The 57,671-nt window shown below is 35.5% G+C and carries 55 protein-coding genes, 3 pseudogenes and 1 other annotated feature (1 of these 59 cut by a window edge); of the genes and pseudogenes, 14 read left to right on the forward strand and 44 right to left on the reverse strand.

Annotation, left to right across the window (positions count from 1 at the left end; genetic code table 11):
- From IGI64_RS09785 to IGI64_RS09840, 12 genes are all read right to left on the reverse strand, one after another.
- Positions 1-723 carry the 5' portion of a class A sortase gene (locus IGI64_RS09785; protein WP_429940338.1) on the reverse strand. Its footprint begins 33 nt before the window's first position, so the window shows 723 of its 756 coding nt (coding positions 1-723); its start codon is at positions 721-723; its stop codon lies off the left edge, out of view.
- Entirely contained in the window at positions 704-1,741 is a 1,038-nt protein-coding gene (locus IGI64_RS09790) for a DUF916 and DUF3324 domain-containing protein (protein ID WP_429940771.1), read from the reverse strand. The genes IGI64_RS09785 and IGI64_RS09790 overlap by 20 nt, the downstream gene beginning before the upstream one ends.
- Before the next feature lie 254 nt (positions 1,742-1,995).
- A complete protein-coding gene (locus IGI64_RS09795) occupies positions 1,996-2,739 on the reverse strand; it encodes a WxL domain-containing protein (RefSeq protein WP_429940339.1) in 744 nt (247 codons plus the stop codon).
- A gap of 17 nt (positions 2,740-2,756) precedes the next feature.
- Entirely contained in the window at positions 2,757-5,468 is a 2,712-nt protein-coding gene (locus tag IGI64_RS09800; protein WP_429940340.1) for a pectate lyase-like adhesive domain-containing protein, read from the reverse strand.
- A 19-nt stretch (positions 5,469-5,487) separates the two neighbouring features.
- Positions 5,488-6,261: a WxL domain-containing protein gene (locus IGI64_RS09805; protein ID WP_429940341.1), complete on the reverse strand. Its 774-nt coding sequence runs from the start codon at positions 6,259-6,261 to the stop codon at positions 5,488-5,490.
- 26 nt (positions 6,262-6,287) lie between these two features.
- Positions 6,288-7,007, reverse strand: coding sequence for a WxL domain-containing protein (locus IGI64_RS09810; RefSeq protein WP_429940342.1), 720 nt, complete (start codon positions 7,005-7,007; stop codon positions 6,288-6,290).
- The gene (locus IGI64_RS09815) at positions 7,007-7,408 is read right to left on the reverse strand and encodes an LPXTG cell wall anchor domain-containing protein (RefSeq protein ID WP_429940343.1); all 402 of its coding nucleotides are present in this window, start codon (positions 7,406-7,408) and stop codon (positions 7,007-7,009) included. The genes IGI64_RS09810 and IGI64_RS09815 overlap by 1 nt, the downstream gene beginning before the upstream one ends.
- Positions 7,409-8,205: 797 nt before the next feature.
- On the reverse strand, positions 8,206-9,495 hold the full coding sequence (locus tag IGI64_RS09820; RefSeq protein ID WP_429940344.1) for a glycoside hydrolase family 125 protein: 1,290 nt from the start codon (positions 9,493-9,495) through the stop codon (positions 8,206-8,208).
- Between the two features lie 33 nt (positions 9,496-9,528).
- On the reverse strand, positions 9,529-10,557 hold the full coding sequence (locus IGI64_RS09825) for a glycoside hydrolase family 76 protein (RefSeq protein WP_429940346.1): 1,029 nt from the start codon (positions 10,555-10,557) through the stop codon (positions 9,529-9,531).
- Complete coding sequence (locus IGI64_RS09830) at positions 10,554-11,804, reverse strand: ABC transporter substrate-binding protein (protein ID WP_429940347.1); 1,251 nt, start codon at positions 11,802-11,804, stop codon at positions 10,554-10,556. The genes IGI64_RS09825 and IGI64_RS09830 overlap by 4 nt, the downstream gene beginning before the upstream one ends.
- A gap of 15 nt (positions 11,805-11,819) precedes the next feature.
- Positions 11,820-12,686, reverse strand: coding sequence for a carbohydrate ABC transporter permease (locus IGI64_RS09835; protein ID WP_016623226.1), 867 nt, complete (start codon positions 12,684-12,686; stop codon positions 11,820-11,822).
- A gap of 11 nt (positions 12,687-12,697) precedes the next feature.
- Entirely contained in the window at positions 12,698-13,594 is an 897-nt protein-coding gene (locus tag IGI64_RS09840; protein ID WP_429940348.1) for a carbohydrate ABC transporter permease, read from the reverse strand.
- Positions 13,595-13,774: 180 nt separating this feature from the next.
- Here IGI64_RS09840 and IGI64_RS09845 point away from each other — a divergent pair, with 180 nt between their 5' ends.
- Positions 13,775-14,872 (forward strand): GntR family transcriptional regulator, encoded by a 1,098-nt coding sequence (locus IGI64_RS09845; RefSeq protein ID WP_016623224.1) that lies wholly within the window; start codon positions 13,775-13,777, stop codon positions 14,870-14,872.
- 67 nt (positions 14,873-14,939) lie between these two features.
- On the opposite strand, the gene IGI64_RS09850 is transcribed toward IGI64_RS09845, so the two are convergent.
- Positions 14,940-17,141: a VWA domain-containing protein gene (locus IGI64_RS09850; protein ID WP_429940349.1), complete on the reverse strand. Its 2,202-nt coding sequence runs from the start codon at positions 17,139-17,141 to the stop codon at positions 14,940-14,942.
- Between the two features lie 186 nt (positions 17,142-17,327).
- Between IGI64_RS09850 and IGI64_RS09855 the strand changes: the two genes are divergently transcribed.
- Positions 17,328-18,854: a helix-turn-helix domain-containing protein gene (locus IGI64_RS09855; protein ID WP_429940350.1), complete on the forward strand. Its 1,527-nt coding sequence runs from the start codon at positions 17,328-17,330 to the stop codon at positions 18,852-18,854.
- 66 nt (positions 18,855-18,920) lie between these two features.
- Here the strand turns inward: IGI64_RS09855 and IGI64_RS09860 are convergent, their stop codons facing one another.
- The 3 genes from IGI64_RS09860 to IGI64_RS09870 form a co-directional block, all read right to left on the reverse strand.
- Positions 18,921-19,340, reverse strand: a complete 420-nt coding sequence (locus IGI64_RS09860; protein WP_429940351.1) for a hypothetical protein — start codon at positions 19,338-19,340, stop codon at positions 18,921-18,923.
- A 172-nt stretch (positions 19,341-19,512) separates the two neighbouring features.
- A complete protein-coding gene (locus IGI64_RS09865) occupies positions 19,513-20,616 on the reverse strand; it encodes an alpha-hydroxy-acid oxidizing protein (RefSeq protein WP_429940352.1) in 1,104 nt (367 codons plus the stop codon).
- A 171-nt stretch (positions 20,617-20,787) separates the two neighbouring features.
- Complete coding sequence (locus IGI64_RS09870; protein WP_429940772.1) at positions 20,788-20,943, reverse strand: DUF2087 domain-containing protein; 156 nt, start codon at positions 20,941-20,943, stop codon at positions 20,788-20,790.
- A 118-nt stretch (positions 20,944-21,061) separates the two neighbouring features.
- On the opposite strand from IGI64_RS09870, the gene IGI64_RS09875 reads away from it, so the two are divergent.
- From IGI64_RS09875 to IGI64_RS09890, 4 genes are all read left to right on the forward strand, one after another.
- Positions 21,062-22,081: a DUF4238 domain-containing protein gene (locus tag IGI64_RS09875; protein WP_429940353.1), complete on the forward strand. Its 1,020-nt coding sequence runs from the start codon at positions 21,062-21,064 to the stop codon at positions 22,079-22,081.
- Positions 22,082-22,348: 267 nt separating this feature from the next.
- Positions 22,349-23,113 carry an ABC-three component system protein gene (locus IGI64_RS09880; RefSeq protein ID WP_429940354.1) on the forward strand — a complete coding sequence of 255 codons (765 nt, stop codon included), beginning with the start codon at positions 22,349-22,351 and terminating at the stop codon, positions 23,111-23,113.
- Positions 23,113-23,355, forward strand: coding sequence for an ABC-three component system middle component 7 (locus IGI64_RS09885; protein ID WP_429940355.1), 243 nt, complete (start codon positions 23,113-23,115; stop codon positions 23,353-23,355). The genes IGI64_RS09880 and IGI64_RS09885 overlap by 1 nt, the downstream gene beginning before the upstream one ends.
- Positions 23,330-24,946 carry a DUF2326 domain-containing protein gene (locus tag IGI64_RS09890; protein ID WP_429940356.1) on the forward strand — a complete coding sequence of 539 codons (1,617 nt, stop codon included), beginning with the start codon at positions 23,330-23,332 and terminating at the stop codon, positions 24,944-24,946. Before IGI64_RS09885 ends, IGI64_RS09890 begins: the two co-directional genes overlap by 26 nt.
- Positions 24,947-25,451: 505 nt before the next feature.
- On the opposite strand, the gene IGI64_RS09895 is transcribed toward IGI64_RS09890, so the two are convergent.
- From IGI64_RS09895 to IGI64_RS09920, 6 genes are all read right to left on the reverse strand, one after another.
- Complete coding sequence (locus IGI64_RS09895) at positions 25,452-25,889, reverse strand: hypothetical protein (RefSeq protein ID WP_430596457.1); 438 nt, start codon at positions 25,887-25,889, stop codon at positions 25,452-25,454.
- A 163-nt stretch (positions 25,890-26,052) separates the two neighbouring features.
- Positions 26,053-27,194 (reverse strand): IS3 family transposase gene (locus tag IGI64_RS09900; protein ID WP_430596444.1). Its coding sequence is split into 2 segments (ribosomal slippage): positions 26,053-26,966 and positions 26,966-27,194, totalling 1,143 coding nucleotides; the frame shifts between segments, so codons are not numbered across the junction.
- 25 nt (positions 27,195-27,219) lie between these two features.
- On the reverse strand, positions 27,220-27,531 hold the full coding sequence (locus tag IGI64_RS09905) for a hypothetical protein (protein ID WP_430596458.1): 312 nt from the start codon (positions 27,529-27,531) through the stop codon (positions 27,220-27,222).
- A gap of 5 nt (positions 27,532-27,536) precedes the next feature.
- A complete protein-coding gene (locus IGI64_RS09910) occupies positions 27,537-27,890 on the reverse strand; it encodes a hypothetical protein (protein WP_002317970.1) in 354 nt (117 codons plus the stop codon).
- Positions 27,891-27,905: 15 nt separating this feature from the next.
- The gene (locus IGI64_RS09915; protein WP_002317971.1) at positions 27,906-28,787 is read right to left on the reverse strand and encodes a ParA family protein; all 882 of its coding nucleotides are present in this window, start codon (positions 28,785-28,787) and stop codon (positions 27,906-27,908) included.
- Positions 28,788-28,921: 134 nt separating this feature from the next.
- Positions 28,922-29,167 (reverse strand): helix-turn-helix domain-containing protein, encoded by a 246-nt coding sequence (locus IGI64_RS09920; protein WP_002317972.1) that lies wholly within the window; start codon positions 29,165-29,167, stop codon positions 28,922-28,924.
- A gap of 105 nt (positions 29,168-29,272) precedes the next feature.
- On the opposite strand from IGI64_RS09920, the gene IGI64_RS09925 reads away from it, so the two are divergent.
- Positions 29,273-30,046, forward strand: a complete 774-nt coding sequence (locus tag IGI64_RS09925) for a hypothetical protein (protein ID WP_002317973.1) — start codon at positions 29,273-29,275, stop codon at positions 30,044-30,046.
- Between the two features lie 52 nt (positions 30,047-30,098).
- On the opposite strand, the gene IGI64_RS09930 is transcribed toward IGI64_RS09925, so the two are convergent.
- The 4 genes and pseudogenes from IGI64_RS09930 to IGI64_RS09945 all read right to left on the reverse strand — a co-directional run.
- The gene (locus IGI64_RS09930) at positions 30,099-30,413 is read right to left on the reverse strand and encodes a hypothetical protein (protein ID WP_002329547.1); all 315 of its coding nucleotides are present in this window, start codon (positions 30,411-30,413) and stop codon (positions 30,099-30,101) included.
- A gap of 1,523 nt (positions 30,414-31,936) precedes the next feature.
- The gene (locus IGI64_RS09935; protein ID WP_002302287.1) at positions 31,937-32,155 is read right to left on the reverse strand and encodes a hypothetical protein; all 219 of its coding nucleotides are present in this window, start codon (positions 32,153-32,155) and stop codon (positions 31,937-31,939) included.
- Positions 32,156-32,169: 14 nt separating this feature from the next.
- Positions 32,170-32,367 (reverse strand): annotated as a pseudogene (locus tag IGI64_RS09940) (hypothetical protein); the annotation flags it as partial.
- Positions 32,355-32,498: pseudogene (locus tag IGI64_RS09945) on the reverse strand (helix-turn-helix domain-containing protein); the annotation flags it as partial. The pseudogenes IGI64_RS09940 and IGI64_RS09945, both read right to left, overlap by 13 nt.
- Before the next feature lie 205 nt (positions 32,499-32,703).
- Here IGI64_RS09945 and IGI64_RS09950 point away from each other — a divergent pair.
- The 3 genes from IGI64_RS09950 to IGI64_RS09960 all read left to right on the forward strand — a co-directional run bounded on the left by IGI64_RS09950 (position 32,704) and on the right by IGI64_RS09960 (position 35,726).
- A complete protein-coding gene (locus tag IGI64_RS09950; protein WP_170082198.1) occupies positions 32,704-33,501 on the forward strand; it encodes a helix-turn-helix domain-containing protein in 798 nt (265 codons plus the stop codon).
- 50 nt (positions 33,502-33,551) lie between these two features.
- Positions 33,552-34,694, forward strand: coding sequence for a tyrosine-type recombinase/integrase (locus IGI64_RS09955; protein ID WP_174122303.1), 1,143 nt, complete (start codon positions 33,552-33,554; stop codon positions 34,692-34,694).
- A 600-nt stretch (positions 34,695-35,294) separates the two neighbouring features.
- Entirely contained in the window at positions 35,295-35,726 is a 432-nt protein-coding gene (locus tag IGI64_RS09960) for a very short patch repair endonuclease (RefSeq protein WP_002354535.1), read from the forward strand.
- A gap of 13 nt (positions 35,727-35,739) precedes the next feature.
- Here IGI64_RS09960 and IGI64_RS09965 read toward each other — a convergent pair whose 3' ends face one another.
- Entirely contained in the window at positions 35,740-37,218 is a 1,479-nt protein-coding gene (locus tag IGI64_RS09965; RefSeq protein WP_002354533.1) for a Sau3AI family type II restriction endonuclease, read from the reverse strand.
- A gap of 222 nt (positions 37,219-37,440) precedes the next feature.
- Between IGI64_RS09965 and dcm the strand changes: the two genes are divergently transcribed.
- Positions 37,441-38,718, forward strand: a complete 1,278-nt coding sequence (gene dcm, locus IGI64_RS09970) for a DNA (cytosine-5-)-methyltransferase (protein WP_033695612.1) — start codon at positions 37,441-37,443, stop codon at positions 38,716-38,718.
- Positions 38,719-39,211: 493 nt separating this feature from the next.
- On the opposite strand, the gene IGI64_RS09975 is transcribed toward dcm, so the two are convergent.
- The 4 genes from IGI64_RS09975 to IGI64_RS09990 all read right to left on the reverse strand — a co-directional run bounded on the left by IGI64_RS09975 (position 39,212) and on the right by IGI64_RS09990 (position 41,077).
- Entirely contained in the window at positions 39,212-39,937 is a 726-nt protein-coding gene (locus IGI64_RS09975; RefSeq protein WP_429940357.1) for a hypothetical protein, read from the reverse strand.
- 153 nt (positions 39,938-40,090) lie between these two features.
- Positions 40,091-40,417 (reverse strand): hypothetical protein, encoded by a 327-nt coding sequence (locus IGI64_RS09980; RefSeq protein WP_034691945.1) that lies wholly within the window; start codon positions 40,415-40,417, stop codon positions 40,091-40,093.
- 45 nt (positions 40,418-40,462) lie between these two features.
- Positions 40,463-40,825 (reverse strand): zinc ribbon domain-containing protein, encoded by a 363-nt coding sequence (locus tag IGI64_RS09985; RefSeq protein ID WP_081118350.1) that lies wholly within the window; start codon positions 40,823-40,825, stop codon positions 40,463-40,465.
- 36 nt (positions 40,826-40,861) lie between these two features.
- On the reverse strand, positions 40,862-41,077 hold the full coding sequence (locus IGI64_RS09990) for a helix-turn-helix transcriptional regulator (protein ID WP_081118349.1): 216 nt from the start codon (positions 41,075-41,077) through the stop codon (positions 40,862-40,864).
- Between the two features lie 127 nt (positions 41,078-41,204).
- Here IGI64_RS09990 and IGI64_RS09995 point away from each other — a divergent pair, with 127 nt between their 5' ends.
- Positions 41,205-41,540 carry a helix-turn-helix domain-containing protein gene (locus IGI64_RS09995; RefSeq protein WP_081118348.1) on the forward strand — a complete coding sequence of 112 codons (336 nt, stop codon included), beginning with the start codon at positions 41,205-41,207 and terminating at the stop codon, positions 41,538-41,540.
- Between the two features lie 70 nt (positions 41,541-41,610).
- Here IGI64_RS09995 and IGI64_RS10000 read toward each other — a convergent pair whose 3' ends face one another.
- On the reverse strand, positions 41,611-43,608 hold the full coding sequence (locus tag IGI64_RS10000) for a hypothetical protein (protein ID WP_081118347.1): 1,998 nt from the start codon (positions 43,606-43,608) through the stop codon (positions 41,611-41,613).
- A 97-nt stretch (positions 43,609-43,705) separates the two neighbouring features.
- Complete coding sequence (locus IGI64_RS10005) at positions 43,706-43,981, reverse strand: helix-turn-helix domain-containing protein (RefSeq protein WP_081118346.1); 276 nt, start codon at positions 43,979-43,981, stop codon at positions 43,706-43,708.
- A 231-nt stretch (positions 43,982-44,212) separates the two neighbouring features.
- Between IGI64_RS10005 and IGI64_RS10010 the strand changes: the two are divergent.
- Both IGI64_RS10010 and IGI64_RS10015 read left to right on the forward strand, forming a co-directional pair.
- A pseudogene (locus IGI64_RS10010) lies at positions 44,213-44,948 on the forward strand (helix-turn-helix transcriptional regulator).
- A gap of 38 nt (positions 44,949-44,986) precedes the next feature.
- Entirely contained in the window at positions 44,987-46,129 is a 1,143-nt protein-coding gene (locus IGI64_RS10015; RefSeq protein ID WP_081118345.1) for a tyrosine-type recombinase/integrase, read from the forward strand.
- A gap of 95 nt (positions 46,130-46,224) precedes the next feature.
- Here the strand turns inward: IGI64_RS10015 and sufB are convergent, their stop codons facing one another.
- The 11 genes from sufB to IGI64_RS10070 form a co-directional block, all read right to left on the reverse strand.
- Positions 46,225-47,616 carry a Fe-S cluster assembly protein SufB gene (gene sufB, locus IGI64_RS10020; protein ID WP_429940359.1) on the reverse strand — a complete coding sequence of 464 codons (1,392 nt, stop codon included), beginning with the start codon at positions 47,614-47,616 and terminating at the stop codon, positions 46,225-46,227.
- A 4-nt stretch (positions 47,617-47,620) separates the two neighbouring features.
- Entirely contained in the window at positions 47,621-48,091 is a 471-nt protein-coding gene (gene sufU, locus IGI64_RS10025) for a Fe-S cluster assembly sulfur transfer protein SufU (RefSeq protein WP_429940360.1), read from the reverse strand.
- Positions 48,078-49,310 (reverse strand): cysteine desulfurase, encoded by a 1,233-nt coding sequence (locus IGI64_RS10030; protein ID WP_429940361.1) that lies wholly within the window; start codon positions 49,308-49,310, stop codon positions 48,078-48,080. Before IGI64_RS10030 ends, sufU begins: the two co-directional genes overlap by 14 nt.
- Positions 49,307-50,596 carry a Fe-S cluster assembly protein SufD gene (sufD, locus tag IGI64_RS10035; RefSeq protein WP_429940362.1) on the reverse strand — a complete coding sequence of 430 codons (1,290 nt, stop codon included), beginning with the start codon at positions 50,594-50,596 and terminating at the stop codon, positions 49,307-49,309. Before sufD ends, IGI64_RS10030 begins: the two co-directional genes overlap by 4 nt.
- Positions 50,597-50,609: 13 nt before the next feature.
- A complete protein-coding gene (sufC, locus tag IGI64_RS10040; RefSeq protein ID WP_016623212.1) occupies positions 50,610-51,383 on the reverse strand; it encodes a Fe-S cluster assembly ATPase SufC in 774 nt (257 codons plus the stop codon).
- Between the two features lie 540 nt (positions 51,384-51,923).
- Positions 51,924-52,772, reverse strand: a complete 849-nt coding sequence (locus tag IGI64_RS10045; protein ID WP_016623211.1) for a MetQ/NlpA family ABC transporter substrate-binding protein — start codon at positions 52,770-52,772, stop codon at positions 51,924-51,926.
- Between the two features lie 16 nt (positions 52,773-52,788).
- Positions 52,789-53,475: a methionine ABC transporter permease gene (locus tag IGI64_RS10050; protein ID WP_016623210.1), complete on the reverse strand. Its 687-nt coding sequence runs from the start codon at positions 53,473-53,475 to the stop codon at positions 52,789-52,791.
- Complete coding sequence (locus IGI64_RS10055; RefSeq protein ID WP_034861538.1) at positions 53,468-54,502, reverse strand: methionine ABC transporter ATP-binding protein; 1,035 nt, start codon at positions 54,500-54,502, stop codon at positions 53,468-53,470. The genes IGI64_RS10050 and IGI64_RS10055 overlap by 8 nt, the downstream gene beginning before the upstream one ends.
- A gap of 72 nt (positions 54,503-54,574) precedes the next feature.
- Positions 54,575-54,823 (reverse strand) — a binding site (T-box leader).
- Between the two features lie 60 nt (positions 54,824-54,883).
- Positions 54,884-55,222: a glycine cleavage system protein H gene (locus tag IGI64_RS10060; protein WP_429940363.1), complete on the reverse strand. Its 339-nt coding sequence runs from the start codon at positions 55,220-55,222 to the stop codon at positions 54,884-54,886.
- Positions 55,204-55,581 (reverse strand): arsenate reductase family protein, encoded by a 378-nt coding sequence (locus IGI64_RS10065; protein WP_429940364.1) that lies wholly within the window; start codon positions 55,579-55,581, stop codon positions 55,204-55,206. The genes IGI64_RS10060 and IGI64_RS10065 overlap by 19 nt, the downstream gene beginning before the upstream one ends.
- Positions 55,582-55,585: 4 nt before the next feature.
- Positions 55,586-56,773 (reverse strand): FtsW/RodA/SpoVE family cell cycle protein, encoded by a 1,188-nt coding sequence (locus IGI64_RS10070; RefSeq protein WP_016623206.1) that lies wholly within the window; start codon positions 56,771-56,773, stop codon positions 55,586-55,588.
- Positions 56,774-57,671: the final 898 nt, after the last annotated feature.

The raw sequence follows: 57,671 nt of genomic DNA on the forward strand, positions 1-57,671 counted from the left end.
CAATAACACGATCAAGATGGCTGCTATTGGTACTGCGCTGTACTTAACGATATTTTTTCTAATGATTCTTTGTTCTTGTTCTTTTGATTCTTTTAAAAATTCGCTGTCTTTGTCTTCTTTTTTTCCATCAGGTTCGGCCGTAACAACGATTCTCTTATCCGTGATGTCGGGCTGGTCACAGGTGATTAAAGTAAGTCTTGGAGAAAATGTATTGTCCAGAACTGCTACTTCTTTTTCTTTGACGATTCTTCGTGAAGTTATTTTGTACGAATAAATTTTTCCTAAAAAAACAACTTTTATCGGCATTTTTGCTTCCACGTTTACTAAGTTACCAAAAAGCAAACTTTTTATACCTAAGTGATGTCCTATAATCACTACATTATCTGTTTCAAATTTCCGATCCGGATACATCATTCCAGCGCCGAATAATAATTCTTGATTATCTAATCCCATAAATAACGGCGTAGAAATATCAGCTGCCGAAATAGTCAAATGACCAGCTGCTCCTCCTACAATCTCAGGAGAAACAGCAAGATAGTCTTCCATGGTCGGATAGATGACTGATTCATTAGGAATTTTGTCAGATATTTTTTGTTTTTGGCTGATTGTTGTATTTTTGATTTTTATCAATGTTACAGTATTTTTGATGATAGGGAAGCAAAGAAAAATCGTCCCTGTGATCAACAAAAAGATAATCAAAATCTTAAACTTTTTCTTCCTCATTTTTCTTTTTTCTCCAAACTAGCCAGATGATCAAGAGAACAACTAAAAGCAGCAGCAATGATCCAGCTAAAATATAGAGCCACGTGTTATCTTTCTTCAATGAAACATCTTTTTCATTTAATTCTTTAGCAGTTTCGCCATCAATCGTAAAGTCTTGTTCAAATTTCCATTGATTTTTAAATCGAAGGGCTTCAGTTCCCTTTTCTTTAACAAATTCACCCTCGTCCTCTTTGTTTCCGTAAACAGTCATGGATAGATGATAATCCCCTGGCTCCAATGCAGCTCCTTTTAATGAGATTGGGAAGGAAAAATTGGAGTTAGGTGCGATTTGCAATCCTTCTTTATCTTCTTTGTATAAAACTTCTGAATCGCCTTTTTTGGTGATTTTAGCTTGGACAGCAACTTGATTGATATACGTTTTTTTATCATTTTGGATAGTTGAGAGAATCACATTTCTTGCATTGATTTGTCCAGGTTCGACTTTCTTCAATTTCAAATCTGGGGCTACTTCATTTTCATTTTGACGCATCAAAAGAGCGACGACATAAGAATATTCGTTTTTAATGGATAGACCTTGTTCTTTTTCATCGTTTTTTTCTTGTTCTTTTTTGATTTCTTTAAAAGTGATACCACCAGCTAATACACCGTCAAATTTTTCTTTAGGCATTTTTGCTTTAAATTCTATGATGCGTTCACTGTTCGGCTGCAAAGTTAAAGCCTCTGGATATTCGACGTAATCTTTTAAATCAAATTCTAGACTTTCATCTTTTTCAATTTCATTCTCTCCGTATTCTACGATAACATTCGAATTTGTAGTCGCACTATTAACTGAGACATCGATTTCCACTTTTTTATCCGTATCGTTTCTTAATAAGACCTCTAACTTTTCTTCTTGTCCTGGATCAAGTTTCAAATCAAAATAAGTCTTTTCAAGGTCAAGCTGTGTACTTGGAATAATCGGTGTCACTGCAAAGTTAAATTCACTAGCCTGAGCAAAAGGAACATTTATCATACACATCCCTAAAACTAGAACAACCAAACCAACGATTTTTTTTATCAATTTCAACTATATCTCTCCTTAATATTATGAATAGTATGTATAAGAAACGGTGATGTAAGCGGAAATCACCGTTTCTTTTTTTACTATGAGTTACTGTTTTTTTATGAATAAGTTACAAAACTAGAAAGTATGAAGTGTTTTTAAAGTTTCACCATGCTGAATCGTGCAAGCAAGTAGATTGAACATGGATTTCATTCAAAATAAAATGTGGATTATTCGTTTCCTGGAACATCTGTTAATGTCCAGTTTAATTGAGTAGAATATTTTTCTGCATATTTTGTTGTAGAACCTGGTACATTCAATTCGATGCTTTCTGCTGCATTATCAGCATCACCCCAAGTGAATAGGTATGTTCCAGCACCATTTCCTGCAGCAGCAGCCATTACATCTGATTGTACACCTGATGGGTCAAGAGCAAATGTCGCTGGTCCTGTTGGCTCACCAGAATCAGAAGCTGTTACGACACTACCGTTTTTGAATGTAATAACTGAACCTGTTAATTCTTTTCCAGAAGTTGAAGTAAATTGTCCTTTTTGATTTACTTTCAATGTCCAGCCTGCTTCTGTCCCGCGATTATCTGTAACTTGGACATAGTTTGGTCCTTCTTTTACTTCTGTATCAGGATTTCCTTGTGCATCAAGAGCTTGATATTTTTGCGGCGCTGCGTAGTACGTTTCGTTTTTCGATGTGATTTTTTGTACGCCAAAATCTAAACTTGAAGCGTAGTCGATCGACAATGGTCCATTTGTTCCCGGATTTGGGCCATCTGGATCTGTAGGATCAATTGGTTTTACAGGATTTGTCGGATCTGTCGGGTCGCTTGGATCTGTTGGGTCTTCACTTGGTTTGAATTCCACGATTCCGTTTGATGTGTATTCTGCTGCAAAGCTTTGTGCTGGCGCAGCAAGTGCCGCTAATGCTAACGTTGATAAAAATAATACTGATGCTTTTTTCATATACATTCTCCATTCTTTTATTCATTCCCTGGAACATCTTCCAATGTCCAGGATAAAGTTCCGTCATATTTCCCAATACGTTGTTTTTCTACTGGTACTCTTAGACTAAGACCTTTTTCACTATTCCATTCGTTTGACAAATTGATGCTGCCATCTTCTGTCAGTTTTCTTTCCTCTACGACTACGTAGTCTTTTCCGATGTTCAATGCTTCTTTACTATTGGTGTAGTAAAGAAGTCCGGAAAGATCGTTTTTATCAGAAACAAGTGGTCTGCTTTCTTTTACAGAAAGTCGCCATGTTTGTTTTTCGTCTCCTCTTGTATCAGAAATAACTAGGTTTCCTGTTACATCTGGTCGGTATTCTTTTGGAACATTGCTGACTTTCTGTGTGCCGAAATCGATTTTTTCTGGTACAGAAGTAAGTTCCAAGGTGCCGATAATGCGTATCTTCACAGCACTTTTAAACACGGCATCTCTGTAAGAATAATCTTCTTCTGGCTGGATGTTTCCTACGTTGTTATTTGTTTTTGGCGGATCAGGAATCTGTGTGACTTTTCCACTCGTATCTTGCAAAAACAGCTGCAGAATATCGTCTTTTTTCAGCACCAGATTTTCTATTGAGAGCGTCCAATTTCCGTTACTATCTATGCGAGTAGTAATACCATTTTGCTTGATGCCATTCAATGCAAGCGTAACGATTGCGTCAGGTTCTCCTTTCCCCGATAACTTTTTGATCGTGGGAGGTTGAGTATTCCCGCCATCGACAACTGCAGGGTCTGGAGGTGTCACATCAATTACTTTATATTTTGCTGCTTCTTCAGAAGACCACGGTCCTCGTTGTGCAACAGCAGCCATCTCTTTCCCAGCAATATTGAATTTATCTGATTTATAGTAAGCATAGCCGTCGACATCAGTTGGAAGATTATTTTTGACTTCACCATGTGTATCTGTGACAGTTACTACTGCTTGATCTTTTGAAGCATAAACTGGGATATAGTTGATTTTTCCTTCTGTATCTAAACCATTGTTATCTGGTACATAGCCGATAACTACACGCACTTTTGCTGATTTATCTGCATCAGTTACTGGTGTCCATTCCACTACAGGATTCTGGTTCATCCCTGAAATCCTTCGATAGTTTCTTTGAGAAAATTGCCGCAAACCCGCAGCAGAAGTCTTCACTATTTCAGAAGAACCATTTCCGCTTACTGCAAAAAAACTAACTTTCGAATAAGCTTCGTCAGATGGTCCTAAAGGTTTTGTGGATAACTTCCACAAGTCGATATCGGCATCAAGAATTTGGAAATTATTCGAGGAATTGCTTCCTGAAGCAACTTGGACTGCGGTGTATCCATCTCTTAGATTACGGATATCGTATTGCGCTGGACTATTCAACACTAATTTGTTGTTTTGTCTGCTCCAATCCCCTGTTCCTAAACCGTTAGCAGAAAGATTGATCAATGGCTGATTGCTTCTTCCAATGGTATAAAAGTAAGCTTTAGGATCCACAATCAAATACGTGTTATCATTACTATAAGAAACAACAGAACCTGAATTTTGTTTACTTGTAAGATTCACGACCGCTCCTGACTTGATCCTCATTCCAGAACCATTCATATCAAAACGTACCGCGTTCCCGGGCATGTTGACATTGAATGTACTGTTTTCACCTACCGTCAATGCTTGATAATAAGAATAAACAGCTGGATAAGTTGTTCCCGAGGTTTGGCTTTGTGTCAAATCTACTCTGCAATCTTTTCCAATAGTAAATTCTTTACTTGCTCCTGTCGAAGTACTTGATGCTTCAACGTTATACCAGAAAATAGAGAAGTTATAGAAGTTGACGTTCCCTTTATATTGCGTACCGTCTTCCATTTTCAAACTGCCCAAGTAGAAATTTTCTGCTCGAGTATCTAAGTCCATATTTCCATAAAGGGTCACTTCTGAGTGAGAGGCTCTTGCCAATCGTTGTACACCAGGTTCGGTTTTGATATTTCCAAAACGATATCGCCATTTGCCGCCATTTGTATAATTCAAACGTGTTCCTACTATATCTTCGCTTTCGGCACCGATATAACGCTGATTTAAAACAATATCATGCATATGAAAATTCCCTGTTCCGCTGGGTGATCCTAACTGGATGGAAGAATTTTTAAAATCCACTCGATTTCCTTGACCATCTATCTCTAAATCATTTTTTCGGCTGTAGCTGCTGAAAGAAAAATCTGAACTGCTTGGATTGTCAAAACTTTTCATTAGAACGATTTTTGTAATTGTTTCATCACGAACAGCTTGCTTAAATTCATCCCAGCTTTTTACTTCAGCAACACCAGCTGGAGCCATTGCTGTCTCACTAGTACCGTCAGTTTCACTGGACTCTTCTTCAACTGTCGTTTCTTCAGTTGATTGAGTGCTTTCGCTTTCTTTTTCTGAAGTACTTGTTTCTTCACTCTCATTATTCTTCAGTTCGTCACTGGCTGATCCAGAAGCGGCTGTCTCCTCGCTAGCTGCCGTGGTTTCACGATCGACAGACTCTTCTGAAATCGATTCGCTGTTTCTCATTTCAGAATGAGGCAAATCGTATTGGGGAAGACTTTCGTTTGTCAGCGCAGAAGAAGTAGTCTCTTCCGCATTAACGGGTGTAACGAAATTTGAAGTATTGATAACAGGAGAGATATTTGTTATTAATAACCAGCTTGCTGCGGTGGTTAATATATTTTTTTTCAACATATCTCTTCACTCCTATTTTTTAGTTTCCTGGAACATCAGTTAACGCCCAAACCAGTTTTGTCTGATATTTCACAGCATCTTTTGGTGTTGACCCTGGTACAGATAACTGAACATCTTTTGTTACATTGACATTTTGTACTTCTCCATTTTCATCACGCTCTTCAACGGATTCAACTTCTCCCCAGTAAGTAGCCCATGTGCCGGCTCCTGCGCCTTGTGCAGCGGTTGTAACTACAGAGCCTGTACCTGGTACTAACTCGATTGCATCGTTTGCTATTGGCTCAGCTACATTTTGTGCGTTGCTGTTTACTGTAGGATTAGATAGTTTGATTTGCGCACCAGTCAAGACGTTATTTAGTGTTTCAGTTGTTGCTTTTAATTGTTCTTCTTGCTTAACTGTTAGTGTCCAGCCGCCGTTTGTTCCGCGGTTGTCAGAAATTTGGACAAAGTTTGGTGAGTCTGCATGACCTTCTTGGTATTTTTGTGCTCTAGCAAAGTAAACTTGATCTTTATTAGAGATACGATTTTTACCGAAGTCTAAGCTTGATGCATAGTCAATAGATAATGGTCCTTGTGTTCCTGGGTTGGGGCCATCTGGATCTGTTGGATCAATTGGTTTTACTGGTTTCGATGGATCTGGATTTGTTGGATCAACTGGATCTGTTGGATCTAAATTAGGAATAAATTCCACTGCTCCGTTTGATTCATACTCTGCTGCACTAACTGGAGTTGCAATAGCTGCCAATCCAAATGAGCTTAAAGCTAAAAGACCGATTAATTGTTTTTTATACATTTTCATTTCTCTCCCTTTTTATTCTATTAATTGTTATTTGGTGTATTTTCTAATGACCAAACTAATTTTGTCGTGTACTGCTGAGCTAACTTCACTGATTTTCCTGGAACAAATAGTTGGACTGCCTCTTTATTTGCTTCCACATTTGGCCCAAATCGATAAACCCATGTTCCGATTCCTTTACCTTGCTCAGCGTTGATTGCCAGCACATTGCTTTCACCTGGTGTCAATGTCATCTCTGAAGAAACAGTACCAGGCTCATACTGGGCATCAACTAACGAAGCCATCTCACCTTTTGTAAATGACAACTGGGCACCAGCTAATTCTTCTCCTCCGGCTGTTTTAAACTGTTCTGGTTGAGAAAGACTTAACTTCCAGCCAGCTAATGTTCCCCGTGTATCCGTGATTTGGACATAAGTTGGTTTCTTACTTCCATTTTTCATCTCATCAGGAGCAGCGTAGTAAGTCTTATCTGCCGTTGAGATTTTCTGAGTGCCAAATTTGAACCTTGAGCCATAATCGATTGACAACGCGCCGCCAGTTCCTGGTCCTGGAGGGTCGACTGGATCAACTGGTTTTGAGGGATCAGGGTTTTCCGGATCAACTGGTGGTGTTATTTCATCGTCGCCAGCTTCAAAAGTAATCGTTGCATCTGTGTTATACTCTTTTGCATCGACTGGTACAGCTGAATGAACAGCTATTCCTAACAAGATAGCAGCGGAAGTCAATATGATTGTTTTTTTCATTATTTCATCTCCTTTTTTCTTTCCTTATAAATCAGTCCAAACATTCCTAGCAGTAATCCAATCCCAATGATGGAATATAGTGGATCAATAAAATCTCCTGTTCTAGGCAGAATAGTTTTGCCAGCTGTAACATAGTCTTCAGATTCTCTAGGATGTCGGTTATAGGATTTTTTTGAAAATCTATTATGCGAACCACCAGAAATCTGGTCATCAAATTTTCTGGAAGATGGTCCAACGTTATCTTTCGTTTCTTTTTTTTCATCATCTGGATAAATATAATTTCCATAGAAACTCGTTTGTCCATTCGATTCATACTTCTTTTCTTCTGCGTACGCATCAGAATTTATACATACGAAAACCGTAAATGAAAAAAGCAACATCCCCATTAAAAACTTTTTCATAATCCTCCTCCATTCCCATGAAATTCTCGGATTGTCCTGGCTGCCAATCTAATGTCATTATAAAAAAATTTCATAACCGAGTTTATTTTATTTTTTTGTGGAATATAAAAATAAAAATAAAAACTGTTATAAACCAGCGTAAAATCAAAATAAAATTTTTATTTTTCAAAAAAAACGAATCGAAGGCAATAAAAAAATCGTTGTTTTTTAACGACGTGAACGATTATAGCATCTCTCTCTTTTTTTTAATAATCCGGCGCAGAGACTTTTAGGTTTCTCATGAAATGACTAGTTCTTTATTTAAATAAATCAGTCTTAATTAAATTTTGAATGATTTTTGTTCAAAAAAATTCAGTTTTTGAAAATAGGAACGATATTTTCCGCTCGTTCAAGAAGCTGTTTTTTCGTTTTTTATATATAGGAAGAAACTAGTTTTTTTCTTCTTCTTTTCTTTTGTAAAAAAAGAGACATACAAACGTCAAAGAAAATTAATAACAATTGTTATTCCCACTCTAAAGGATCTCGTTTGCGTTTTCAGAAAATAGACTGAAAATTCAGGAAATAAAATGGGGAAATGGTTTATTTTTTTTATTTTAATAATAAAAAAAATCGGTAAAAACATTGAAATAACAATGTTTTTACCGATCTTCTTGTTTATACAAGTATAGATTCCCTCAGCTATTGTTTAAGTTTTTATTAAGAAACGTGTATAACGGTGTTTCAACCAATAAATTTATGGCAATTTGCAGTATTTATTTTTGAAAAAGGAGAAAGATTTTAGCCGCATCGAGCTTTGCTTATTTTTCTATTTGGATATCAAAATAATCCATGACCAGCTCACAAAACATCATGTTCGCCCAGGAAAACCATTCACGTGTGTATTCATTTGGATCGTCTACATTGACACCTTCATGCATCAAATTCGTTCCAGCGTCAATGGCTGTCAGCTGATTTAAGATTCGTTCTTTTTCCTTTTTATCATTAGAAGTCAATCCTTCCACCGCCATGGCGATTGGCCAAACAAAATTTTCTGGTGTATGCGAAGAACCGATACCGCTTGCATATTTCCCACTATAGTAATACGGATTTTCTTTACTTAAAAGAGTCTTTCTTGTCTGTAGATATTGTTCATCGTCGCTTTCTATATAACCTAAATAAGGAGCTGAAATCAAATTAGGTATGTTGCTGTCATCCATAATCGATGCACTTCCAAGACCATCTACTTCATAGGCATAAACCTTTTCCCCTTGACTGTTTTTAGTAAATGCATGATTTTGGATTCCTTTTTGTATTTCTTCTTTCAGTTGTACTGCTTTCTGCTTCAATTCATCATTTTTTAGAATAGACGTGAATATCGTCTCCAGATAACCTAATACAACGACCGCAAACATATTGGAAGGAATAAGATAACCATATTTGCATGCATCATCACTTGGTCTGAATCCTGACCAAGTCATACCAGTTTCTGCTACTTTTGCTCCCATTCCATCATTTATTAATGTGTCTTCTTTTCTGTCCGTTTCACGCACAAATCGATACGTTGAATGTTCGTGATTTTGCTCGATGGTAAAAACTTCTAAGATTTTTTTCACGCCTGCTTCAAATTCTGCATTGAACTGTTCTGTTCTGCCAGTATTTTTATATAAAAGATACGCAAGCTGGATTGGATAGCACAAAGAATCGATCTCGTATTTTCGTTCCCAGATCCAGCCGTTCATTTCTGTATGATCGTCTTGATGTCCTGCGTGGTTTTCTGTTTCATTGAACGCATTGGCATAAGGATCGATATTGATATAATAAAATTGTTTTTTTACGAGCCCAGCAATCATATCAGCTAAATCCTCATCTTGTTTAGCTAAATAAAGATAAGGTCTTACTTGTGCGGTAGAATCTCTCAACCACATCGCAGGAATATCTCCTGTCAGTAAAAATGTCGTCCCGTCTTCATGTCGTTTCACTGTCGTCAATAAAGTATTGGCAAAAGCAGCATTGAAATTATCTGCCCATTTTTTATGTTCTTCTCCGCATTTTTCCGTGATTTCCTGCATAAATGTTTCAACAGAATGCGGTATTTTGCTATATGTCATCATTTTTCTCCTTTAGCAACTGTCATTTGATGATTATAAAGATACTGCACTTTCTAATGCCATCACACCGGATAAATGATCTGACAAATAGACACTATTTGGCGTCTCTGTCACTAACCAGTCTCGGTAAGCTAACAAATGCTCATCTTTTAAGGCATTTTCAATCAATATAGTACAGCTCGCTTCTACAAAATCTTTGATAAACCCAGCGTGTGTTTCTTGATAAAGCAGTCTCAGATAACGATATTCGATCCCTTTGAACAAACCGATATCGCCGCCGTCTCCTTCATCGTTGAATACACCTTGTTCCGTCATTGTTTCAATAGACGTTTTCGCACACTGCAGCGCTTCTTCTAAGTATGTCTGTTCTTTCGTTACTTGATAAAATTCAAGCAGTGCGCCAATATATACACCTTGGTTATACGTAAAACGCCATTGTTCGTCTAGCTTTCCATCACCATTTCGATTGATACCATCTTCGACAAATTGAGAGTCAGGGTGGACAAGTTTTTCTTTCATCCACGCAAGAGTCCGCTTGCTTGTTTCTAGATAAATAGAATCTTTTTCAATTTGATAAAGCCGTAATGCTAAAATAATGATTGGTGCATTGACAGGGGTATTTTTATAGTCCAGTTGTGTTCGTTTCCAAGCAAAGCCCCCGTCCATATAATCATTCCAAGCGGTATCAAAAATATCCAAACAAACTTCTTTTGCATCTTCAAAATATTCTTGTTTTTTCGTCAACTCGAATAATCGTAAAGCGGCCAAAGCGTTCCACAACATATCATCGTAGTATTCATGCAGAAGCGTGTCGTGATTTCTGTTTTTATTATAACGGTAAGTTTCTTCTGCCATCTTCAAATATTCTTCATCATTCGTACGCAGATAAGCATCGATTCTTACATCTACTAAATGAGCCAGCCACCAATAGTTGAATACTTCATTTTCTTTTTCGTTCTTCAATGGATAGACGTTGTTCATAAATTGTTTTTTATCTGGTGAAGCATAAAAATAATCAATACTTTTTTGTGCAATATCTGCTGCTGTCTTAAAATTTGTCATTCACTTGAACCTTCTTTCAAAATTTTATCTCCCTGTGCTTGCGCATTGCTTAATGCTTCTTCTGCAGATGTTCTGCCAGAAATGAAATTCTCTAATTGCGGATTGACTGCTAATTTTTCTAAATCAGAGTATCCAGGAACTGTTGGACGAATATTTGCAAAGTCCATAGTTTCGACAAAGGCTTTATATTTTTCGTTATCCATGAAATAACTATCTTGGGCTGCTTCTTTGTTTGCTGGAAGCCAATTAGAGATTTTGGCAAATTCGATGCCAACTTCTGGATTGGTAGTCCACCATTTGATAAAGTCCCAAGCAGCATCTTTGTTTTTAGCAGTTTTAGGAATAACCAGTCCAAAACCGCCAGTCAATGCACCTTTGTCTCCATTCGGTCCTGAAACAGGCGGAACCACACCATAATCTAAACCTTCAACTTTGTCATAGTCTGCTAGCGCCCATGGACCGTTATATGCCAAAGCTACTTTGCCAGCTGCGAACGCATCTGATCCATCGCTAAAACCTTGCTGATAAACTTTTGCATCAAGCAGCTGATTCCAAAAATCTAAAACTTCTGCACCCGCTTTTGAATTAAAAGCAGTCTTGGTATTATCTTCTGTCAGCATTGTTCCCCCAGCTTGCTGCAGCCACATATTGAATAAGCCGACATCATCCAAAGAAAATCCAGCTTGGACTAATTGATTCCCATCCCATTTGGTTGTTTTTTTCGCTACATCTAAAAGCTCTGCCCAAGTGGTTGGCGGTTGTACACCTGCTTCATCCAGTAATTTTTTATTGTAAAAAATCGATCTGTTATCCACAAGCAGCGGCATACCGAATTGTTTGCCGTCATATTGCATCTCTTTGACTGTTTCTTCATAAAAAGTTGACAGATCAACATTGTCTTTTTTTATCAAGTCATCTAAATCCAACAACGCATTCTTTTCAGCATACATTGACGTGTTTACTCGATCCCACAATACGACATCAGGAATTTCGCCCCCAGCCATTCCTGTCAAAAGCTTTTCTTCTACATTATTTTGGACTCTGTAAGTGACCGTATAAGAATCTTGGCTCTCATTGTATTTATCAATCAGCTCATTTAACTGATCCACTTGTGCGCCGCTCCATGAACCCCAGAATGTGATTTTTTCTCTGCCGTCGTCTGCTGCACTGCTCTTTTCACTACTCCCGCAAGCACCTAAGATCCCAATCAAACCAATCGTCAGCAACCCTGTTATAAATTTTTTCATGTTCTGCTCTCCTTTTTATTTTATTCCTGATTCTGCGATGCCTTGAACATAATTTCTTTGCGCAAATATAAATAATACTAAGACCGGTAATGTTGCTAAAATCGTTCCTGCCATCAACGGTCCATAGTTGGTACTAAAGTTATATTGGAAAGAAGCTAATCCGACTTGTACAGTTTTCATTTCTTCGGCATTCAAAACGATCAATGGCCACATAAAGGCGTTCCATCCTGCTTGGAATGTCATTATTCCTAAAGTTGTCAAAGCTGGTTTGGCTAACGGAAAGTACACCGTCCAAAAAATCTTGAATTCGCCTGCACCATCGATTCGTGCGCTTTCTCCCAATTCTCTTGGCAGTTGTTCAAAAAATTGCTTCATGAAAAAAATCGAAAAAGCACCAGCGGCTCCTGGAAGCAAAATCGCCCAATACGTATTGATCAAACCGAGGCCGCCAGAGCCTGTAAAATCATTGCCCCCTGCTAACGGAAAACCTCTCAACACGATAAAAGTCGGAATCATCGTGACAATACTAGGAATCATCATCGAGGCAAGAAAAATCAAGAAAATCACTTTTTTTCCTTTAAATCGAAGCTGTCCAAATGAATAGCCGGCTAAAGAACCAAAAAACAGATTTGTTGCTACACCTCCTAGAGCTAAAATCAATGAGTTTTTTAGATAATTCAAAAATGGCATTGTTGCAAAGACTTCTTTATAATGATCCCAAGTAAAATGCTGAGGAATAAAACTCATGGAACCGCTTAAAATCTCACTGTCAGATTTAAATGATGTGGCTATCGTCCATAAAAATGGCAGAACAGTCGTTAAGCTGATCAGTATGACTAACAAATACCAAATCGTTGTTTTCATATACTTTTTCTTGACCATTTTTTCTCCTCCTAATTGGTTTCTTTATTCGTAAACTTCATATTCACCAAAGAAAAAACAAAGATCAATAAGAATAGTAGGAAAGAAAGTGCGGAAGCATAGCCCATTTCCAGACCGCCAAACCCTTTATTATAAATATAGTAAACGAGTGTGATCGTTGAATTTCCTGGACCGCCCTGCGTCAGCATATATGCTTGATCGAATACTTGGAACGCACTAATGATCAATTGTGTCGTCACAAGAAAAGTCGTTTTCGAAAGCTGCGGCCAAGTAATACTGATAAATTTCTGCCAACTGTTAGCACCTTCGATATCAGCAGCTTCATATAATGCAGGATTTATTCCCTGTAAACCAGCGAGGAAAATCATCATATTCCCGCCAAAACTCATCCAGACACTCATGATAACAATCGCTGTCATTGCCCAATTTGAACTATACAACCACGCTGGTCCATTGATTCCTACGATTCGCAACAGTTGATTGATCAGACCATATTGCGGATTCAGCAGCCAATACCAAATCGTCGCCGTAGCTACGGATGAACACAATACCGGCAGATAAAAGAAGGTCCGAAATAATCCAACACTTTTGAATTTTTTGTTTAACAGAATCGCTGTACCTAAAGCAACAATCAAGCCTAGCGGAACATACAGCAACGTATAAACAACTGTGTTCTTCAAAGAAATAAGAAAAAATTCATCTCTGAAAATCCTTTCGAAATTCTGAAGTCCTACCCAATGAGGTGTTTCAATAATGTTATAGTTCGTAAAGCTGTAATACAAAGCCATCAAAATGGGGATTATTGCAAAAACGATCAATAAGATGACTGGTAACAAAATAAACAAATAAGCAATATTTTGCTGTTCATTGATTCCTCGTTTCTTCTTTCCTCTTTTGGTGTATTCCAACACGTTCCTCCCCCTTTTATATATTAAATAAATTAAAATATATTAAATATCTTACAAACAGAATTATATATAATGATTAACTATTTGTCAACGCTTTCAAAGAGGTATTTCAAAAGATATTACTTGAAATTTATATATATTATATTTAATATATAAATATAACCTATTGGAGGTAAAACAATGAGTGAACCGTTATATAAAATGATTTATATGGATTTAAAGCAAAAAATCGAGTCTAGTACTTACGAAATAAATGATACATTGCCCACTGAAAAAGAACTTTCTGCTATCTATAACGTCAGTACGATCACTGTCAAAAAATCACTAGATTTATTAAAAGAAGAAGGCTACATCATCAGAAAACCTAGAAAAGGATCTGTGGTCGTCAATAACCGTAAAACAGAAGCAGTAATCGACAGCATGACCATTGGATTAGTCATTACAAACTTTACTGATTTTTTTGGGGCGCAAATCTTACGGACTATCTTGGATAATAACGCAAAAAAGATAAACGTGATTGTCAAAATCAGTTATGGCAATGTGCAAAAAGAGAATGAATTGATCCAGGAATTGATTGACAAAGGAATCCAAGGCCTAATCCTTTTGCCTACCTCTTCTGAATATACGTCTCCGAAAATCTTAGAGCTGATTTCACAAGATTTTCCGATCGTAGTGATTGATCGTTTGATGGATAATTTACCAATTTGCAGTGTGCAAACAGATAGTTTTTCTGCAGCAAAAGAATTGACGAACTATCTTTTCGCTAAAAATCATCAGAAAATCGGGCTGATTACTTCTGATAGTAGTGTGTCGACTATCGACGAACGCGTAGACGGCTTCTTGTCTGCGCATATTGATGCCAATCAAGCAGTCAGCCAGAAACAGATTTTATCAACGATTGATTCTGTTGTTCCAGGTTCGGAAAGAAAGATTACTGAAGATATTGAACTTATCAAAACGTTCCTTGAAGAGAACCCAGACATTACAGCATTATTCACTACTGAATACAATATTGCTTTGTTGACAAAAAGTGCCATTGAGCAACAAGGAAAATCTGTTCCGAACGATTATTCCATCGTGTGTTTCGACCATCCAACAATCAATATCTTTGATTTGAATGCCTTTGTTTTTACCCATATTGAACAAAACCAAACAGCCATCGGCGAACATGCAGTCAATCTGCTCTTTGAAAAAATCAGTAATCCTCGCTTGATTGAAAAAATCAATCTCGGTTACCAGTTGATTGAAGGCGATTCTGTAACATTGACAAGTAATTAATAAGTCAAAAAAACGATAAAATGCAACAGCCATTTTATCGTTTTTCTTATTAGTTATTTACATTAGATCAGTGGTTCTTTTTGATAAAAATACCACCTGCTAGAACGAGGATAATTAAGCCGCTTATAGAAAGAAGAATTTCATTTTTATGATTCTCATTGGTCTTCGGCAACGTTTTATCTTCGTTTTTTGTATCTGAATCTGTAGTATTTTGGACTACGTTTTCTGTCATACTTCCGGTTGTTTCAATCGTACTTGTTTCTGTCGTTTCAGCGGATGATGTTCCAGTATCTGACGGCTCAGTGGTCATTGTCTCTGGGATTTCCGTTGTTGTGGTTGTTGTATCTGTCGTTTCTGTAGGAATCGATCCTGTATCCGTGGTTGCGGTTGTTGTTTCCGTTGTACTTGTTCCTGTGTCCGTGGTCTCGGTTGTCGTTTCCGTTGTACTTGTTCCTGTATCCGTGGTCTCGGTTGTCGTTTCCGTTGTTTCGGTACCTGTTGTGTCCGTTTCTGTCGTGTCTGTAGGTTCCGTTTCTTTTTGTCGATTGGTTAGTGTAAAATGGTTTCCGTCACTTGTTAGTGTACTTTCAAAATCATCTGGGACATTGACTTCATTGATTGTATAAACAAAATCTTCGCCTCTATTATTATATTTTGGCAAGACAACTTTTTCCCCAGCGACAGTCACTGTTTCAATGTCCGTTTCGAAATTTTCTTTTTTCGTTAATTGCTGTACATCGGAAGTAGTCCAATTTGTCGGATCAGCCACGTCAGCTCTTGCTACCGTATATTCAATGGAATCAGGAATCAAGTCTAAAGGAACATTTTCCCATAATTTTGTCAATTTTAGCTGTACAGTTGGTGCTTTGATCGAAGGAATCGGGAAATCCAATAATTCATTCTCGCCGGTTGGATCTAATGTTGTGCGCCCGTTGCACAAATACCATGTTTCCCCTTTGAAATTTTCAGATTCCGTATTCAATCGCACTTGATAGGTCAAAGTGATACGTTCATCTTTACCTAAAGAAAGACCAGAAATCGTTAACGTCTGATTCTGTTCTCCAACTGTCACACCTTCCAAAAGATCAGCTGCTGGCTGCCAGTTTCCTTCGCTGTCTCTCTTCCAAGCTTGTAATTGATAATTTTCGGGTGTAAAGTTTCCTGCTCCTTGTAATAAAATATCTGTTCCCATCGGATCGGTGATTGTGCCATTTGGAATGGTTTTATCGATTTGATTAGCAATTTCTTTCAATGCCGAACCTAGTCCTGTTAAATTTTCATCGATTGTCAGATACTTCTGGGAATCAGACGCCATATTTCGCCCAATATACTCGCCTCTTGCAGAAGGGTTTACTGCTACTGAATAACAAACAACTCCTGATTTTTTTATAGACATGATCGTTCCTAATGTAGCATCTGTTACTACTGAACTGTTCACAGGAATAGCATTTGTATCTGTAGGATTACTGCTCGTTGTATAATATTGTTCAGAATTGGTTTGAAATTCTTCAACATATGTGTTTGTATGATAACCGTTATAATCAGTGATTTCTCCGTTGTTAGCATATTCTTGCGCATTTTCTGCGGGTAAATAACTGCGGTTTGCACTATCGTCACCAATGTGGATAAACAATTTTTCAGCTTCCGGACGGCTTTCTTCCATCAACATACGCTGTCCTTCCAACAGTCCTTTTTGCATAAATGTTCCGGAATGTGATTCCGCTGTGTTTCGTAAAAAATCCTCCAAATAATCCAAATCCGTTGAGAAACCATTCGTTGTATACACATAACGATTATATGCGACAATACCGATTCGCACATTTCCATTGGCTAATGCACCAGATAATTCATTTCCAAACTGCTGCAGTCCCAGCAATGCACTCTCCAATTTTTCTCCTGTCATTGAGGACGAATAATCAATGACCATGACTAAATCTACTGGTGTAGTAATCTGGTTTCCTTTTACGTCCAAAGTAACATCAAATAAGCCTTGTGTATCTGCTTCTTTTACACTTTTTTTGACATATGCTTCTTCTTGATAGTCAACATATCCTTCCTCATCAAACGAAGCATCATCTGCATTTCCAAAGTTGTAATTGTAGGTATTTCCTTCACTTAAACCATTTTTCAAATAATTTCCAGCTGTATCTTGTTGATAACTAAAGTCATAGGTATCTGCTAAAGTTCTGGTAGTTAACATACCTGTGAATAAGCCAAACATAATCAGTGCCAACACCCATTTAAGCTGCTTCTTCCAACATTTCTTCATTTATTTATCTCCTTTACTTGAATTTTTCAGTTTTTTTTATCAAAAAACTTGAACAGCCCCTAGTATAAGTGAAGGTTTCAAGCAAATGTTTCAAAAAAATGTATATTTTAAATGCAAAAAATTCCATATCACATGTATAATAGTTGGAATAAACATCGAATTTACAAACAGATTGGAGTTTGGAGAATGGAAGTGTTTGATTCTTTTTTCGGTACAGAAATAAAGAAGGAATTAGATTTGCTGCGGTTGTTATATAGAAGAAAACAATTTATTGAAATCGATGAAATCAGCCGCCTGCTTCGCATGGACAGAAGATCGGTCAATAAATACTATGACCTTTTAACGAAGAAACCTTATTTAAATATTATTGACAATGAAAAAATCCTTTTATCAAAACACGGCGCAGGCTATCGCTTCAACGGGACAAAAAAAGATTATAAAATTTTATTGAAGCAAATTTTACAATCTAGTCCTTATTTCGATTTGTTGAGATCCTTGCTTATTGAAGACGGCATTACTATTGCGAAATTCGCCTATGAAAATTTCTTATCCGAATCGACTGTTCGAAAAAAGATTTACGAACTTGAAGAACTTTTGAACGGCTTTGATTTTTCCTTAAAGAAAACAAAAGGCGCCGTTTTTCTTGTCGGTGATGAACGAAAAATACGCTTTTTCATGATTGCTTTTTTATGGCGCACATTTTCAGGACTTTACTGGCCTTTTCCTAACATCGCACAAAGAAAATGTGAACAAATCGCTAAAGACATCTACAAGCAAAGCGGTATCCAAGTCAATACAATCGACCTGAAACTTTCTTGCTATGTTTTGGCCGTAACGATCCTCCGTTTCAGAAAAGGATTCAAACTAGAAGAGCAAAATCTAAACTGGGACTCTCAATTTTCTGAAACTGACCAAACAGTGTTATCCCAACTGATTTATACACAGAGACCCGCTTTTATTATTTTAGAAAAAGAGTTAAGAACGCACTTTCTCTTGCCAGCAGTAGATATTGAATTTATTTTTCTGCTCTTTTTAAGTAATTCAAGCTTGTCTTTGACAGATGAACAACTTGACTTATTTTTTGCTGAACAGCAGGTAAAAAATGCACCAGTTTCTAAAATCCAAACAATTATCACAACTATTATGAAGACTTCTGATTTATCGAATCAAGATGTACGAAGAAAAGAAAAATTGATTACCAAAACAATTCTCTCCGGTATATTATCGGTTGAATTATTCGGAAAAATGGACTTTACGATCACAGGTTATAATATCAAACAATATTTGATGTTAAAGTTTCCTAACTTATTTTTACAAGCGCAACATTTATTATCTGATCAAGAAATTTACTCTCAAAATAACAAGAAACTAGAAGGATTAAGCCTTTACACTGCCGTTGCTTGGTCTCTTGTCATCAATCCAACGCATTTCAATCAGCAGATACGCATAAAACTCGAGACCGACCTGCCTCTTCCGATTGAGTTAGGAATCATGGAACGTGTCCAAACGACTTTCCAAGGCTTTTTCAATATCAAAGTCAGCAATACTTTTCAAGAAGATAACTACGATCTTTGCCTAAGTACTACACCAATCACTGAACTCGAAACAAATAAAAAAGTCCTGCTCATCAACAGCCAAGTCTCTTTGTCCGACTTGCTGGCTATCCAGCAGCAACTTGAAAAGATTTCGAAAAAGAATAATCGTAATTTTTGAAAAATAAATAACCTCCTAAAAACTTGATAAAACAAGTCTTAGGAGGTTAAAGTTCTTTCATAATAGCTATTCGTTAATCATTTTGATATATGCGGTGACACTTTTTTTCATCCAGCTTCTTTTTTCTCCGCCAAACAAAAAATACGATTTTCTATAAGCTGGTGCATGGGTTCTCAATTCAAGTACTTCATATTTTTTCCCATCAAAAGTTAACTGATTACCTTCTCTATAATGTTCTTTTAAATAAGCGAATTTTTTTCGTTCCCACACTCTATACGCAACATCTATGTAGCTGTGGTCTTTTTCTGTATCTTCAAATTTAGTGGATGGAAATCTTTTTCCTTCATAATTAGCGAACCGATCCATCAAAAATGTGACAAGAAAATATAACACAGACAGAATAATGATAAATCTCACACTTGATACTAGCAGATTGCCGCCATCATCAACGCCTCCGCCTGGAATTGTCGTATTATGTTCTTTCATATAAGTCTCCTGCATCTCTTCTTTTATTCTATTGTAGCAAACAATCATTCAAAAAAAGTGATCCTTTAGATAACTTAATATTTTTTTGGAAACTTGCTGCGACGCGAATAATTTTGATTGAAAAAACAGCCCTCTATAAATAGTTAGAGAGCTGTTTCATTTAATTCTTCGTTTACATATAATGGTTATTTCTCAGGTTCGCTTTCTTGATGTCTTCAACGGTTTGCGTGCCTGCTAACTGCATAACCATCTCTAATTCTTTTTTGAAGAAATCAAAGACCTGTTGAACACCTGTCGCACCGCCTAAAGCTAATCCATAGATCACTGGACGACCGATAGCCACCAAATCAGCACCCAAAGCAATCGCTTTGAAAACATGCTGACCACGGCGAACACCGCTGTCAAAAACAATTGGCGCACGACCCGCCACCGCTTCAGCCACCACTTGCAAGGAATCGAAAGAAGCCGGACCGCCATCTAACTGACGCCCGCCATGATTCGATACCCAAATTCCTTGAGCTCCCGCTCCTAGCGCACGTTCCACATCTTCTTCTGACTGCACACCTTTGACATATACTGGCAATTCGGATTCTTTAACGATAAATTCTACATCTTTTGGACTTAATTTTTGTTTAGAAGAACCATATACCGCATCCATTGTTTGACCAATACCTGATTGATAAGCTTGCACGATCGGCATTGCCAGTGGAAAAGTAAAGCCGTTTCGTCGGTCTGTTTCCCGGTTACCGCCAACTGTCGCATCCGCTGTTAAAACAATTGCTTTTGCGCCATTTCGCTTCGCCATAGCCAAAATATCTTTGTTGATTCCATCATCTTTACTCATATAAAATTGGAACCACTGCGGCGCTTCTTCGCCACCCGCTTCACGGATTTCTTCCAACGTACATGATGCATAGGAACTTGCTGTATAAATCGTGCCAAAGCGAGAAACACCTTTTGCTGAAGCTCTTTCTGCTGCCACGTTCGCCAAACCATGCGCTGCTACTGGTGCCATGATAATCGGTGCCTGCAACTTCTCACCGTGAAATTCCAAAGATGTATCGGGTAACTCAAGGTCTTTCAAAACGTGAGGAATAATCAATTTATGATTGAAGGCGCGTTCATTTTCCTGATAAGTGAAGATATCTCCCGCACCACTGCTGATATAGCCATAGCCGCCTTTTGGAATTACTTCCTCTGCAGCGATCTCTAGGTCACGCATATTAATAAAATCAATTGCACCTTCTGCTGTACTTGCTTGATAAATTTTTTCCATGCCATTCCCTACTCTCCGATAAGATAACGTTTACATTTTAATCGTACGCCTAATTTGTTTAGGGGGCAAGTTATATGTTTTATTAGAGCAGAGCAAAGGAAAAATATTTTTTCGGTGAAATCGGTGAAAAATAAAAAGAACTCTTAATCATTTTTCTTACATTTCCTTGGTCTAATCTAAAATTCTTTCATATTCCTTACCATATGCATCCCTGGATGAAAACTTGTATTCAATCAAGTTTCTTCTTAATAAAGCATAATCGTCGTAGACTTTTTTCAAGATCTCGTTTACTTCCTTTATTGATTCAAAAAAAAGAGTTTTAAAAATATGTCAGATTTTTAATAGTTTTCACTTATAAGTAATCATGACAGAGTAACCAAACCATTGAATCCTCGTTGATTAGAAAGAAAAAAAGAATATACTATTCCTATGAGGAGGAATTATTTTGAAAATTAATAATCACTATGTACCAAAAACATATCTGAAACAATGGGCTATTAATAATAAAATTTATGAATATAACCTTTTAGTTCCCCATGACAAATATCCTAAATGGAAAAAGGTTTCTATCTCACGAACTTCAAGTCTTGACTCATTATATCTATATTATGATGAAGGCGAAATCACCGACGAAATGGAAGATTTTTTTTCAACTGAATTTGAAATGCAGTACAACTCATTCATCGATAAAATTAACACTTACTCTATTCTTGACAAGAATGACAAAGAATACATTTCAAAGCTAGTTGCAAGTCAATACCTCAGAACATTGAAGGGCTTTTACCGTATTCAAAAAATTGTAATAGACACATTTCCTGATATTATTGAGGATTTAAAATTTTCAATGGAACAAGAGTTTAAAACAACAGGCACTTTACGAGTTGATAATAAATCAAGACTAGAATATGACAACTTTATTCCCTTAAAAGTTGATATTCAGAAATTAGATGAGGAAAAATCTGGTTTGAATATACAAACAATTGCTGGTAAATCATTGTGGTTGTTTTGTATAAAGCATTTCCTTACTTCAACTTATAAAATTTTAAATAAGATTTCATGGTGTATCTATGATGCTCCTAATAATTTTGAATGGGTTACTTCCGATGATCCAGTAATTTTTCTGAACTACTTTAATAAAAATAATTACAATTTTAATGGTGGCTGGGGCGTAAATAATACAAATATTATTTTTCCTTTATCTCCGACAAAGTTATTATTTGCAACTATTGGCCAGTCTACCACTCCCTACCAAAAAGCAACACTGTCTTTTGCTGAGGAAATTCAAAAATATATTGTTGAGAATTCTCATTATAAAATATATTCGCGAACTGTTAATCAAAAAATCACAAAAATGCGTAAACGTCATGTAGATGAAAAAAAATTCAGGGAATTCAATGATTCATTAAAGGATTTCCATGACAATTATGTGGATATTGAAATTCCTTTTTTAAAAGACAAACTTTAGATAAATAAACTATTGTTTTTTTGAAAATTGATTAACCCACTTAATATAATAGCTAACTTGTAAGATAAACGAACTGATTGGTATTCATTTCAAAGATTCATTACCATTCTTTAAATACTGCTCCTTACATCGAAGCAAACTAAATTATAAAGAAACAAAGTTAAATTATACAATTTGATTTTTTTAATTATTTCCATTTTTTAAAATCTAAAAATTCTATAACTTATAACTGCATAATGATATAATAACAATAAAAAGGAGATTTCTATGGGGGTTACTGATAATAGACGAATACCTACTGAAAACGAAAAATTGCTTCTTCATACTGAAGTCGATGGTCGTTGTCCTATGTGTGGTAATTCACTAACATATAAAAAAGGAACTAAAATTTACAAATCATTTGAGATAGCTCACATTTATCCAGCAAATCCTAAGGAAATAGAAAAAGAAATTCTTAAAGACATGCCTTTGTTAGATTCAGATGTAAACAATCTTAAGAATCTGATTGCTGTATGTCCTAGGTGTCATACTAAATTTGATAATCCTAGAACAACTGATGAGTATATGAAATGGTACATTATAAAACAGAAACTACTTTCAAATGCTGAACTAAGGCAATCATTTTATCTCTTTAACATTGAAGAAGAATTGAAGAACATACTTGAGAAATTAGATGATGAAGCAATTGAAGAGCAGTTAGTTCAATTAAACTTAAACTCATTAAGAATTGACCAAAAAACAAATGAGACTATGCCTTATGCTATTAAAAGAAGCATTAAAAATGACGTAGTTGATTATTTTGACTACATAAAAAATGTATTCTTAGAAATGGACAAAATATCACCTAGAAAGTTTGACACACTTGCCTCGCAAGTGAAATCATTTTATTTAAAGTGTTCTCAAAGTTGTTCGAATCAAAATCAATTATTTGTAACATTAGTTGACTGGCTTGATGAAAAAACAGAACATTATTCAAAAAGAGCATGCGAAATTGTAATCGCTTTTTTTATTCAAGATTGCGAGGTATTTTGATGCTATTCCCAAATAAAATAACGAAATTCCAAGAGAGCACCATCTCTAAGTTAATTTTTATATTAGATGAGTTGTCCTCTAAACCATTAGGAATTGTCCCTCTCTATACTAAATTAATGAAACATTTTGAAGATTTAGATCAGTTTATATTAGCTCTAGATGTATTATTTTTATTAGAAAAAATTAGATTTGATGAGAAATGGGAGGTACTTATCTATGTTAAAAAGGATACGATGTACTAAATTCCAACAGAAAGAGATTATTTTTCATACAGGATTAAATTCTGTTGTTGGAGATGATATTGCTACAAATTCTATTGGTAAAACAACTCTTTTAATGATAATTGATTTCATTTTTGGTGGGAATGACTATATAACTAAAAACAGTGATACTATTGAGAACTTAGGTCATCACGAATTTCTTTTTTCCTTTGAGTTTGCTGACCAAGAATACTATTTCAAACGGAGTACAGAACATCCGAAAGACATCATTATATGTAATAATAATTTTGAAGATATAAATAAAAAAACAGTGGATAAATATTGCCTGTGGTTACAAAAAAAATATAATTGTGTAGTAGAGGATTTATCTTTTAGAAACATTATCGGAAGATATTTTAGAGTTTATGGCAAAGACAATTTAAATGAAAAACGTCCTATTCAATACGTTGCTAAAGAAAAAGAAAATGTGTCTATTTTGAATCTAATTAAATTGTTTAACAAATATAAACCCCTTAAATCCTGTGAAGAACAATTAAAGGACTTACAAACTAAGAAGAAAGTATTAACTGATGGCAGTAAGACAAATATGATTCCTATTACTACTACTAAAAGAGAATACAAGTTCAATGAATCGAAAATTACTAAGTTGTCCTTAGAATTGGAAGAATTAAAAAAAGATATAGTGAATCAAACCGTTGACGTTGAATCATTGATTTCAAAAGAAGTACTTGAACTTCAAAGTGAGAAAAGTAGATTAACTGTTCAAAAAAATGTTTTAAACAATAGGTTGCGTCGAATAAAAACGAATATTGAAAATAAAAAGTCAAAAGTATATGCTGAACTAACCTCCTTTACTACCTATTTCCCCAATTTTAATGTAGAACAAGTCAATAAATTAGACGAATTCCATGATAATCTTACTAGAATTCTAAAAGATGAACTTACTAATGTAAAAAAAGTTTTGTCTGATCAAATCACTACTTTAGAAACCAAAGTAAATGAAATAGATTTACAAATTGTCAGGACTCTCGAAATTAAGAATGCACCAGTTCATTCAGTTAATAGATTAATACAACTAACAACTGAACTAAATGAAATTATGGAACAAAATAGAAACTATAAAAAGCGTAATGAGTTAACAGCTGGTATAAATGATACGAATTCAATACTTTCAGAACTAAAAGTTACTATAACTGATGATATTTGTGATCAAATTAACAGATCTATGAGTAAGTTCATCAAAGAAATATATTCTGATGGTCGAAGAACTCCCAATTTTAATATTCATAACAATCGATATACCTTCAATACTTATGGTGACACAGGAACTGGTACAGCTTTTGCAAGTTTGATTTCATTTGATCTCTCCTTACTTAAATTGACTTGCTTACCTACTCTTATCCATGATTTGCCCCTTCTAAAAAACATAGAAAACAACGCTTTAGAAAATATTTTTAAATTATACAGTAGAAGTGAAAAACAAATTTTTATCGCTATAGATAAATTAAGTTCATATAGCAAAGAAAGTAAAAATCTAATCGAAAATAGTAAAGTATTGCAATTAAATAAAGATAAGCTTTTATTCATTAAAAATTGGAAAAATGCAAACTAGATGAAAAGACATTTCTAAAAATAGGAATGTCTTTTTTATATCTAAATAACTTATAAAGAAATGAAAAACTCATGAAACATCTACTCAATCATAAAGTTTTTAAGAGGACTAGACAGATTTACAATTATTTTCATCCCGAACATAAGAAATACAACGTAGATCGATTTGCACAATTTATTAAAAAAATTTTTTTAATCGCCGTTTTAGTTTTTTATTTAGTTAGCTTTTAATAAAAAAGTAAGCACTAGAAATATTGATAAATCAACATTTCTAGTACTGAAAATTGGATTATCCCACAGACCCTTCCAATGACTCTTTTGGGAAGCAATGGACCGGAACTGGCTTTATATAAATAATTCATTTGACAAATTACCATAGACTGACAGTGTATATTATCAGGTACTATCATCGATAACGTAGCCAATATCGTACCCAAAATAGCAGGTAGAGAAGTTATTTGAATAATGAATTGTAATAACATGTTATTACAATTCATTATGGAAATTTACTTAAACAGCAATTCCATTGTTTCCTTCCCTACTAAATATTCAAGCAAACTTTTACGTCTATGAAAGCACCCATCAACATACTCCTTATATTCCGATATAAGCATTTTATCAAATATTTTCAATAATTTTTTTACTCTCTCATAGTAATCATTAACCTCATTCAATGTCCAATTATTTCTGACCGACTCTTCAAAAATATATACTAATGATCCTTCTAATAATTTTCCGCCATGTATATATTCACAAGCTGTTGCATACTCGCTTTTTATTAAAGAAAAATCGGTATCTTTCAATTCAAACAAATATTCTTTATCTTTTAAAGAATCAATTAGACTTCCCGTCACATGGCTTTCTTCATCAGTTGTTTTAGTTAACAATCTACAAAAATTTTCAATAATAGATCTTTCATTTACATATACATGGATTTGAGTCAAGACCTCGGACACGATTTGCGAGAGTTTTTTTCGAGATTCCGGCGGGCGAGTATCTCATCGTTTCGACCAGCCGTCAAACCAAAACCGTTTGACCGCTGATCGAAGCGATGAAGTTGAAGCCCTGTGGAAATCTCGCAAAAAAAATGTAGGTGGCAGCTAGGAACTATGCCTGCAATGCCAACTCCTCCATCTGATTTGGTGTTAAATAATTAATACTGCTATGGATTCGCTTGCGATTGTAAAATCCTTCAATGTATTGAAATAACGCTAAATGAGCGGCTTCAAAGTTTTCATACGCTTTTGATGGATAGACTTCTTCTTTTTTGAGTGATGCGTGAAATGATTCGATACCGGCATTATCGTAGGGACAGCCCTTACGACTGAAGGAGTGCCGGATGTTTAATTCTTTCAGCTTTACCTCGTAGGCTTCGCTGGTGTACTGAGAACCCAAATCTGAGTGGATGACTAGGTTCTCGGAGGGTATGTGGTTTAAGAGCGCATGGTCAAGGGTTTCGATGACCAATTCTTTGGTCATCTGCTTGCCAAACTTCCAACCGATGATTTTCTTTGTGTGGAGGTCTTGGATAGTGGAGAGGTAGGTCCAGCCATCTTTTAGGGTATGAATATAGGTGATATCTGTCACCCATTTTTGATTGATCGACGTAGTGGTGAAATCTTGGTTTAACAGGTTTTTGCGTCCTTCACTTTTAACTTTCGCTTGCTTGCCAGGCTTGTATTTTTTGAGGGTGATTGAACGTAAGCCCAACTTTCTCATCAGTTTTTGTACTCGCTTTAGGGACAAGGTTTCGCCGCGGCCAACAAGAATCTTATGAATTTTGGGCGCACCATAGATACCCTTGTTTTCAAAGTAAATCCCCGAAATCAAGCGGCTTAGGCGTTCGTTTTCTGATTGGCGTTTGGAAGGCTTCTTTTTCTTCCAGTCATAGTAGCTGGATTTTGGTGTTTCCAAAACGGTACACATCTGTTTTACGTCATGATCATTTGCATTTGATTGAATAAATTCGAAGACATCACTCGTTTTTACTTTTGAGCGAATATGGTTAAAGCCTTTTTTAGGATGGTGTTTTCCTCCTGCATGCGGGCCATTTCCTTTTTCATTGCTAGGATTTCTGCCTCAGTCATGCCGGTTGCTTCATTCTTTGTATGAAGCTTCTTCCAGCGATAAATCGTTTGTGTAGCGATACCATATTGCTCTGCCAGTTCCTCGACCGATTGGCCAGACTGGTTTAAATCTAAAATCATCTTCTTAAAGTCTTCATCAAATTTTTTCTTGGCTTTTGCCATCTTGGACACGTCCTTTTCTTAGTAGTTAAATTCTACCAAATCGTGTCCATGAAATCATCTTAACATCAACATAACGCATTTCATGTTTAATCAAGCTAATAATTAAATAATAAAAATCTGAAATTAATACCTGGCAGAAATAGTTTGTTCCATATGGTAGACTTTCTGAGTAAAAATATTTAAAGAAGATTATTCTTTTACTAATAAAATTAAAAAATGAAATATCATTTTCTCTTAATATGCTAGAATTTTCTTCGCCATATTTTTTCAAAGTTAAACTAAATTCTTGAATATCACTTTTCAAACTTTTTATTTCATCATATGTCATATCACCCATAATTCTTAATCAACCCAACCACTAAATAAGTTCTTTTCTGTTTTATTATTTTGTGAATTACTTGATTTTTCAATCATTTCCACTATATATATATTAAGTTTCTTTCTATATTCTGACTGTTTTTCTTCTGAGGACTCATTTATTAATCGATTGGTTCTTGCTAAAATCATTGTTCTTGATCTCATAACATAGTCTTTATAGGAGACCCCAAAAACATTTTCCAAGAAGGGCTTCAAATCAACATTTTTTTGAAAAAGTTCCTTTGATAAAATAATCTCAGTAACAATCCCTAAAATTTTATATTTAGGTAATACTTTATTTTTCAATTCATTTCTATATAATATTAAATTTTTATACATATATTATTCCCCTCTTTATTCTTGATCAGCCTTTTGTATTCGATCAATAAATTCTATAGCAATAGCCTCAATATCCTCTTTAGAAGACTTATATTTTGTTGGAAGAGTTCCACCAGCTCCAAATTGAATATTATTAACTGTAGTTGTCACAGAAGTAAATATATCTATATCGCTTACCTCACGTTTGCTCTCAAAACTTTCCTTTATTTTTAATTGTTTTGGAGATAAATTTTTGTTAACCATTGTGTAGATAAGACCTAGACATTTTAAATTTATTCTTTCTTCCCTAATCAAGTTTTGTACTGCTTTTTGTAAAGAACCAATACCTACTATAGAATATCTATCTATTCTATTAGGAATTAAATAAAAATCTGAGGCCATTAGAGCACTGTCGGTGTAAATCGTTAAAGTAGGTGGACAGTCAATAATTATATAGTCATATATTTTTCTGAGCTCATTATCTTCCACAAAATTTCTAATTCTTTTAACAAAGGTGTGATCACTTACTTTATTAACTAAAACTAAGTTTAGGTCACCACATAATATATCTAAATTATCCTTTAAATCAATAATCACTTCTTCTTTATCAGGAGTTTCATAAGCTTGACTCATATCAACTTGAGGTTTAAACAGTTTATAAATAGTTTTTCCTGCGGGTAAAACTATTTCAGAATAGTAATTTATTTCACTACTAGGATCTTCATAACCTTTACTTTTATAATTGTCTAGCAAAGCTTGAGTGCTATTAAATTGAGGATCAGCATCGATTAATAAAACTTTACAATTATTTAAGTCAGATAAAAAATCTGATAACCCAATGCTTAAAGTTGTCTTACCAACTCCTCCCTTCATGTTGATAACAGAAACAATTTTACCATTTTTTTCTTCATTTCCCATACAAAATTCCTCCTACTTACTGCACTATATATTTTTAATCTCCAATCTCAATATCTCTTGCTCTATTATACCAGTATTTATTTGCGACACATAAGGGTGTAACAATAGATTATTGTTCTAAAGACCACAAGTAGTCATTGAAGCAAATCTTCATAAGACACCTGTAGAACATCTCTAATAGCTCTCAATTGATCCAACTTAATGTGTTGGCGGCCGCCTTCGATCTTAACCAATGTTTCCCTAGTTATAGCGATTTTCCTGAGCTGTAGGTCTCTAATCAGTTCAGTTTGACCAATTCCTTTTTCTAATCGGATTCGTCTAATATTGCTACCGATTACATTTTCTTTATCAATAATTTTTTCCTCTTTCAAGAATAGCACACCTTTTGGACTAAAATTAGTCCTTTTTCTTATTAATCTTAAAGATTTGGTATGCTACAATGGGACTAGTATTAGTCCACATTCAATTTTTAAGGAGGAATTTTTTTGAAGAAATTTGCAATCATTCTAACCTGCGCTTTACTCATCGGAACTATAAGTGGGTGTACCACTTCTGACACAAGTTCTACAAGTACGGAAACTAGTACAACAAGCTCAGAAAAGAATTACCCAATACATTTTTTTCCGGTTCCAGATGGATTTGAAGCTTATTATCATGATAAAAAGCTAGATGTCCCTTTATCAGAAACTGAATCTACTGAAAAGATTTTGTCAATTGAAATTGAAAGAAATCAAGACGATATAAAACTAAAAGCTGCTCTTCCCTTACTGAACAGCACACAAATTGATAGACATGAAAATATCAAAGCTAATATTGAAAAAGGAGCGTTAGCACAACTTTATACTGAAAAAGTTGAACAGTTTTTTGAGGCTGGTTCCAATAAAGACTTTTCAAAAATAAGCGATTATTCGGATAACTTTTTCAATGAAACCCAAGATGAAATCACGAACTCAACTTTTATGGCTGAAGATATGTATAATATGACGTTAAAAAAAATAAAAGCTTACGACCGCCCATTAAATCTGACACTAAATAATGGATCACTCTCTTTTGTATTAGCAGGTTACGTTGACTATGAATATACAGCAGATTATTTGGAGACGCCCCTTCAACACGATAATAACGATATTAATTTTAGATTTATCTACAATTCAAAAAGTAAAACATGGTTAGTTGATCAATTGAGCACTATAAATACGGGATTTCATGAATTACCTAAGCCTGACAATGAAACTGCTTTGGTCATTAAAACATTCTAAAAAAGAAACGTTGAAGGAATAATTATTCTTTCAACGTTTCTTTTATTGTTTTTCAGTTTACGGTCTTACCTGAGCGAATAATCTGATTTCTAAATGATTGGAAAACTTCTTGTGGTTGATAATAATCTGTATCTATTTCAAATGTTTCTGAGAATAATTCATTGAATTTTTCTACTGAAATGATGATTTTACCATTCTCCTCTCGACTGTTTTCTATTATTTCTGCCTCTAATTCAAATAAATCTAGTGACGAACTAAAATCATAAATCCTGTCATATTGAACAAAAAAATCAAGAAAAAGTTGCTCAAACTCTTCCTTATTTATCACTAGTGTTTCAAGCGGAACAACTTTATTTTCATCAGCCATTCTTCCAATTTCCTCACTTTCATTTTCAATTGTCCATTGTTGCGGACGTATCAGATTTTCTCTATCATTTTTCAGTGTATAGATCACTTGTAATACACAACAATGCTTTGTAAACTTATTTTTTTAGTTAGTCGAATCTTTTTAAATGTGCGTTTCATACCATGCGCTTGATATATTTTCTCCTATTTTTTAAATCGTTTATCACAACTTTTATCGTTTTTTCTTCTGAAAAAAATCTTGTTTACATCGTTACATAGTTTCCAAAAAGATACATTACTAGTAGAAACAACAAGATTAATTTTACTTCCCACTGAAATGGGAAGTATATTTTAAATATTTTTTCTCCTTCAACTTACACTATAAAGTATCTTAATCACACGATATGCTAGCCACTAAATTCATCATATTTGATTCCTTTTTTAAGATAATGTAGCATCTTTTTATCCAATAACGCAATTGTTTTTAAGGATAAATTTCTTAAGATGGTACATTTCAAAATGGCATTTGACATATGAAACAAAAAAGAAAGAAAAGAGCATAAGGGAAAACTGATAGCACCTTCCTACAGGAAGGTGGCTAAGTTGGCTGTGCCAACTGGTTTTCTTTCAAAATCATTTCATAATTTTTGATATCATAAAAAAATCCATTTTGGACCTATTTTCGGTCATAATTTAGTACCTACTTTTGGTCATAGTTTCGTCCGTAGTTTTGGTCATAGTGACTAAGGCTTTTCTGTTCACAAAATTGGTTTAAATTTGCTTTCTTTAACACTTCATTTATATCATAGCAATTATAATGTTTACACAACATCATTCCTAATTTTAACGGTTGTTCCTCTTTATATTTTTTAAGTTCTACATTTTTTTGCGTTTAATTACTTTTCTCTTTTCTTTATATTCCGCTCCAACTTTCTCTTTAATAGTGACAATAGAATTACATATTTTTGTTAAACTTCCTTAAAAAAATTGGATCTCGATTACTCAAATTTGCTTGCAGGCTTTTCTAATTGCTTTGTTTTTTCTTCCTAATTATTTGATTTTGTTTCCATTTTCTTCTAGTGAAAATTTATTATTTTTAATAATCGTACGCGTAGAACTGATTTCATTTTTTGTATCTGTTTGATTATCTAACGTTTGAAATTCAAAGTTTTGATTGGCTTTATCAATATCTTTTTATACTACTTTATTTTATTTGCAAGATATATTTTCTTGCTTAATTTGGTCATAGTTTCATTCGTCACTTCGGTGATATTTTTTTAATTTGCAAATAAAAAGAGTTGAACCGATATACATTAGGTTCAACTCTTTTGCAGGTTTCATGGGTGTACTATCACTTTTAATCTGATAGATGTAAACCTCTCTTTATCTTTTTGTTACTTCAATTTTCAACAATAGCTCCTTTATAGGTTGTCAATATTGCTCTACGTATTCTGGCTTTTTAACCCATTATTTCTCTAAAGTGGAAGAGAATAATCGCTTAATCCCCACTAATTCCTTGTCGTAAATTCATGTCAAATACAATTTTTAAAAACCATTTAATTCATGGATTATCTCTTCACTTTTTTCTAGATAACAATATTTCAAGTTGTTTTTTATCTCATGTTTCATCTTTAATTCTTCTTGAATCATCAGTTCAATATAATTAGTGACCGTGATTTTTTCATTTGTTGCGTTCTTTACTGATTCACATAATTCGTCAAGTTCTAAGAAATCATGCGTACTAATCTTTAGAATTAATTGCATGACAATTCCCCCTTTTATTTTTTTAATAGATTATCGAAAAGCGGATTAGGATCATTAAGTGTATCTCTGAATAACTCGTTGTCTTCATAAGTGAATCTTCGTCTTGGTTTTGATCCCTTATCATTTTCACGGATTTCACTATCAATAATCACTGTTTCATGATTTGAATCAAATTTTTTCGCTGACTTTCTGTCTTCAACGATATTTCCTTTTGGTTTAGATATTCTCTTGTCATACCCGCATTTTCTTGAGCCTTCTCAATCGCTTTTGTAGCAATTTGATAAAACTGCTTTAGAAACATTTCCTCTTGCTCTTCTGAGATCATTAATTTTATTGCTTCCATAATATTCTCTCCTTTTTAATTGATTATTCTATAACTTCTCTACCTTGAAAATTATTACTTTTTGTTACAAAATATCAAAAAGTAACAAAAAGTAACAATATATATTGTTAATATACTATCGCCTCCTATTAATGTCAATTGTTTTTTTGTCTTTTTTTGTTACTTGATATATAATGAAACCAAATTCCGTAAAAGAGGTGATTGTATGAAACCAAATCCTGTTGAAACAGGTAAAAGAATTAAATCAATTCGTTCTAATTTTGGAATGACTATGGAACAATTTGCAGATTTAATTGGAAATGCTCAAAAAGGAAATATTAATAATTGGGAACGAGGATTCTCCCTTCCCAACAAAGAAAGATTAATTAAAATTGCTGAATTAAGTAACAAAACTATCGACTGGATTAAATGGGGAACTTTGGAAGAGTACATAACTTCATACCTTATAGATTCAGGGTATGAACTATATATCAAGGACTTTCCAGAGATAACTCACAAAATATTTAAAGACATACAAGAAAGATATAGTGACACGTTTTCTCTAGATAAAAACTATGAGCTATTGAATCCTATAATAAAAAATATATTTGCAAAATATTACTCAAAGGAATTTGAAGATTATCTGAATGAAATACTTGCCAATAATATCAATCCTCTTATTGAAGAGTACGCTAGCCAAAAACACTCTATCTCTAAAGAACTATTCTTCAAAAGGGCCAACAGTAAACTTCAAGAAAAGATAAGAAACGGTGATTTCAAATACGGTGAAAAAGAAACAATGATTGAATCTGCAAAACAACTATTAGATGAAATGGACTTAGCTTATAAAGATTTTTCAGAGTATTCATCTGTCGAAGATTTCTTTTATAAAATTACTAAAAACCCGTTTGAAACAGAAAAATTTATTTCTGATCTTAGCAAAAAATACAATTTCCCATATGAGAAAAATAGTATTATCGCAAAATTTCTAATTAATAATCATGATAGATTTAAAAACAATTGATTCTTCAAATAACTTCTCTACCTGCAATCATGAAGTAAGGAGAGAATCAAATGGCAACATTTTTTAGTTATAAATTACAAAATGGCGAAAAATATTGGGGATTTGAAACTTATTTAGGAAAAGACCCCAAGACAGGAAAAGATATACGTACAAAGCGTAGAAGATTCAAATCAAAAGCTGAAGCACAAACAGCACTTAATAGACTACTTGTAGACTTTAAAGAAAAACAAGAGTTTAAAATCAATGTTACAACTTTTCAAGAGTTATATGAATTATGGATTGATAACTACAGAACGAGAGTAAAACCATCTTCCGTTGCCGTTGCTCAACGTTTTTGCAAGAACCATATATTACCTGCTTTTGGGGAATTACGATTGGATAAAATAAGTGTTAGTTATTGTCAAAAACAGGTTAATGAATGGCACAAAACATTAAAACAATATGGTTTCTTGAGAAAAACAACTGCTCAAATATTTAAATTTGGAGTAGCAATGGAAGTCTGTAAGGATAATCCTATGTCTAAAACATTGCTTCCAAGAAAAATTGAAGAAGAACAACCCTTGAAGTTTTACACGAAAGATCAATTACGACTGTTTTTACAGAATACTAAAGAAAATAATTCAGTTAAACTGTACACTTTTTTCCGTTTATTAGCTTATACAGGAATGCGTAAAAGCGAGGCATTGGCGCTTCAATGGGAAGATATAGACTATTTCAATAAAACAATAACAATTGGTAAAACTATCGCTCAAGACGAGTTTAATCAAGTAGTTCTACAAGTACCTAAAACTAAAAATTCATCAAGAACGATTCAGCTTGATGATTTTACACTTAAACAACTGCGTATTTGGCAACAAGAGCAAATGAAAATAATGATCTTATATGGCTATAATACGAATTCACCAAAGCAGTTTCTTTTCACTACAAACGCAAACAAGCTGTACTACCCCCAAGTAGTAAACGATTGGTTAGACTGGATTTACAAAAAGACACCGATGGAGCCTCAAATTACTCCACATGGATTTAGGCATACCCACTGTAGCTTATTGTTTGAAAGTGGTGCTTCGATAAAAGAAGTACAAGAACGATTAGGTCACAAAGATATTAAAACTACCATGAATATCTATGCTCATGTCACACCACAATCTGTTAAGAAAACAGGTGACCGATTTGCAAAATTTATGGGCGAATAATTCCAAACGTAGCCAAAAACGTAGCCAACTATTAAAATTCAAATAAAAAAATGCTCGAAACGCTTTAATATCAACGTTTCGAGCAATGAATTAGTTGTTATCCAACAGACCCTTCCATATAGATTTTTAAATTACACACTAGTTTAAACTAAAACAAACAAGGAAAAACTTACCATTTACTCATAAAATTAGCTCATATGAATATATTAGAATGTAAAATAGACTGGTCAAAATCTGGTCAAAAAGAGGACTAATACAGGTAGTCCTCTTTTTTGTTATTTTGATATTCTAAATCATTTTTTATTGGATTATTCCATTGTTCGATGTAGACTCAAATCACTATATCACTAGATATCAAACTGAGTCATACGAAGACAAAAACATAAAAATTGACCTGTTAAAGGGTCACTGAATAACATTTAAAATCAATAAAACGGAATCAATAAGACCGCTGAGAACTGAAAATAATTACTATTTCTATAAGACCATATTCGCAACTTTTTTCATTTAGCTATATATTTATGATAGTGATATCTTAAATAAATCATATCTCTGTACTAACATTTCTTGATTCTATTAGAACATTGGAGGTAAAAAACAATGAAGCATAGACAACTATCGACCACTCCCGAAGTATCAAAACGTATGGCAAATGTACGCTTGAAGGGAGGAAAAGCTGAAAGTCTGCTAGCCAAAGAGTTATGGCATCAAGGTGTCAGGTATCGAAAAAACTATAAAAAATTACCAGGCTCTCCCGATATAGCAGTTACCAAATATAAACTAGCAATTTTCGTCGATGGAGAGTTTTGGCACGGACACGATTGGGACAATAGAAAACAAAAGTTGAAACGGAATCGGGACTACTGGATTGAAAAAATAGAAGAAAATATGAGGAGAGATGAAAGGAATAATCAGTCTCTCATAAAACTTGGTTGGGTACCTATACACTTTTGGGAAAAAGATATTTTGAAAAACTTAAATTATTGCACATCTGTGATATTAGATTATATTGCACAAAAAAAAGAGGAGTAGTCTTCCTCTTTTTTTATGATATCAAATCTTGTACTTGCTCTTTTATATAATCATTGTTTATCCAAAAACATTGTTTGGTCATCCATTGATCCGAGTAATTATCGTTGTCTGGTTTATTAATCCATTTTGCGGGTACAGGAAGTTTATCCGCATAGCGTCCATCGACAGAGTAATCTCGTTGGCTAGCATGGGGTCTAACATGGCAAATCATTTTGTCTGTTTTCTTTATAAAATTATTTTTGATTTTCCATCCATCCTTAGTAGATTTATCAGGAATAGCTTCTAACTCTACTCCTTCTCGAAGTTTAGACACAGTATCTTCCCATACCTTACGGACTGGCCCTTCTATATCTTCTTCTGGCATACTAAAAAATTTAGCTCCCTTGAATACAACACCTTCATCTTCTTCTTTAAAGACTACAAAAAGAAATCTTGTATCTAATAAAAAATTATGCCAATCACTGCTTGGTTCCCCATCTTCTTTTTCCCATACCTGTTTGCTCAAATCAATAAAATTGAATGATGGAAATGACATGCTTTCTTTGTTATTTCCACTTTTATCAAAATATATGGTTTTAACTAGTATAGACGCTTTTTCAAATTCTTCGACTCTTGGGAAAGGTTCCCCTTTGGTTACAGTACCAGATAACCCTAGTATTGAAGAAACGATTCTATAATTAGCTTGATACGATGTCTTGATTGTGAATTTTTCACATAAAGATTGTACAGTTTGACCTACATATGGTATAAAATGTTCTAATACTAAATCTTCTAAGTTGTTTTCTTCAAGTTGAAAAGTATTCTTCACGATTGAATCGATTTTTTCATCGCCTAATACATATTTACGTAAAATAGATGTCATGTATCCTGATTTCAATGAGTATGCCCGTTGTTTAGCTTTTTGTTCTGAATAGGGCTGTGTCCTGAGTGACTTCACAGCATTAGTTCCTTTTGTACATGGAGCAAGATAGTTCGTCAAACTTTCACTTAGCTCATGAGCTTTCCCATCTAAAATATATTTCTTTATAAGCTCCCAGTCTTGTCGTATGATTTCAAAATCTACAGGGTTTTTATACATCTCATATAAAATAGCTTCACGGATAGTCCACTGGTCTTTCGGCGTATCTTTTAAGTATTCATAAAATGCGATTTCCATGATGTTGTTTTTATACAAAAAATGACTTTCTTCGAATGTTTCCTCAGCGACCTCATTATAGTTGATGATATTCAACACTAATCGTTCTTTAGCGCTATACTGACCGTTTTTCAACTTTTTTATTGGCGTAGCCTTTAACTCTACACCTGCTTCTTCCAGGTCTGGCCTACTCTCGCTATCCTTTACCTTGCCGAACCAAGACTCAAATATGTCTCCTATAGAGTTTTTATTTTTACTATTGAGAAGGGGAATTCCATTATTTAATTCTATCATAGACTTCCCCACTGCTTCTTTAGCTCTATTATGTACTTGCTCTTTTGTTAAGTATTCAGACATTCGTTCAGTCACTCCATCCTACGTTTATTCCTATATAGAACTATACTACATGGTTACATAGAAACCAAGTCTATACAAAATCATCTGATGTGGTTTCAACTTTACAGAATAACCTTGAGAAACTCCTTAAGTAAATCATAGCATTTTTGATTTCGATCTTTTCAAATCGATTTATTTATTGTATAATACATTTAAGTTAAAACCGAAAGGATGTTCGCCAATATGAGTGAAACACTAAATGTATTAGAACTTTTTGCCGGTGTAGGGGGGTTCAGAGTTGGACTCGAGCATTCTAATGCCGACCTATTCAAAACGAAATGGGCAAACCAATGGGAGCCTTCTCGAAAATCACAAGATGCTTTTGAAGTATATGACTACCGATTCCCAAATAGTGAAAATATCAACAGGAATATAGAAGAAATATCAAATGAAGAATTTGAGCAAATGGACGCTGACATCATTGTTGGTGGATTTCCGTGCCAAGATTATTCAGTTGCACGTAGTAAAAAACATGAGATGGGGATAGAAGGTAAAAAAGGAGTTCTATTTTGGCAAATAATCCGTGCTACGAACCACATAAAACCAAAGTATCTCATTTTAGAGAATGTTGATCGTCTACTTAAATCTCCTTCTAAACAACGTGGCAGAGATTTTGCTATAATGCTTGCTTCCTTTAATGATTTAGGGTATTCCGTAGAATGGCGTGTTATCAATGCTGCTGATTATGGCCGTAGACAACGTAGACGCCGTGTCTTTTTTTTCGTTTACAAAAATGATACTGGTTTTGCGAACAAGATAGATGCACGATTCGAACAAAAAATACTTGGTGAAGAAGAACATCGTTATGATGAGTATATATTCAGTGAAGGACTTTTTGCTCGACAATTTCCAATCATCAAGACTCCTTATAAGGGTAGACAAGCGTCGTATAAGTTATCCAATGACATAGTAGAGATATCAGATAATTTTACTGGAAAAGTATACAATACTGGGGTAATGAGACATGGACGTTACTTTACTATAGATACGGAACCATACGATAAAGAAAAACCTACTCCATTAAGAGAAATCATTCAACCTGAAGATGAAGTAGCTGAAAAGTATTACTTGACCGACGAAAGTAAAATAAAAAAATTCGAATATCTTCGTGGACCTAAAAAAATAGAGCGAGTCACTGCTGAAGGTCATACCTATACATTCTCCGAAGGTGGTATGTCTCCTTATGATGATTTAGATATGCCCGGACGGACGATGCTAACTTCAGAAGGTTCTGTGAATAGATCTACACATTTATTAAAAATAGATGGTCGTTACCGCTTGTTGACCCCTATAGAAGCCGAACGTCTACAAGACTTTCCTGATGATTGGACAAAGTATAAAAAATTATCCTCCGGGGAAATAGTAGAAGTTTCAGATAGAATGCGCTTATTCTTTATGGGAAATGCTTTAGTCACGAAAATAGTTGAACGAATAGGTGACGAATTACAGCAATTGTTGTAATTCCTAAAGTAAATAGTTAAAAGACGAGAGGATTTACATGTATGCATTCCTTCTCGTCTTTTTATTACAAAAATCGTTATAAAACTCCTCCATAAATAATGACATAATTAGACAAATTTTGTAGTAATATTTCATGTCTAAAACTATGTAATAGTCATGTTATACCTATTACGTTGTCTTATTTCACTTATTTCTGAAATGATTCCATTTACTTTTTATCTCATTTTTCCCTACTAGTTAGTATCACATACTCTCCTATTTTCTCAATAAACTATTTTGGGTTACATGGTATCTGAAACAGCTAAAACCTTGATATTACAGTAAAAAATCACGTTATTTTCGTTTCATTTCAGATACATTTCACTTAAGCGGATTCCAAAAAAACAAAAGAAAAAGGAACCCCTAGTTAGCCTATGCTTTCTAATGGTTCCTCTTGAGATACGGTTATATAACAACGGGGTGGGGTAAATGAATGAAAAAGATTGAAGAAGCATTATTCAATAACTTTTTTAAATACTTCGTTGTAATCAGTTACCTGTCCGTTCTTAAATACCACAGAATAATCTTTTTTCCCATTTTCAAGTAACCTAAGTGGAATGTCTTTACCAACTTGCTCTGTCACTGCAATACTGATACCTGTTAGATTAGCTAATAAATCTGATAAAGATTGAGCATCTGTAGAAATCTCTGTATCAGTATTTATCGTGATTCCTTTATCTTCATTTACAAGTTTCCAAGTAGGTGGTATAGCTGTGTATGTTTCTACAAATGAATTAAGTTTTTCATTAAGTGGCTTCTCTTTTATATTTCCATCTAAAAACTCTCTATATATGGCTTGAGCCATACTAAAACAAAGCTGACCTTGTTCCAATAATTTTACATCATTAGTCAGTAAAGCTGTGTTCACTTTATCTATCGCTTCAAGAAGAGTATCTTTGGTGTCTCTAACAGCTTTTGGTGTGCCTTCTGGAATTTCCCTACTTGATACCTCGTCCATTTTATCTTCCATAAAACCCTTAAAATCATATCTTTCTCCCAAATCCATAAAATTTTTTGATAAAGTTTTCATTTCTGAGTCTATTTCTTCAATAACATTTAACATGTCTGATACATATTGTTTAGGCTGATTCGTTTTTAATCTATATGTGGTAGATATCTCAATTCCTCCAATCATCAATAAAATTGCCAAACAAATCCATAATAATTTTTTCTTTTTCATTTTTCCTCCTATACACTGTTGTTATAACAGTGACTAATGTAAAGATTTTCCCAGTAATCATTAGACTATTATTTACAGGGAATCAAAAAAACTCCTTAGTAAGCTTACACCTTTAGGAGTTCCTGTTTGGACGGTATACATAATACATTTAAATCAATTTAACATTAACACCTCAGTATATGGTATCTCTACATATACACGGTCTTTCTTTGGATAGTACTCGACATTTATATTGATAGCACTTCCATTGTCTAACGTAGCTTTAGCCCGGTACGTGTTATCACCATTATCATGAGTGATCGTCACATCATCACATGACCGATTTAAGTTATACTGTTCTTGTAAAATCTGAGTTACCAATGGTTCAGATGACTTCTCTAGTCCAGATGAACCCGTCATTCTTGAAAAAATTATACCTATAATAGCCAAGACAACAATACCTATAATGACAAACTTCTTGTTCATATTTACTTTATTCAACTTTTTATCTCCTATCTCCAAAATAATTTGCTCTTACCCCTCTTATCAGTACATTGACATCCCTAAAAGTACACCAAAGATTGCTCCAGCTACCCCTGCTATCATCAAAATCGTTCCCATTTTCTCATCTTTTTCTCGATATAAGTAGCCCATAATAACAGCAATAGCACCAAATACAACAGGAATAAATGCTAACGATACTACCATAGAAATCCAACCAATAATCAAATACAGCTTCCCTGTCTCTTGTCCATGTACGATTTGTTCCTTCATTTCACTAAATGTCTGCTCAGTACTTTTCTTTACTTCGTCTGCTCCAGTTGTCTCATCTGTTTCTTGTAATGCTCCGCAAAACTGGCAATACTTACTTTCATCTGTTATTTCTTTACCACACTTCCTACAATACATGTCTTCTCCTCCTAAAATCATTCAATTGCTTATTAGTTAACTGTTTACTTTATTAAATACATCAGAAAATAGCTCATTTATTGGTACACTTAATATCTCAGAAAGCAGTTTCATTTGATAGGGTTTAGGAATCGTTCTCCCTGTTTGCCACGAACTTATACATTGCTGGGTAACTTTCATTTTTTTGGCTAACTCAGTTTGAGAAAATCCTTTTTCTTTTCTGTATCGGCTGAGATTACTTACTTTTTTCATGATTCTCCCCTCCTATTTTATTATATACAACAACATGATGTATTTCAACTCATAAAATATATAAAAACTTCAAATATCATTACAAATACAACAACTTGTTGTACTCTACTGAGAAGGGGGTGTATTAATGAAACAGAAACAATATGCAAAGGTCATTAGAGAAAAGCGAAAAGCTCTCGGGTGGACACAAAAAGAATTAGCTGAAAAAATCTTCTCTACACAACAGGCAGTAGCAAGATGGGAAAATTCTGTAACAGAACCTAACCTCGATAGCTTAACAGCTCTTTCTAGAGCCCTAGGAACCCCTGTAAGCCATTTTCTAGATAATGTTGTTGTAGATTATGAGGAAGAGTTTTTGGCTCTCTATCGCTCTCTTAGCACTGAAGATGCAGTTCGAACAATTGACTATATGAAGCTATTAAAAAAACAAGAAAATGAACGCAATCAGCTATTGAAAGATTGAAAAATAAATAACCCACCGAACTTTAACGGTGGGTGTATTGAGATAAGATTAAGAGCTATGGATAACCTGTCTAGTTTAATATAATTGGGTCTTTTCTCTTCCTTACTCTCCGTCCATCATCTCTTGTTACACTTGTAAATTGATAAATAGGAACTAATTCAACTCCTGATAATATCAATTCTTTTATTACTTCATCTATCCCTGCCCCTTTTGCTAGATATACTAAAAAACTACTGCTTGCTTTCACATTGTATAGTTTCTTAATATCCTCAGAAGCTCGTTCAAGAGTGAATCCTTGTTTAACAAAGTAGCCTCTGTTTTCTATTAAAGCATTTTTCACGCTGTTATCCCTGACATTTCGTAGGCGTCCACAAACAGTGTTAATAAGTTCTTTCTCTGTCATTAGATATGTCCCTTGCCACGATAAGCCCTGTAAAACTTCATGTGCTTCATCTAAAATCAATTGTTTTTCCTTGCTGAGTTCTGACCGAAAATTTTGAGGAAATACTCTTTTAGCCTCTTTTTCGTTAAAACACATCTTAACCCAAGTATAAGAAAAATATTGATATGTAAAATGAAATTTTTTCAGAAGTGGAAGGATGTCTTCGTTCAATTTTTGAATCACAGAAGTTGCATTAAAAACGTCTAATCGATAGACATTGCTTCTCTTATGATTAAAGTTTCCTAACGCTTTCTCTTCCTTTAACCTATTTAGGTATTCGAGCATCTTCAAAGGAACATCTTCATCATCTAATTTTTTTATCAATCCTATAAATGTCATAAATGATAGTAACTTATTACATTTATCTATGCCATAAGCTTTACCATAGTAAGAACTCATTTTTTTAGCTAGTTGTTCTCCTGACAAAATACAAGTTACACTTTCCTTACTATCATCAAAAAAATTAACATCAGAAAGCAAGATATCATAGACATGTCGCATTTCCTCTAGATAATTCCTTATTGTCCTGAAAAGTTTGTCTTCCATCGATTCAAGAGTGTCAAAAAGTACTTTTGATTCCTCTTTCAATTTTCGAAAATGTGTAGGATACAGGTCTAGGTTCTCTAATAGCCAATTAAATGTTTCTACCCGACTATCTTTCTTTAGAATTAACATCACAACCCCAATAAAATCTACACTGACACTACAATTACTGGCATGACAATAAAAAATGGAATGCCCATTTTTACTGGTAAAAATACTAGCAGAGGGATTATGGTCGTCGTGAAACAGACATCTTAAGTTTTTACTTGACTTAAGTAATTTATTCATATCAATAGTTAGCAATCTTTCATAAATCTCATTAAAAGACATGTCAGAGGAATCAAACAGGCAGTCTTTAAACCATTGTTTCATTTCTTCTTTGTCGTCATTTTTTATCAACTTAACAAAATCGGTTTCATTGACTAGTTCATACTCTCTCCCTGAATCACTTTGATAATTTTTAGAACATGTCAGAGTAAAGTCACTCGGAAACTCAGTAATATCTAACATGTTGTCTTCATTGATTATCATGACTGCATCTGACTTATACCCTCCAAAAAACATTCTATTAGAAGCATTTACATTGTCATCACACCCGGGGATGTTCTTTTTCAAGTATTCGTAAACAGCAACCATTTTACTATAGTCAGTAATTGCTTCTTTTAATAGAAAGACAATCTTGAATTTTTCTAGATTTTCAGAGTATCGAATACTTTTTTGTATCGCAAACGCAGAATTATGAACTAAATTGATAGATAAAGCCTTTTCTATGCTTAAGTATCTATTATCATCTTTACTCAAATCTACTACATTTCCCTTCTCATCTTTAACAGTGTTATCGACATCCAGAATAATTACTCTAGTCTCTAAAAACTCTTCACTTTTGTTGCCTTTATTCTTTGTCTTGCTTGGAATAAATGATTGTGATGAATTTAGTATCTCTACAAACTCATCTCTTGTAACTTCTCTGTAGTTATCTAAACATCTTTTTCGTATTTTCTTTTTTTCATCATCTATAACTGGTTTCTCTAATAATTTTTCTTCATCTACATAAATTGGAATATTAATCATTGGTGTTTCCATTTGTGTTTCCTCCTTATAAAATTCTGTTAAAGACTAAAACATACAGATAATAAGCACAAACTCTTTATTACTATATGTTTTAGTCTTATTTGTTTACTCAACCTTTATACCGTTCCATGAAATTATCGATATCAGATTTTTTGAATCTAATGACCGTATCAATTTTTATAACAGGTAACCCGTATTGAGAAACATATTTTCTAATCGTTCCTACTGATACACCTAGATATTCACTTGCCTGCTGATAGTCCATATACTCTAGAGTGACTCCAGAAATAATGTCTTCTAGCATAGGCTTGAGCACTGTAATTATCTCTTTCACTTGTTGTTCAACTTGTACAGAAACAATGCTATCAATGATTTGTAGAGACATATTTCCCCCTCCTTTCGTGATTGCTTGAACAAATTTTCTAAGAATCATCTTCGTATTTTTTGCTCAAAATAAAAGTATTTTGTTATTAACCGATTAATCAAACAAAAAATGATTACCAGTTCATCGACATACACATAATACCTCGACGAAAAAGGGGTGTCAATAGTTTTGTTAAATTTATTTACAACACCCCTTTTTTAAGGTATACTAATTTTAGGAGGTGTGGTCAATATGATAAAGCGTCCACCAATAAATTATTTAGAACGAAAAAAGATACTCGGAACAAAAATAAAAGCTATAAGAAAGAGTAAAAAATTAACACAACCAGCATTTGGTCTTATGATTAACAATGGTCAATTGATTGACAAAAAAACTATCTACGAATGGGAGAAGGGGACCTATTTACCAATACCAGAGCGATTATCCCGAATTGCTGATTTAGGAAATATAAGTATAGAGGAGTTAGTTTGTGGCAATGTAGATGAATATATTTTGGGAATTATTCTTTATAGAGATAGCATTGTACTAGATGGTATAACATTTCCAGATAAAAACCTGTTCCAGCATCTTCTTCAACAGTTCCCACCAGTACACTCTAATTTAGATACATGGCTAGATAGATTTTCCAAATTAGAACCAGAGATGCAAGAATTTATTGCTAACAAGACTTGTAATAAAGTTAAAATTGAAAAAATTAGTCTTTTCAATATCTTAAAAATAGAAGAATTATTCATCAATTCTATTGTAGAAGAATTTGACAATAACATTCTTCTGCTCACTAGCAGTATAGAGGAACAACTAAAAATAATGGTAGGTGAATGGCTACCTATTCAATTGGAAGACATGTCTTATCCCGAAGAAGCTGTAAGAGAAATTATTGATAATATAAACAAGCTAGAACAAACAATTTCATCAATCGGAAAAAAATACACTAAGAAAAAAAATGAAGGGAGGTGATACCATCTAGTGGTAAGTACTCCTTGTAAATTAAGAGGAGATGATTTCATGGCAAAAATATCAAAGTACAAAAAGAAAAACGGTCAAGTGGCGTGGATGTATAAAGGACACATTGCCACCGATCCACGAACTGGTGAAAAAATAAATACTACTAGAAGAGGTTTTAGTAGCAAACAAGAAGCTCAAAAAGATTATGACGAGTACAGACATCAAATATTATACGGTGTTAAAAAGAAAGCACCTGATATGACATTTGAAGACCTGTATAATGAATGGATAACTCATCAGCGTACCAGTGTTAAAGCTTCAACAATCGCAATCTCAGTAAGATACGCAAATAATCAAATACTTCCAGCATTTGGTAAGCTTAAATTATCGAATATCTCTGTCCCATATTGTCAAAAAGTGGTAGATGAATGGCACAGTAAATATGAAAGTTACGACTATATGAGAAAACAGACTGCACAAATTTTACGCTACGGGGTTGCAATGCAATATATTGACAATAATCCTATGGAAAAAACACTTCTTCCACGAAAAAAAGAGTATGAGAAAAATCGTAAATTTTACTCAAAAGAGGAGCTTAATAATTTACTGGATGCTTTTAAAGATTTTGGTAACATGAAACAATACGCCTTCTTCAGATTATTGGCATACACAGGTATGAGAAAGAGTGAAGTACTCGCTTTACAGTGGAAAGACATAGACACGTTTAATAAAGAACTACATGTCAATAAAACTCTTGCTGTAGATGAATTTGGTAAAGTTATAATTCAATCTCCGAAAACAAGAGCTTCTAGACGAGTCATCTCTTTAGATACTGAGACTCTTTCTATCCTCAACAACTGGAAATTACAGCAAAAAGAAGAGTATTTAAAACTTGGATACAATACTAGCTCTAAAGAGCAACATGTTTTTACAACACTTAAAAACAATCTATACATTCCAAACACTGTTAATGATTGGTTAAGATATATTTTGAAAAAGTATAACTTGCCTCGTATTACACCTCATGGATTTAGACATACGCATGCTAGTTTATTATTAGAAGCAGGAGAATCTGTCAAGGTAGTTCAGCAACGATTAGGACATGAAAATAGTAAAGTGACATTAGACATCTATGCACATATTACAAACAACGCACCTAAGAAAACAGGTCAAGACTTTGCTGATATGATGGCTCATCAGTAAAAGAGCTGGTCAAAAGCTGGTCATTTCAAGTATACAGGCAAAACAAAAAAAGCTAGAATCCTTATATATCAAGGATTCTAGCTCCTATAACAGGTTTAACCTACACTGCCTTCCATCTCATAAGATATGAGTCTGTTCAGCTCAACGGCATATTCCATTGGGAGTTCTTTGGTAAATGGTTCCACAAAGCCCATGACGATCATTTCGGTCGCTTCGGCTTCGGATAGGCCGCGGCTCATTAGGTAGTATAGTTGTTCTTCGGAGATTTTGGAAACTTTTGCTTCGTGTTCCAGAGAGACTTGGCTGTTGCGGATCTCATTGAATGGGATCGTATCTGATTTTGAGAATTCGTCCATGATGATCGTATCGCATTCGATATGAGAAATTGAACCAGCACTGTCTTTTCCAAAGGTTACTTGACCACGATAGTTTACTTCACCGCCATCTTTTGCGATCGATTTTGAAACGATCGAGCTGGATGTGTTTGGTGCGTTGTGGATCATTTTGGCACCTGTGTCTTGGATTTGTTTTCCACCGGCAAAAGCGATTGAAAGCATGGTTCCTCGTGCGCCTTTTCCATCTAGATAGACACTTGGATATTTCATGGTTGTTTTCGCACCTAGGTTTCCGTCGATCCATTCGACAGTCGCACCTTCGTAAGCTTTTGCACGTTTGGTCACCAAGTTGTAGACATTGTCTGACCAGTTTTGGATCGTTGTGTAACGGCAGTAAGCATCTTTACGGGTGAAGATCTCAACAATTGCGGCATGCAGACTGTTGCTTGAGTAAGTTGGCGCTGTACAGCCTTCAACGTAATGGACGCTGGCACCTTCGTCAACGATGATCAATGTCCGTTCAAACTGTCCGGTATTTTCGGCATTGATCCGGAAATAAGTTTGCATTGGAACATCAACTCTGACTCCTTTTGGCACATAGATGAATGTACCGCCAGACCAAACAGCTGAATTCAATGCAGCTAGTTTGTTATCGGTTGGAGGAACTAATTTTGAGAAATATTCTTTAAATAATTCAGGATATTCTTTTAACGCAGAATCGGTGTCCGTAAAGACGATTCCTAGTTTTTCAAATTCCTCTTTCATGTTATGGTAAACAACTTCTGACTCGTATTGGGCAGAAGCACCAGCTAAATAGGCGCGTTCTGCTTCTGGGATACCGATTTTTTCAAATGTCTCTTTGATTTTTTCTGGTACATCTTCCCAGTCGCGCGCGGGTTTGTCGCTTGGTTTTTGGTAATATTTGATGGCATTGAAATCGATATCTAAAAGATCAGGTCCCCATGACTGCATGGGCATTTTGTGGAACGTTTCTAATGCTTTCAAACGGAATTCCAACATCCATTCCGGTTCTTCTTTTACTCGTGAGATTTCTCGGACGACTTCTTCGGTCAATCCTTCGCCTGTACTGTAAATGGGTTCTACATCATCGTGGAAACCAAATTTGTATTCTTCTAATTCTGGTACGCCCATATTCTCACTCCTCTTCTTTATGATAATGGTGGGCTGTCGCTGTGCCGTTTTCTTCTACTGCTTTTTCTAAAGCTTTCCAGGAAAGAGTGGCACATTTGATGCGGGCTGGGAATTTTGCTACGCCGCTCAACATCTCTGCATCACCTAAACGTTCTGGGTCATTGATTTCTTTTCCTTGCACAAGTTCCAAGAAATCTGTCTTCAGCGCTTCTGCTTCTTCGATCGTTTTTCCGATCACTGCATCTGTCATCATTGATGCACTGGCAGTACTGATCGAACAGCCGCTGCCGTCAAACGCGATATTTTTGATGACACCGTCAACGACTTCGATCTGCAATTCGATCACATCGCCGCATGTTGGATTGTTCATTTCGATCGTTTTGGTCGATTCTGACAATGTGCCATGATGGTGCGGATGCGAAGAATGATCAAGGATGACTTGGCGGTATAAATTATCTAATTTAGATAGTCCCATGCTGGAAAAACTCCTTTGTTGCTAAAATAGCTTCTGCTAAACGATCAGCATCTTCTTTTGTATTGTAAAAATAAAAACTTGCACGTGCTGTTGCTGCTACATCCAAATATTTTAATAATGGCTGGGCGCAATGATGGCCGGCACGAACAGCAATTCCTTCCATATCCAGTGCAGTTGCTGTGTCATGGGGATGGATGCCTTCCAAATTGAATGCGATAACCCCTGTTCGTTTGGCAGGATCACTTGGTCCGTAAATCGTCAGACCTTCAATTGCTTGCAATTTAGCTAACACATAAGCCGCTAATTCTGTTTCATAGTCATGGATTGCGTCTAGACCAATCGCTTCCAAATAATCAATCGCGCTGCCTAAAGCAATTGCACCTGCGATATTTGGTGTCCCTGCTTCAAATTTCCAAGGAAGTTCTTTCCATGTACTTTCATGAAGGCCAACAAAATCGATCATTTCGCCGCCAAATTCCACAGGTTCCATTTGCTCTAACCATTGACGTTTGCCGTATAACACACCAATCCCAGTAGGTCCGCACATTTTGTGTCCGCTGAATGCAAGAAAATCGCAATCGATTTCTTGGACATCCACAGGCATATGCGGAATAGATTGTGCCGCATCCACGACCATTACTGCTTCTTTTTCATGGGCTAATTTTGCCAGTTCTTGGACCGGATTGATTACACCCAAAACATTAGAGACATGGGCAATTGACACGATTTTTGTCTTTTCAGTGATTTTTTCTTTGGCATCTGCCAAATCAAGCAGACCTTCTGATGTTAAATCAATATATTTAAGCACGGCACCAGTTTTCTTGGCTAATTGCTGCCAAGGAATAATGTTTGAATGATGCTCCATATAAGAAAGAACGATTTCGTCACCCTCTTGGACAAAGGCACCGAAACTTTCCGCAATCCAGTTCAAACTTGTCGTCGTGCCTCGTGTAAACAAGACTTCCGCGGTTTCGCCAGCATTGATGAAACGGCGGACTTTTTCTCGGGCACCTTCATAAGCGCGGGTTGCTCGTTCTGAAAGAGTATGCACGCCTCTATGGACATTTGCGTTATCTTGTTCATAATAGTCTTTGATTGTTTGCAAGACTTGTTTTGGTTTTTGCGTCGTTGCAGCGTTATCCAAATAAATAAACGGTTCATCATTTACTTCTTGGAATAATACAGGAAAATCTTGTTTTAGTTTTTCTGCATGGATCATGCATTTAACTTCCCTTCGATAACTTCCACTAATTCTTCACGCACTTCTTTGATTGGGATTGCAGTTAGGACAGAACCCAAGAATCCGCGAATCACCAAACGTTCTGCGGCTTCTTTTTGCAAGCCTCGGCTCATTAAATAGTACATTTCTTCCGGATCGACACGCCCAACACTTGCTGCATGTCCTGCGGTTACTTCATTTTCATCGATCAGCAAAATAGGGTTTGCGTCACCGCGTGCTTTGTCTGACAACATCAATACACGGCTTTCTTGTTGTGCATCTGCGCCTTTTGCACCGTTCAAGATATGTCCGATACCATTGAATGTCAGTGTTCCGCGTTCACGAATAACACCGTGTTGTAAAATGTGTCCAATAGAATGCGGTGCTTTATTTGTCACACGTGTATCGATTCCTTGAACTTGTTTACCTGCACTGATTGCAACGATTTTTACTTCTGCATGTGAACCATTTCCAACTAAATCAGAATCAAAGTCTGCCACAATATTACCGTCATTCATGACTCCGATTGCCCAGTCGATGGACGCATCTCTCATGATGTGTCCGCGGCGGTTCATATAAGAAGAGATTTCTGTGCCTAGTTGATCAACTGCAGAATATTTGATTTTTGCGCCTGCTTTGGCAATTACTTCGATCACGATATTCCCAGAGATTTTTTGGGCTTGATCGCCTTTTGTTTGGAATCTTTCAAGATAGGAAAGTTCGCTGTGTTCGTCAGCAACGATCAATACATGTTTGAAGAAATGCTGCTGCAAATCGCCATTATGGATCAAAATAGATTCTACTGGTTCTTTGATTACGACATTTTTAGGTACGTATAAAAAGATCCCGCTGTTCATAAAAGCTGCATGCAACGCAGTCAATTGGTCTTCATCCATACCGACAGCTTTGTTCATATAATATTCTTTGACAAGTTCAGGATGTTCTTGCAAAGCAGTGAATAAATCGGTAAAGATCACTCCTTGTTCCGCAAGTTCTGCTGGAAGCTGTTCAAAAACAGTCGTTGTGCCATGCTGCACGATAACTGGATTGTCTTTCATTGCATCAAATGCTGCGACTTCAGGATATTCTTCTACTGAGTCTAAAGGTTCAGCAATCTCTGTCAAAGGCCAACGATGGAATTTCACTCGTTCGATTTGGGGAAGCGGCAGTTCTTCTGCTTTCGCTAAAGCTTGCTGACGTATTTCTGTCATCCAAGCGGGTTCACCTTTGCTTAAGGAAAAATCGTTAACAGCGTCAAGATAATCGAGCCATTTTTTTTCTTTCATTGCTTGCTCCTCCTTACGCTTCTTCTTCGTTGTATTCGATACCTAATTCTTTACTGATTCCTGCATAACCTTCTGCTTCTAAACGTTTTGCTAAATCAGCGCTGCCTGTCATTACGACGCGGCCTTCCATCATGATATGCACGACATCTGGTGTAATGTAGTTCAATAGACGTTGATAATGAGTGATGATCAATGCGCCAAAGTTTTCGCCGCGCATTTCATTGACCCCTTTTGCAACAACTTTCAGCGCATCGATATCAAGACCTGAATCGATTTCGTCTAAAATAGCAAAAGTTGGTTCAAGCATCAATAATTGAAGGATTTCATTTCGTTTCTTTTCCCCACCAGAAAAGCCTTCGTTTAGATAACGTTCAGCCATTTCTTCAGGCATGTTTAAAAGCGCCATTTTTTGGTCTAATTTTTTCAAGAATTGCATAACTGAGATTTTGTTGTCTTCGTCTCTTTTTGCATTGATTGCTGCACGCATGAATTCTGCATTTGTGATACCTGGGATCTCACTTGGATATTGCATCGCTAAAAATAGACCTAAGCGTGCACGTTCGTCTACTTCTAGATCTAAGATATTTTTACCGTCAAACAGAACTTCCCCTTCTGTTATTTCATAATTAGGATTACCCATGATTGCTGCGGAAAGTGTAGATTTACCTGTTCCGTTTGGCCCCATGATGGCATGGATTTCTCCAGTTTTCATTGTTAAATCAACGCCTTTAAGGATTTCTTTTTCCTCAATAGACACATGAAGATTTTTTATTTCTAAGACAGACATGTCGAACTTCCTCCTGATTCTAATTTGTTCTCACTCATTTTAGACTAATTGAGAATGAAGTGCAATGTTCTAAACGATCAAAACCTAAATAAACTTCACTTATTCTCAAATAATCGCTATTTTTAGTTTATAATTTATATAAAAAGAAAAAAGACTAGAAGGATTATCTAGTCTTGCAAAAAATCAGCTTATATCCTATTGAAATTTGTAGTTGATGCTTTCTATTTTTCAATTTTCTTTTTTATACTTTGACGGTAAATAAGTAAAAATGCTATACTAAATGTGTAAAGAGGAACTGCTGGTAACAGTCCCTCTAGTACAGGCCGTTTCAAGGACGGCAGCAAACTCAATTTTTTCTTAAAAGATAATCGTCAAGCTCGCTAAAGTTTTGGACGATTATTTTTTTGCGTTGTTTTTGTTTTCTATGATTGTCTGAATCAGCTTTATACCTTTAGTGAACAAAAGAAAACAGCAAAACAGAAAAACTGTTTTGCTGTTTTTTTTTATTGATTGAAGCCGAACAGATTGCTCACAACCTCTTTATTTAGAGTCTGCCGGCACTGGCTTCACAGAGCCGCCCCATTTTTCAGTGATCCAATCTTGCACTTCTTTTTCATGCAATACTTCGATCAATTTCTTGATCTTGTCACTGTCTTCGTCGCCTTTACGTGTTGCAATAATATTGACATATGGTGAGTTGTCTTCTTCTAAAAGAACAGCATCTTCCAATGGATTCAAGCCAGCACCGTAGGCAAAGTTCGCATTGATTGCGACTAGATCGCCTTCGTCATTTTGATAAGTTGAAGCAAGCAGAGATGGATCGATCGTGTGGTTGAATTTCAAGTTTTTAGGATTTTCAGCAATATCGTCAAAGGTTGCTGTTTCCAAATCCACGCCATCTTTTACTTTTACTAAATCAGCATCTTGAAGGATCGTGATGATACGGCCCCAGTCAGATTCTGAGTTTGATGTAATGATCGTTGCGCCATCTTTCAATTCAGAGATGTCTTTGATTGATTTTGAATACAAGCCCATTGGTTCAATGTGAACCGCTCCGGCATTGACAAAATCATAGCCTTTTTCTTTGATTTCTTTATTTAGGTAAGGGATATGCTGGAAGTAGTTCGCATCGATATCGCCTTCTGATAATGCTTGGTTTGGTAAAACATAATCATCGAATTTCACGATTTCAAGATCAATACCTTCTTCTTTTAGAAGAGGTTTTACATGTTCAAGAATTTCTGCGTGCGGTGTTGGTGATGCGCCGACTTTTAATGTCGTATCATCTGAAGAACTGCTGGAAGAAGAACTGCTGTCGCCATTTCCGCATGCTGCTAAACCAACTGTAGCCAAAAGTATTGCTGCAAATCCAAAAATCTTCTTTTTCATATCCGTTTCCCCCTAATTATCTTTTATCTGTTTTCTTCGCCAAGAAATCACCGATTCCTTGAACTATAAATACAATGATCAGAATAATGATCGTTGCGACAAATGTCACTGTCAGATTTCCACGCTGGTAGCCTTCCTGCCAGGCTAATCCGCCTAGACCGCCAGCGCCGATCGCACCTGCCATCGCAGTAAATCCGATCATCGAAATCGTTGTGACAGTTAAACCAGAAATCAATGCTGGGACGCTTTCTGGAATCAATACCTTCCAAATGATCTCCCAATAACTTGCGCCCATTGCGTCAGCTGCTTCTAATACACCTGGGTTGACTTCGCGAAAGGCGATTTCAACAAGTCGTGCATAAAACGGTGCAGCGGATAAAACCAATGCTGGGATCGCTGCTTGAGCGCCAAGCATAGTACCTACGATTGCTTTGGTAAAAGGAATGATCAGAACCATCAAAATCATAAATGGTGTAGATCGGAAAATATTACTGATGATTGAAACAATGCCGTAAACCACGCGTGCATAAGGCTTTTTCTTACGTCCAATCGAATAAAGGATCAATCCTAAAATAAGTCCGATAACTGTTACTAAAACCATTGATATCAATGTCATATACAATGTATCTATAATGGCTTGTCTCATCGTGTCTGGGTTGATTTGGCTAAAATCCAAATACGTTTCGCTAAAGCTTTTATCCACGATGGATCACCTCCACTCCAACACCTTGATCTTTGAAGAATTGTTCTGTTTGATCAAGTGCTTTTTCATTTCCTGTCATCAAGATGGTCAAAGAACCAAATGATCCTTCTTTTACCTGTTTGATTTTTCCATAAACGACATTGATATCTGTGTCGTATTGGCGAATCGCTTGTGAAATCACCGGTTCATTCGCATTTTGCTCGTTGAATGTCAAAGTAACTAAGCGGCCAGTTGGATTTTCTTTGATAAATTCGGCTAACAATTCAGCAGAATCGGCTTCTGGTTCAATGTCTTGTTGTACGAATCGTTTGGTTACTTCTTTTTTAGGATTACGGAAAACAGTTAATGCGTCGCCTTCTTCTACAACTTTCCCTAATTCCATAACGGCAACTTTATTACAGATTTTGCGTATTACGTTCATTTCATGTGTAATCAAAACAATTGTCAGATTTAATTTTTTGTTGATTGCTAATAATAAGTCTAGCACTTCTTCTGTTGTCTGAGGGTCAAGGGCGCTTGTCGCTTCGTCACACAAAAGGATCTCTGGTTCGTTTGCTAATGCTCGCGCGATACCCACCCGTTGTTTCTGACCGCCAGATAATTGAGAAGGATACGCATTTTCTCTTCCTTCCAAACCAACCAAACGCAGTAATTCTTGTGCGCGTTCTTTTCTTTGTGCTTTTGGCACGCCGGCTAATTCTAAAGGCAGCTGGATATTTTCTAAAACAGTCCGAGACCACAATAGATTGAAATGCTGGAAGATCATACCGATTTTTTTACGGAAATTGCGCAGATCTTTGTTTTTCATTTTTGTGATATCTTGGTCTTTGACGATGACTTCTCCGCTCGTCGGTAATTCCAATCCGTTCAATAAGCGGACCAATGTACTTTTTCCGGCTCCTGAGTAACCAACGATCCCATAGATATCTCCTTTTTGGATTGTCAGCGACACATCATTGACGGCTTGGACAAGACCGTTTTTGGTGCCAAAGCTTTTTTCAACATGTGTCAGTTGGATCAATGACATACTTTTCACATCTTTCTTTTTTCGATTTTTTTGGAGACACAAAAAAGCTTCCGCCCTTCTTGCCAAATAAAGCAAAAGGACGAAAGCTGAAACTTCCGTGTTACCACCTTGATTTGTTACTATCTCACAATAATAACCTTATCCAGTACTTGAGATACTCGCATACTGTCGCGCTTTAACGGGCGCACCCGTAGCAAGTTCGCTTCCGCTCGCTTACTCTGCTCTAAGACCATCTTCCATCTCACTTTCGCTGCCCATTCTCAGCATACAGGGCTCTCTTTGAACTTCCATGACATGTACTCTTCTTTTCAAAGCTTTTCTGTTATTAAAGTCGATTATAGCAACTGGCATTTAAGGTGTCAACTTTTTTCCGTTTACTAATTATAATTTATCGAACTCTTCTGGATCTACGTCTTTGAAACTTAGGATCCAAGCATTCATTTCATCTTCGTCGTTCAAGATGTTGATATCTTCGTCGATTTTTTCATTAACAGAAGAAACCGTTCCGCTGATTGGGCTGGCAAATTCGCTAACTGCTTTTTCTGCTTCGACTTCTAGCAAAGCATCACCAGCTTTGAACGTTTTGCCGATTTTAGGCAAGTTGATATAGGTGATTTGTCCTAAATCTTCTTGCGCTTCTTTTGTTAAACCAACACAGTATTCTTTCCCATTAAATAAGATCCAAAGATTGTCTTTTTTCTTTAAATGTTTTCCTGCCATGATTCATTCAGCACTCCTTCATACGATTTTTCGTTGAAACCAACGGCTAAAATCTGATTTTCTTTTGCCAGCAGCGGCCGTTTGATCAGCATGCCGTCTGTTGAAAGAACTTGACTTGCTTCTTTGATTGAAAAGCCGTCGATTTGATCTTTTAACCCTAACTCGCGATATTTCATTCCGCTTGTATTGAACAAACGACGTATCGGCAGATCACTTTCTGAAAACCACGCTTCGATTTGCGCTGCTTCAGGTACGTTTGTGATCATGTCGACTATTTGGAATTCGACTTTTTGATTTTCCAGCCATGCTTTTGCTTTTCGGCAGGTGGAACATTTCGGGTACGAGTAAAGTGTGTACACTTTGTTACCTCCTTGATGTTTTTTCAGCTGGTTCCATTTGATAACGCATCGACATGATCAATCCGATGCCGATCATGTTTCCTAAAATCGAAGAACCGCCTTGACTGATAAATGGTAGTGGAATACCTGTTAAAGGAAGTAAGCCAATGTTCGCCCCGATGTTCTCAAATACGTGGAACAGCAACATCATGATGATACCGCTGGCGACATATGCATAAAATTCGTTGTTCGTATCAAAGCAGACACGGATCATTCGGTAAATCAAAACAAAATACAAGAAGATAACAAAAGCTCCGCCTATGAAGCCAAAGTTTTCGCCGATAACCGTGAAAATCATATCTGATTCACGAACAGGCACATACACATGGCTGACATTGAATCCTTTGCCGAGTAATCCGCCAGAACCTATAGCAATCAGCCCTTGCGCCGGTTGATAACTCATTCCGGAAGTATCATGGAAAGGATCAAGCCACGAATCAATACGAGCAAATTGGTAAGATTTGAACCCGATATTGTAAAGCATGTCTCTTCCGCCTTCTGTCATAACTAAGAAAATAGTTCCGGCACCCACAAAAGTCGCGAATGCTATAACCGGCACAATGATTTTCCATGAGATACCCGACATCAAAAAGACACCGCCGAAAATCGCCAAGAATACAAGCATCGTCCCAAAGTCATCTTGAGCCATGATCAATGCCAATACTGGCGCTGTCACGATCAGAAGTTTGGCAATCAGCCAAAAATCATTTTTCATCGTCCGTTCTTTTAACTGTGTGTTATGTTTTGTTACAACTAATGCTAACATCAATATATACGCAATTTTCATCAATTCCGCCGGCTGGAACGTGAACGAACCAAAACTAAACCAGTTTTTTGATCCCGTCGAAGCAGCCAGCGCTCGGTCATAGAATTTCAGCAAGAGTACCATAACCGCTAAGCCAAGCCCATAAAGATATGGAGTCAATTTCCAAAGCCATTTAGAATTCAAATGCATGATCACAATGATTGCGATAGAGCCTACGATATACCATACGACTTGCATGCCAACGCCGCGCCAAATCGAAGGATTGTTTGGATCATGACTAAGTGCTACATAAAGTGAAAGCAAACCGATCAAGCATAAAATAAAGACCGGTAAAATTACGCCGTAATCAATCCGATTATCGACAGAGATTCTCTTTTTCTTTTCCATGTTTCATCCCTTTTCTTAAAAAGCCATACTGTTGTTTATTATAGCGGTCAACAGCTATAATTGAAAGCTAAAGCAAAGGACATTTGGGAAAAAATTAATTTTTGCTAAGAGGTTGTGAAAAAGCTGTTCAGCCTCAAGCATTAAAGAAGAATCCACGAAAATAGCTTCTCATATTTTAGTGGATTTTGAATTAATGCCGCAGAGGCTAGCTTTTGAACACCGTTTAAGAGAGGTTGCAAGCAAAGCGTTATGACCTGAGCAATAAGACTCTTTTTAGAGAGAAAATGGCTTTTCACATTTTTTCTCTAAAAAGCTTATTGCCGAAGGTCAGCTTTGTGAACACCGTTTAGATAGAGGTCGTAAGCAGCATGTTCTGCTTCAAGAATTAAGAATGACAAATTAGAAATAGCTTCTCATATTTTTAATTTGTCAGACTTAATTCCGTAGAAGCAATGCTGTGAACACCGTTTAAGAAAAGTCATGAAAAAACCGCTTAGCTCCGAGCATTAAAGAGGAAATACGTAAAATAGCTTCTCAGACTTTTGCGAAAATTTGACTTAAGGCCGAGAAGCAGCTGAGTGAACACCGTTTTAGAAGAGGTCGTAAGCAGCATGTTCTGCTTCAAGAATTAAGAATGACAAATTAGAAATAGCTTCTCATATTTTTAATTTGTCAGACTTAATTCCGTAGAAGCAATGCTGTGAACACCGTTTAGATAGAGGTTGTGAAAGAACCGCTTAGCTCTGAGTATTAAAGAGCAGCCTTGCAAACTCCTTCTAAATTAGAAGTTGCAGTCGAACTTCTCTACCTGACCTTTTCTAACGCAAAATCATAGCAAGTTTTTTCTTTATAACCTTTGCTTATAACAGCTATAATAATTATTTGTTTTTATTTATAC

The organism is Enterococcus sp. DIV0210g, from assembly GCF_050559705.1.
GTDB classification, from domain to species: domain Bacteria; phylum Bacillota; class Bacilli; order Lactobacillales; family Enterococcaceae; genus Enterococcus_B; species Enterococcus_B faecalis_A.

Coding starts and splice junctions, on each gene's coding strand:
- IGI64_RS10045 (WP_016623211.1), bottom strand. CDS start 52,772: ATGAAAAAGAAGATTTTTGGATTTGCAGCAATACTTTTGGCTACAGTT.
- IGI64_RS09820 (WP_429940344.1), bottom strand. CDS start 9,495: ATGACATATAGCAAAATACCGCATTCTGTTGAAACATTTATGCAGGAA.
- IGI64_RS09795 (WP_429940339.1), bottom strand. CDS start 2,739: ATGAAAAAAGCATCAGTATTATTTTTATCAACGTTAGCATTAGCGGCA.
- sufC (WP_016623212.1), bottom strand. CDS start 51,383: ATGTCTGTCTTAGAAATAAAAAATCTTCATGTGTCTATTGAGGAAAAA.
- IGI64_RS09860 (WP_429940351.1), bottom strand. CDS start 19,340: ATGAAAGAACATAATACGACAATTCCAGGCGGAGGCGTTGATGATGGC.
- IGI64_RS09960 (WP_002354535.1), top strand. CDS start 35,295: ATGAAGCATAGACAACTATCGACCACTCCCGAAGTATCAAAACGTATG.
- IGI64_RS09880 (WP_429940354.1), top strand. CDS start 22,349: ATGGGGGTTACTGATAATAGACGAATACCTACTGAAAACGAAAAATTG.
- IGI64_RS09965 (WP_002354533.1), bottom strand. CDS start 37,218: ATGTCTGAATACTTAACAAAAGAGCAAGTACATAATAGAGCTAAAGAA.
- IGI64_RS09815 (WP_429940343.1), bottom strand. CDS start 7,408: ATGAAAAAGTTTTTAATGGGGATGTTGCTTTTTTCATTTACGGTTTTC.
- sufU (WP_429940360.1), bottom strand. CDS start 48,091: ATGGGACTATCTAAATTAGATAATTTATACCGCCAAGTCATCCTTGAT.
- IGI64_RS10005 (WP_081118346.1), bottom strand. CDS start 43,981: ATGTCTCTACAAATCATTGATAGCATTGTTTCTGTACAAGTTGAACAA.
- IGI64_RS09990 (WP_081118349.1), bottom strand. CDS start 41,077: ATGAAAAAAGTAAGTAATCTCAGCCGATACAGAAAAGAAAAAGGATTT.
- IGI64_RS09855 (WP_429940350.1), top strand. CDS start 17,328: ATGGAAGTGTTTGATTCTTTTTTCGGTACAGAAATAAAGAAGGAATTA.
- IGI64_RS09790 (WP_429940771.1), bottom strand. CDS start 1,741: ATGTGTATGATAAATGTTCCTTTTGCTCAGGCTAGTGAATTTAACTTT.
- IGI64_RS09890 (WP_429940356.1), top strand. CDS start 23,330: ATGTTAAAAAGGATACGATGTACTAAATTCCAACAGAAAGAGATTATT.
- IGI64_RS10055 (WP_034861538.1), bottom strand. CDS start 54,502: ATGTCATTGATCCAACTGACACATGTTGAAAAAAGCTTTGGCACCAAA.
- IGI64_RS09935 (WP_002302287.1), bottom strand. CDS start 32,155: ATGCAATTAATTCTAAAGATTAGTACGCATGATTTCTTAGAACTTGAC.
- IGI64_RS09910 (WP_002317970.1), bottom strand. CDS start 27,890: ATGTATAAAAATTTAATATTATATAGAAATGAATTGAAAAATAAAGTA.
- IGI64_RS09850 (WP_429940349.1), bottom strand. CDS start 17,141: ATGAAGAAATGTTGGAAGAAGCAGCTTAAATGGGTGTTGGCACTGATT.
- IGI64_RS09865 (WP_429940352.1), bottom strand. CDS start 20,616: ATGGAAAAAATTTATCAAGCAAGTACAGCAGAAGGTGCAATTGATTTT.
- IGI64_RS09905 (WP_430596458.1), bottom strand. CDS start 27,531: ATGGGTGATATGACATATGATGAAATAAAAAGTTTGAAAAGTGATATT.
- IGI64_RS09810 (WP_429940342.1), bottom strand. CDS start 7,007: ATGAAAAAAACAATCATATTGACTTCCGCTGCTATCTTGTTAGGAATA.
- IGI64_RS09985 (WP_081118350.1), bottom strand. CDS start 40,825: ATGTATTGTAGGAAGTGTGGTAAAGAAATAACAGATGAAAGTAAGTAT.
- IGI64_RS09995 (WP_081118348.1), top strand. CDS start 41,205: ATGAAACAGAAACAATATGCAAAGGTCATTAGAGAAAAGCGAAAAGCT.
- sufB (WP_429940359.1), bottom strand. CDS start 47,616: ATGGGCGTACCAGAATTAGAAGAATACAAATTTGGTTTCCACGATGAT.
- IGI64_RS10000 (WP_081118347.1), bottom strand. CDS start 43,608: ATGGAAACACCAATGATTAATATTCCAATTTATGTAGATGAAGAAAAA.
- IGI64_RS10015 (WP_081118345.1), top strand. CDS start 44,987: ATGGCAAAAATATCAAAGTACAAAAAGAAAAACGGTCAAGTGGCGTGG.
- IGI64_RS09835 (WP_016623226.1), bottom strand. CDS start 12,686: ATGGTCAAGAAAAAGTATATGAAAACAACGATTTGGTATTTGTTAGTC.
- IGI64_RS09885 (WP_429940355.1), top strand. CDS start 23,113: ATGCTATTCCCAAATAAAATAACGAAATTCCAAGAGAGCACCATCTCT.
- IGI64_RS10030 (WP_429940361.1), bottom strand. CDS start 49,310: ATGATCCATGCAGAAAAACTAAAACAAGATTTTCCTGTATTATTCCAA.
- IGI64_RS09955 (WP_174122303.1), top strand. CDS start 33,552: ATGGCAACATTTTTTAGTTATAAATTACAAAATGGCGAAAAATATTGG.
- IGI64_RS09805 (WP_429940341.1), bottom strand. CDS start 6,261: ATGTATAAAAAACAATTAATCGGTCTTTTAGCTTTAAGCTCATTTGGA.
- IGI64_RS10070 (WP_016623206.1), bottom strand. CDS start 56,773: ATGGAAAAGAAAAAGAGAATCTCTGTCGATAATCGGATTGATTACGGC.
- dcm (WP_033695612.1), top strand. CDS start 37,441: ATGAGTGAAACACTAAATGTATTAGAACTTTTTGCCGGTGTAGGGGGG.
- IGI64_RS09950 (WP_170082198.1), top strand. CDS start 32,704: ATGAAACCAAATCCTGTTGAAACAGGTAAAAGAATTAAATCAATTCGT.
- IGI64_RS09845 (WP_016623224.1), top strand. CDS start 13,775: ATGAGTGAACCGTTATATAAAATGATTTATATGGATTTAAAGCAAAAA.
- IGI64_RS10060 (WP_429940363.1), bottom strand. CDS start 55,222: ATGGCAGGAAAACATTTAAAGAAAAAAGACAATCTTTGGATCTTATTT.
- IGI64_RS09800 (WP_429940340.1), bottom strand. CDS start 5,468: ATGTTGAAAAAAAATATATTAACCACCGCAGCAAGCTGGTTATTAATA.
- IGI64_RS09830 (WP_429940347.1), bottom strand. CDS start 11,804: ATGAAAAAATTTATAACAGGGTTGCTGACGATTGGTTTGATTGGGATC.
- IGI64_RS09825 (WP_429940346.1), bottom strand. CDS start 10,557: ATGACAAATTTTAAGACAGCAGCAGATATTGCACAAAAAAGTATTGAT.
- IGI64_RS09915 (WP_002317971.1), bottom strand. CDS start 28,787: ATGGGAAATGAAGAAAAAAATGGTAAAATTGTTTCTGTTATCAACATG.
- IGI64_RS09975 (WP_429940357.1), bottom strand. CDS start 39,937: ATGAAAAAGAAAAAATTATTATGGATTTGTTTGGCAATTTTATTGATG.
- IGI64_RS09930 (WP_002329547.1), bottom strand. CDS start 30,413: ATGGCTGATGAAAATAAAGTTGTTCCGCTTGAAACACTAGTGATAAAT.
- sufD (WP_429940362.1), bottom strand. CDS start 50,596: ATGAAAGAAAAAAAATGGCTCGATTATCTTGACGCTGTTAACGATTTT.